The sequence below is a fragment of the Gilliamella sp. M0364 genome (genome assembly GCF_016100565.1).
GTDB lineage: Bacteria > Pseudomonadota > Gammaproteobacteria > Enterobacterales > Orbaceae > Gilliamella > Gilliamella apis.
Genome location: NZ_JACFSF010000010.1, coordinates 1 through 57,671, shown reverse-complemented (window position 1 = coordinate 57,671; position 57,671 = coordinate 1). Strand labels below are relative to the sequence as shown.

The 57,671-nt window shown below is 35.4% G+C and carries 53 protein-coding genes, 1 tRNA gene and 1 other RNA gene (1 of these 55 running past the window's edge); 30 read left to right on the top strand and 25 right to left on the bottom strand.

Annotated elements, in window-relative coordinates:
• The 5 genes in view from H3U96_RS10100 to H3U96_RS10080 are tightly spaced (at most 20 nt apart) and all read left to right on the top strand, a layout consistent with a single transcriptional unit that may run on beyond the window.
• Positions 1-236, top strand: the 3' portion of a protein-coding gene (locus H3U96_RS10100; protein ID WP_034882681.1) for a PTS sugar transporter subunit IIB. 67 nt of this gene lie to the left of the window's left edge; 236 of the gene's 303 nt are visible here — the last part of the coding sequence; its start codon lies off the left edge, out of view; the stop codon is at positions 234-236.
• Positions 237-256: 20 nt separating this feature from the next.
• The gene (locus H3U96_RS10095) at positions 257-1,546 is read left to right on the top strand and encodes a PTS sugar transporter subunit IIC (protein ID WP_086320981.1); all 1,290 of its coding nucleotides are present in this window, start codon (positions 257-259) and stop codon (positions 1,544-1,546) included.
• A gap of 13 nt (positions 1,547-1,559) precedes the next feature.
• Positions 1,560-1,961: a hypothetical protein gene (locus H3U96_RS10090; protein WP_198196485.1), complete on the top strand. Its 402-nt coding sequence runs from the start codon at positions 1,560-1,562 to the stop codon at positions 1,959-1,961.
• An 11-nt stretch (positions 1,962-1,972) separates the two neighbouring features.
• Positions 1,973-2,830 (top strand): class II fructose-bisphosphate aldolase, encoded by an 858-nt coding sequence (locus tag H3U96_RS10085; protein ID WP_198196483.1) that lies wholly within the window; start codon positions 1,973-1,975, stop codon positions 2,828-2,830.
• A gap of 11 nt (positions 2,831-2,841) precedes the next feature.
• The gene (locus H3U96_RS10080) at positions 2,842-3,450 is read left to right on the top strand and encodes a zeta toxin family protein (protein ID WP_198196480.1); all 609 of its coding nucleotides are present in this window, start codon (positions 2,842-2,844) and stop codon (positions 3,448-3,450) included.
• A 31-nt stretch (positions 3,451-3,481) separates the two neighbouring features.
• Here H3U96_RS10080 and H3U96_RS10075 read toward each other — a convergent pair whose 3' ends face one another.
• The 13 genes from H3U96_RS10075 to H3U96_RS10015 all read right to left on the bottom strand — a co-directional run bounded on the left by H3U96_RS10075 (position 3,482) and on the right by H3U96_RS10015 (position 17,280).
• Positions 3,482-4,027 (bottom strand): 5-formyltetrahydrofolate cyclo-ligase, encoded by a 546-nt coding sequence (locus H3U96_RS10075; protein WP_198196478.1) that lies wholly within the window; start codon positions 4,025-4,027, stop codon positions 3,482-3,484.
• 28 nt (positions 4,028-4,055) lie between these two features.
• Positions 4,056-4,238, bottom strand: a non-coding RNA gene (gene ssrS / locus H3U96_RS10070) — 6S RNA.
• 65 nt (positions 4,239-4,303) lie between these two features.
• Entirely contained in the window at positions 4,304-4,588 is a 285-nt protein-coding gene (zapA, locus tag H3U96_RS10065) for a cell division protein ZapA (RefSeq protein ID WP_034903801.1), read from the bottom strand.
• 7 nt (positions 4,589-4,595) lie between these two features.
• Entirely contained in the window at positions 4,596-6,461 is a 1,866-nt protein-coding gene (gene dxs / locus H3U96_RS10060) for a 1-deoxy-D-xylulose-5-phosphate synthase (protein WP_370545649.1), read from the bottom strand.
• Between the two features lie 12 nt (positions 6,462-6,473).
• Positions 6,474-7,346: a (2E,6E)-farnesyl diphosphate synthase gene (gene ispA, locus H3U96_RS10055; protein ID WP_370531059.1), complete on the bottom strand. Its 873-nt coding sequence runs from the start codon at positions 7,344-7,346 to the stop codon at positions 6,474-6,476.
• Positions 7,336-7,581 carry an exodeoxyribonuclease VII small subunit gene (gene xseB / locus H3U96_RS10050; protein WP_065578470.1) on the bottom strand — a complete coding sequence of 82 codons (246 nt, stop codon included), beginning with the start codon at positions 7,579-7,581 and terminating at the stop codon, positions 7,336-7,338. The genes ispA and xseB overlap by 11 nt, the downstream gene beginning before the upstream one ends.
• Positions 7,582-7,699: 118 nt before the next feature.
• On the bottom strand, positions 7,700-9,073 hold the full coding sequence (gene rmuC, locus H3U96_RS10045; RefSeq protein WP_198196476.1) for a DNA recombination protein RmuC: 1,374 nt from the start codon (positions 9,071-9,073) through the stop codon (positions 7,700-7,702).
• A gap of 2 nt (positions 9,074-9,075) precedes the next feature.
• Positions 9,076-10,050, bottom strand: coding sequence for an elongation factor P--(R)-beta-lysine ligase (gene epmA, locus H3U96_RS10040; protein ID WP_065650967.1), 975 nt, complete (start codon positions 10,048-10,050; stop codon positions 9,076-9,078).
• A gap of 64 nt (positions 10,051-10,114) precedes the next feature.
• Positions 10,115-12,475, bottom strand: a complete 2,361-nt coding sequence (gene mdoH, locus H3U96_RS10035; RefSeq protein ID WP_086360529.1) for a glucans biosynthesis glucosyltransferase MdoH — start codon at positions 12,473-12,475, stop codon at positions 10,115-10,117.
• Positions 12,476-12,496: 21 nt separating this feature from the next.
• Positions 12,497-14,005: a glucan biosynthesis protein G gene (locus H3U96_RS10030; RefSeq protein WP_108720842.1), complete on the bottom strand. Its 1,509-nt coding sequence runs from the start codon at positions 14,003-14,005 to the stop codon at positions 12,497-12,499.
• Between the two features lie 71 nt (positions 14,006-14,076).
• Positions 14,077-14,742 (bottom strand): hypothetical protein, encoded by a 666-nt coding sequence (locus tag H3U96_RS10025; RefSeq protein ID WP_065578466.1) that lies wholly within the window; start codon positions 14,740-14,742, stop codon positions 14,077-14,079.
• Positions 14,743-14,910: 168 nt separating this feature from the next.
• Positions 14,911-15,153 carry a YecH family metal-binding protein gene (locus H3U96_RS10020; RefSeq protein ID WP_065650965.1) on the bottom strand — a complete coding sequence of 81 codons (243 nt, stop codon included), beginning with the start codon at positions 15,151-15,153 and terminating at the stop codon, positions 14,911-14,913.
• 186 nt (positions 15,154-15,339) lie between these two features.
• On the bottom strand, positions 15,340-17,280 hold the full coding sequence (locus tag H3U96_RS10015; protein ID WP_086356786.1) for an exoribonuclease II: 1,941 nt from the start codon (positions 17,278-17,280) through the stop codon (positions 15,340-15,342).
• Positions 17,281-17,401: 121 nt separating this feature from the next.
• On the opposite strand from H3U96_RS10015, the gene H3U96_RS10010 reads away from it, so the two are divergent.
• Both H3U96_RS10010 and H3U96_RS11350 read left to right on the top strand, forming a co-directional pair.
• The gene (locus tag H3U96_RS10010) at positions 17,402-18,151 is read left to right on the top strand and encodes an alpha/beta fold hydrolase (protein WP_086360528.1); all 750 of its coding nucleotides are present in this window, start codon (positions 17,402-17,404) and stop codon (positions 18,149-18,151) included.
• Positions 18,152-18,334: 183 nt separating this feature from the next.
• The gene (locus tag H3U96_RS11350; RefSeq protein ID WP_255545844.1) at positions 18,335-18,469 is read left to right on the top strand and encodes a hypothetical protein; all 135 of its coding nucleotides are present in this window, start codon (positions 18,335-18,337) and stop codon (positions 18,467-18,469) included.
• On the opposite strand, the gene H3U96_RS10005 is transcribed toward H3U96_RS11350, so the two are convergent.
• From H3U96_RS10005 to H3U96_RS09990, 4 genes are read right to left on the bottom strand one after another with little or no spacing between them, the layout of a single operon-like run.
• Positions 18,441-18,764, bottom strand: a complete 324-nt coding sequence (locus H3U96_RS10005) for a prepilin-type N-terminal cleavage/methylation domain-containing protein (RefSeq protein ID WP_034903814.1) — start codon at positions 18,762-18,764, stop codon at positions 18,441-18,443. The genes H3U96_RS11350 and H3U96_RS10005 overlap by 29 nt on opposite strands.
• Entirely contained in the window at positions 18,757-19,137 is a 381-nt protein-coding gene (locus H3U96_RS10000; protein WP_165601591.1) for a DUF2509 family protein, read from the bottom strand. Before H3U96_RS10000 ends, H3U96_RS10005 begins: the two co-directional genes overlap by 8 nt.
• Positions 19,138-19,177: 40 nt before the next feature.
• Positions 19,178-19,741, bottom strand: coding sequence for a prepilin peptidase-dependent protein (locus H3U96_RS09995; RefSeq protein ID WP_065578461.1), 564 nt, complete (start codon positions 19,739-19,741; stop codon positions 19,178-19,180).
• Positions 19,735-20,211: a prepilin-type N-terminal cleavage/methylation domain-containing protein gene (locus tag H3U96_RS09990; RefSeq protein ID WP_065578460.1), complete on the bottom strand. Its 477-nt coding sequence runs from the start codon at positions 20,209-20,211 to the stop codon at positions 19,735-19,737. The genes H3U96_RS09995 and H3U96_RS09990 overlap by 7 nt, the downstream gene beginning before the upstream one ends.
• 218 nt (positions 20,212-20,429) lie before the next feature.
• Here H3U96_RS09990 and dapD point away from each other — a divergent pair, with 218 nt between their 5' ends.
• The 7 genes from dapD (at position 20,430) to H3U96_RS09955 (ending at position 31,213) form a co-directional block, all read left to right on the top strand.
• Positions 20,430-21,254: a 2,3,4,5-tetrahydropyridine-2,6-dicarboxylate N-succinyltransferase gene (gene dapD / locus H3U96_RS09985; protein ID WP_065578459.1), complete on the top strand. Its 825-nt coding sequence runs from the start codon at positions 20,430-20,432 to the stop codon at positions 21,252-21,254.
• A 103-nt stretch (positions 21,255-21,357) separates the two neighbouring features.
• Positions 21,358-21,849: a YajQ family cyclic di-GMP-binding protein gene (locus H3U96_RS09980; protein ID WP_034903574.1), complete on the top strand. Its 492-nt coding sequence runs from the start codon at positions 21,358-21,360 to the stop codon at positions 21,847-21,849.
• Between the two features lie 260 nt (positions 21,850-22,109).
• Positions 22,110-24,386, top strand: coding sequence for a beta-glucosidase BglX (gene bglX, locus H3U96_RS09975; protein ID WP_065578458.1), 2,277 nt, complete (start codon positions 22,110-22,112; stop codon positions 24,384-24,386).
• 53 nt (positions 24,387-24,439) lie between these two features.
• Positions 24,440-26,134: a sensor histidine kinase gene (locus tag H3U96_RS09970; protein ID WP_065578457.1), complete on the top strand. Its 1,695-nt coding sequence runs from the start codon at positions 24,440-24,442 to the stop codon at positions 26,132-26,134.
• Positions 26,134-26,853 carry a two-component system response regulator BtsR gene (btsR, locus tag H3U96_RS09965; protein ID WP_086360527.1) on the top strand — a complete coding sequence of 240 codons (720 nt, stop codon included), beginning with the start codon at positions 26,134-26,136 and terminating at the stop codon, positions 26,851-26,853. Before H3U96_RS09970 ends, btsR begins: the two co-directional genes overlap by 1 nt.
• 286 nt (positions 26,854-27,139) lie before the next feature.
• On the top strand, positions 27,140-29,287 hold the full coding sequence (locus H3U96_RS09960) for a carbon starvation CstA family protein (RefSeq protein WP_232347780.1): 2,148 nt from the start codon (positions 27,140-27,142) through the stop codon (positions 29,285-29,287).
• 246 nt (positions 29,288-29,533) lie between these two features.
• Complete coding sequence (locus H3U96_RS09955; protein WP_198196474.1) at positions 29,534-31,213, top strand: bifunctional UDP-sugar hydrolase/5'-nucleotidase; 1,680 nt, start codon at positions 29,534-29,536, stop codon at positions 31,211-31,213.
• A 235-nt stretch (positions 31,214-31,448) separates the two neighbouring features.
• Here H3U96_RS09955 and H3U96_RS09950 read toward each other — a convergent pair whose 3' ends face one another.
• The gene (locus tag H3U96_RS09950) at positions 31,449-31,913 is read right to left on the bottom strand and encodes an NfeD family protein (RefSeq protein WP_086360525.1); all 465 of its coding nucleotides are present in this window, start codon (positions 31,911-31,913) and stop codon (positions 31,449-31,451) included.
• A gap of 103 nt (positions 31,914-32,016) precedes the next feature.
• Positions 32,017-32,925, bottom strand: coding sequence for an SPFH domain-containing protein (locus H3U96_RS09945; RefSeq protein WP_086360524.1), 909 nt, complete (start codon positions 32,923-32,925; stop codon positions 32,017-32,019).
• A gap of 405 nt (positions 32,926-33,330) precedes the next feature.
• Here H3U96_RS09945 and H3U96_RS09940 point away from each other — a divergent pair, with 405 nt between their 5' ends.
• From H3U96_RS09940 to truB, 11 genes are all read left to right on the top strand, one after another.
• Positions 33,331-34,893, top strand: coding sequence for an anthranilate synthase component 1 (locus H3U96_RS09940; RefSeq protein WP_198196472.1), 1,563 nt, complete (start codon positions 33,331-33,333; stop codon positions 34,891-34,893).
• Entirely contained in the window at positions 34,893-36,524 is a 1,632-nt protein-coding gene (trpD, locus tag H3U96_RS09935; RefSeq protein WP_198196470.1) for a bifunctional anthranilate synthase glutamate amidotransferase component TrpG/anthranilate phosphoribosyltransferase TrpD, read from the top strand. The genes H3U96_RS09940 and trpD overlap by 1 nt, the downstream gene beginning before the upstream one ends.
• 15 nt (positions 36,525-36,539) lie before the next feature.
• Positions 36,540-37,922 (top strand): bifunctional indole-3-glycerol-phosphate synthase TrpC/phosphoribosylanthranilate isomerase TrpF, encoded by a 1,383-nt coding sequence (gene trpCF, locus H3U96_RS09930; RefSeq protein ID WP_232347779.1) that lies wholly within the window; start codon positions 36,540-36,542, stop codon positions 37,920-37,922.
• Between the two features lie 23 nt (positions 37,923-37,945).
• The gene (gene trpB, locus H3U96_RS09925; RefSeq protein ID WP_232347778.1) at positions 37,946-39,139 is read left to right on the top strand and encodes a tryptophan synthase subunit beta; all 1,194 of its coding nucleotides are present in this window, start codon (positions 37,946-37,948) and stop codon (positions 39,137-39,139) included.
• Entirely contained in the window at positions 39,136-39,963 is an 828-nt protein-coding gene (trpA, locus tag H3U96_RS09920; protein ID WP_198196466.1) for a tryptophan synthase subunit alpha, read from the top strand. Before trpB ends, trpA begins: the two co-directional genes overlap by 4 nt.
• Positions 39,964-40,158: 195 nt before the next feature.
• Positions 40,159-40,235, top strand: a tRNA-Met gene (locus H3U96_RS09915).
• 190 nt (positions 40,236-40,425) lie between these two features.
• Positions 40,426-40,887 carry a ribosome maturation factor RimP gene (gene rimP, locus H3U96_RS09910; RefSeq protein ID WP_065578449.1) on the top strand — a complete coding sequence of 154 codons (462 nt, stop codon included), beginning with the start codon at positions 40,426-40,428 and terminating at the stop codon, positions 40,885-40,887.
• Between the two features lie 16 nt (positions 40,888-40,903).
• On the top strand, positions 40,904-42,379 hold the full coding sequence (nusA, locus tag H3U96_RS09905) for a transcription termination factor NusA (RefSeq protein ID WP_086360519.1): 1,476 nt from the start codon (positions 40,904-40,906) through the stop codon (positions 42,377-42,379).
• A 17-nt stretch (positions 42,380-42,396) separates the two neighbouring features.
• A complete protein-coding gene (infB, locus tag H3U96_RS09900) occupies positions 42,397-45,048 on the top strand; it encodes a translation initiation factor IF-2 (RefSeq protein WP_065578447.1) in 2,652 nt (883 codons plus the stop codon).
• A gap of 66 nt (positions 45,049-45,114) precedes the next feature.
• Positions 45,115-45,492: a 30S ribosome-binding factor RbfA gene (gene rbfA, locus H3U96_RS09895; protein WP_034882735.1), complete on the top strand. Its 378-nt coding sequence runs from the start codon at positions 45,115-45,117 to the stop codon at positions 45,490-45,492.
• Between the two features lie 66 nt (positions 45,493-45,558).
• Positions 45,559-46,461: a tRNA pseudouridine(55) synthase TruB gene (gene truB / locus H3U96_RS09890; protein WP_065614091.1), complete on the top strand. Its 903-nt coding sequence runs from the start codon at positions 45,559-45,561 to the stop codon at positions 46,459-46,461.
• A gap of 29 nt (positions 46,462-46,490) precedes the next feature.
• Here the strand turns inward: truB and H3U96_RS09885 are convergent, their stop codons facing one another.
• Complete coding sequence (locus H3U96_RS09885; RefSeq protein WP_065578445.1) at positions 46,491-47,540, bottom strand: LacI family DNA-binding transcriptional regulator; 1,050 nt, start codon at positions 47,538-47,540, stop codon at positions 46,491-46,493.
• Between the two features lie 177 nt (positions 47,541-47,717).
• Between H3U96_RS09885 and H3U96_RS09880 the strand changes: the two genes are divergently transcribed.
• The 3 genes from H3U96_RS09880 to dnaB are packed head-to-tail and all read left to right on the top strand — an operon-like array spanning position 47,718 to position 50,977.
• Positions 47,718-48,725 carry an aspartate-semialdehyde dehydrogenase gene (locus tag H3U96_RS09880; protein WP_086356795.1) on the top strand — a complete coding sequence of 336 codons (1,008 nt, stop codon included), beginning with the start codon at positions 47,718-47,720 and terminating at the stop codon, positions 48,723-48,725.
• On the top strand, positions 48,712-49,503 hold the full coding sequence (gene truA, locus H3U96_RS09875; protein WP_086360516.1) for a tRNA pseudouridine(38-40) synthase TruA: 792 nt from the start codon (positions 48,712-48,714) through the stop codon (positions 49,501-49,503). Before H3U96_RS09880 ends, truA begins: the two co-directional genes overlap by 14 nt.
• A 49-nt stretch (positions 49,504-49,552) precedes the next feature.
• A complete protein-coding gene (dnaB, locus tag H3U96_RS09870; RefSeq protein ID WP_232347777.1) occupies positions 49,553-50,977 on the top strand; it encodes a replicative DNA helicase in 1,425 nt (474 codons plus the stop codon).
• Positions 50,978-51,036: 59 nt separating this feature from the next.
• On the opposite strand, the gene H3U96_RS09865 is transcribed toward dnaB, so the two are convergent.
• From H3U96_RS09865 to H3U96_RS09850, 4 genes are read right to left on the bottom strand one after another with little or no spacing between them, the layout of a single operon-like run.
• A complete protein-coding gene (locus H3U96_RS09865) occupies positions 51,037-51,873 on the bottom strand; it encodes a metal ABC transporter permease (protein ID WP_086360514.1) in 837 nt (278 codons plus the stop codon).
• Positions 51,870-52,736, bottom strand: coding sequence for a metal ABC transporter permease (locus H3U96_RS09860; protein ID WP_065578440.1), 867 nt, complete (start codon positions 52,734-52,736; stop codon positions 51,870-51,872). Before H3U96_RS09860 ends, H3U96_RS09865 begins: the two co-directional genes overlap by 4 nt.
• The gene (locus H3U96_RS09855) at positions 52,737-53,633 is read right to left on the bottom strand and encodes a manganese/iron ABC transporter ATP-binding protein (protein ID WP_086360513.1); all 897 of its coding nucleotides are present in this window, start codon (positions 53,631-53,633) and stop codon (positions 52,737-52,739) included. It abuts the gene before it with no gap.
• A complete protein-coding gene (locus H3U96_RS09850) occupies positions 53,633-54,511 on the bottom strand; it encodes a metal ABC transporter substrate-binding protein (RefSeq protein WP_086321044.1) in 879 nt (292 codons plus the stop codon). Before H3U96_RS09850 ends, H3U96_RS09855 begins: the two co-directional genes overlap by 1 nt.
• A 378-nt stretch (positions 54,512-54,889) precedes the next feature.
• On the opposite strand from H3U96_RS09850, the gene H3U96_RS09845 reads away from it, so the two are divergent.
• Complete coding sequence (locus H3U96_RS09845) at positions 54,890-55,813, top strand: L-lactate dehydrogenase (RefSeq protein WP_065578437.1); 924 nt, start codon at positions 54,890-54,892, stop codon at positions 55,811-55,813.
• Positions 55,814-56,327: 514 nt separating this feature from the next.
• Positions 56,328-56,978 carry a hypothetical protein gene (locus tag H3U96_RS09840; RefSeq protein WP_086361308.1) on the top strand — a complete coding sequence of 217 codons (651 nt, stop codon included), beginning with the start codon at positions 56,328-56,330 and terminating at the stop codon, positions 56,976-56,978.
• 106 nt (positions 56,979-57,084) lie between these two features.
• On the opposite strand, the gene H3U96_RS11460 is transcribed toward H3U96_RS09840, so the two are convergent.
• Positions 57,085-57,225, bottom strand: coding sequence for a CbrC family protein (locus H3U96_RS11460; RefSeq protein ID WP_199283300.1), 141 nt, complete (start codon positions 57,223-57,225; stop codon positions 57,085-57,087).
• Positions 57,226-57,671: the final 446 nt, after the last annotated feature.

Genomic DNA, 57,671 nt, shown 5'->3' with positions numbered 1-57,671 from the left:
CAACTGAAGATGTACTAAAAGCTAAAGGTATTGATGCCAAGTTAGATCATACGGATATTTCTTCTGCCGCGTCGATGAATGTCGACATTATTATTACCGCAGAAAATTTTCGTTCGCAATTTGCTAAATTTAATATTAGTGACCACACCTCGATTGTATACCTAAAAAATATCGTTTCGAAGTCGGAAATTGATGAAAAATTAAGTCCGGTCTTACAAGAGAAAGGATTGCTTTAATAAGCAAAAAGGAGAGCATTATGAACGTAATTAACTTCATTATTGATAATATTCTAACTCAAGCATCTATCACAATTAGTTTAATTGCTATGCTTGGTCTTATTCTGCAAAAAAAATCGGTAGGGCAAACCATATCAGGAACACTAAAAACCCTACTTGGTTTTCAAGTGCTCAATGCCGGATCAAGTATTATTGTTGGTAGTTTGAGTTATTTTGGTCAAATTTTTACAGCTGGCTTTGATATGCAAGGCATTATTCCTTCCATTGAGGCAATCAATGGTCAAGCCATGAATCAATTAGGTTTGGGTAGAGATATTGCCTTAACCTTTTTAATGATATTTATTTTTAATATTTTAATTGCCCGTTTTACTCGTTTTAAATATATCTTTTTAACTGGCCAGGCTATTCTTTGGATGGCAACCATGACAACCGTGTTCGGTAGTTTCGCTGGTCTTTCAGGTGTGAGCTTGATTTTAGTCGGTGGTGTTATTGGTGCACTTTTTGCCGTCTTTATGCCAGCGATTGCTCAACCTATTATTCGTAAAGTTACTGGTTCGAATGATATCGCACTTGGGCATTTTTGTACTATTGGTTATCTGTTCGAAGCGGGTGTTGCTTATGTTGTTGGTGAGAAAGGGGAAAATAAACGCTCAATTGAAGATATAAAATTACCAAAATCGTTTGAGTTTTTACAAGATACCTATTTATCAGTTATGGTGGTAATGCTGCCTTTATATATTATCACCGTGCTTTTTGCGGGTGAAGAATATGCTTCGACACTATCTGGCGGTCAAAACTATATCATTTATGCATTTACTCAAGCAATCATATTTGTAGTTGGTATTTATGTGTTGTTAGCCGGAGTTAGGTTATTACTGGGTGAAATCGTGCCAGCTTTTAGAGGGATCGCCATGAAGATTGTTCCTAATGCAATACCTGCGCTTGATTGTCCAGTGTTTTTCCCCTATAGCCCTAATGCCGTTATTCTTGGTTTTATTACTACCACTATTGGTACGGTAATTGCGATGTTAACTTTACCTTTCTTTGGCCTTGCGATGATTCTTCCTGGCATGCTAACTAACTTTTTTGCTGGTGGTACCGCGGGGATCTTTGGTAATGCCGTAGGTGGACGTCGTGGCGCTTTAATTGGTGGAATAGCCCATGGGATATTTATCACTTTATTACCCGCGCTGTTAGTCACTATCTTTAATCAAATGGGATTTGTTAATGCCACGGCGACTGATGTGGATACCGTTACGGTGGCCTTGCTTTATGCTTGGATTTTGAGCCCATTATTGAAGAATTTTTAATTAAGAGGTGACCATGTTTAACTTTTTTAAAAAGAATAAACCATCTGTTCAAATAGAAGCATCAACTCTAAGAGAGCTTACAGCTGATGAGATTGCTCAAATTGAACATCAGATTAATGAACTCAAACAACAACTTACCCATACCGATAATGTTCAATTATTGGCCAGTTGTAATGAACAAATAGGAATACTGTATAACCAGTTAAGGCGTGTTGATTTGGCTATGGAGTATTTAGAAACCAGCATGCAACAAAAGAGATCAATTGGTGAAGGATATAAAATCCTAATGAGTTTGTATAACCATAAACGTGCAGAGGCAGCAAAATCAGGATCAATTACCGATATCGACTTTTGGATGAATAAAATGGATGAAATGCGCAATATTGCCAAATTAGCTACAATTCAACGAAATTAAAGGAAAAAGTTATGTACACTACACTTAAAGCGGTAACCGAATTAGCGACTAAACTTAATTTTACTGTTGGCGCATTTAACACGCATAATTTAGAAATGCTACCCGATATGCTTCGAGCGGCGAAAGAGGTTGGCGCACCGATTATTATCCAAACAAGTGTTGATACCGCTCGTTATATTGGTTTTAAAGTCTTGGTCAATACCATAAAAGCCATCGCTGATGAAGAAATTGTCGATGCGGTTTTGCACCTTGATCATGCTAAAAATTTTGATGATATCAAACAGGCGATTGATAGTGGATTTACCTCGGTTATGTTTGACGGCTCATCCTTACCGTTTAAAGAGAATATACTAAAAACTCGAGCTGTGGTTGAATATGCCCATGCTCGAGGTGTGTCGGTAGAAGGCGAGCTTGGTACTATAGGTGGCACCGAGGAGGGCATTCACGTTGAAGTTAACGATAAAGTTTACACTAGACCTAGTGATGCTTTGGTCTTTGTACAGGCCACAGGAATTGATGCTTTAGCGGTAGCAATCGGGACTAATCACGGTCAGTTTAAATCGAAAACTGAAGTCAACATTCCGTTACTTAAAGAGATTCATGCAATGGTTGATATTCCATTGGTTATTCATGGTGGTACCGGTGTGAAGGAGGAAGATTACCCTGAGCTGATTAACAACGGCATTCGTAAATTCAATGTCGGTACAGAGTTATTAGTTAATTGGACACAAGTTGCTAAAGATCAGTTTGCTCAAACTGAAGTTAATAAGTCGCTAAGGCATAATGTGATTCCTGCTAATCAAGCAGTTAAAGATATTGTCAAACATAAAATGAGTTTGTTTCTCAATGTTAATCATCGTATTAACTAAGGTAATCTTATATGTCCAAATATCTGATCTTACTTGCTGGTTGTCCTTGTACCGGAAAAACATATTTGATCCATCTATTGCAGCAACAATTCACCAACAGTTTGCTGTTGACGCCCGATGAAGCAAAGGAGTTGTATGCCGACTCCGTTGGGTTTAATTCACTTGCTGAGAAAAATGTCTTAGAACAAAAAGTTTGGCATTTTTATTACGGGGTGTTGCAGTGGTATATGGATGCTGGCAAGAAGATCATTATTTCGGAATATCCATTTAGCGATAAGCAAAAAAATCAGTTAAACGATTTTGCTAATCGCTACCATTATCAGGTAATAACCATTCGCTTGGTGGCTAATTTTGATATTCTTTGGCAACGCCGATATAAGCGTGATCGCTCTTTAGAACGTCATTTATCGCATATTATGACCCACTATCATTATGGCGACGAATTAGCTGATCGTAATCTTGCCGATGATTTGATAACCAAAGAAAAGTTTTATCAAATTTGCCATGATAGACAATATGATAAATTTGCATTAGGGACATTGTTTGAAATGAATGTAGATGATTTTAGTAAAGTAAATTATGCTGATTTATTGAATAAATTGAAAAAGATTATCACCTAATGAAATATAGAGGACGAATTACCTTTAGCCTTTAAGCATAAATTATTTCTGGCAATTTGATATCCCAAGGTTGATTATCAATCTTGGCCAATTTTTGGCAGGCAAATGCGAGCCCAATGGGTAATATTTGTTGTTGTTGATAATTAGCCAGCATTCGGTCGTAATAACCACCTCCCATTCCCATACGATAACCTCGCTCATCAAAAGCAACCAATGGTGTAAAGACGATATCGAGTTGCGCAAATGGTATGACATTATTGACATTAAGTTCTGGTTCAAAGATGCCAAAATGATTTTTTATGAGTGGTGTATTTGCGGTGTAATTTAAAAAGAGTAGGTGATTTTTACAAATTGGATGGGTAATTGGTAAGTAGACGGATTTGTTTTGTTGCCATAAATATTCAATAATCGGTTTTGTATCGACTTCCCCATCAAATGACAAAAAAATAGCGATGTTTTTAGCTTGATTTAAAGCTGGATGAGTTTCAATTTTTTGATAAATAATTCGCTGCGCATTATTGCGTTGTTGTGGAGATAATTCACGTCTTTTTTGACGTATCGCTTGCCGAATATTCATTAGTTATCTATTGAAAAAGAGAAGAAAGAATCACTCCAAGATGTCGTTAGGGTCGTAACCCTTGAACCCAAGGTTCAAGGTGAATAGCATGTTTTAATTTTTAGGTTTCCTAATTAAATTAGGCATACTCACCAATTAAAAATCACACCACTCTAAATTAAAGAATATTGGCTCAGGGGACTAACCCTTATCCCGAACATCTCAGAGATAATTAATATAATACAAAATTTAGAAAATCATACAATAGTCTTTGTTGAATATTTACGTTAAAGCTAACTAATTGTTGGTATTTAAAGCGGAATCAAGTAACTGCTGTAGCATTTTTAATCTATTAGCGAACTCGTCGCTTTTTTCTTTCTCTTTCGTTAGTTCATAAGATATATTTAGCGCAGCAGTCATGATTAGTTGATCACTACCAACTTGTGGTGATTTTTCTCGTAAGTTTGTTAAGCGTGCATCTAAATCTTTAGCCGCATTTGTGAGTGCGTCAACTTCTTCGACAGGGCAATTAAACTTTAACGTTCGCCCAAAAATCTGAACCGTGACAGCTTGAGTTTCCATATTTAACCTATAGTTTTATAAATGTATTAATTTTGTCGATTATATGTTTGGCGTTTAATCCAACTTCATCACGCATTTCTTGTTGCGATCCTTGTGGAATAAACACATCAGGCAATCCGATGTTTAAAATATCACATTTTATTTTTTTCGATAACAAAAATTCATTGACGGCGCTTCCAGCCCCACCTTTGATACTGTTCTCCTCAATGGTGACAAGTATATTATGGCTTTGACTAATGTGCAAAAGGACTTTTTCATCTAGTGGTTTTACAAAACGCATATCTATCACTGTAGCATTTATTTGATCAGCTGCTTGTAAAGCTTCAGGTAATAATGTGCCAAAATTGAGTAAAGCAATATTTTCACCTTCTCGACAGTATTTCGATTGTCCCAATGGTATTGGAGAGAGTGGTTGTAAACTAGCACCACATCCTTCACCACGAGGATAACGTACCGCTGATGGGCCATTATGTAAATAACCTGTATAAAGCATTTGTCGACATTCGTTTTCATCACTCGGAGTCATAATAACAAGATTAGGAATACAGCGTAGAAAACTTAAATCGAAAGCACCTTGATGGGTTTCACCATCAGCTCCAACAATGCCTGCTCTATCTATAGCAAACAGGACAGGTAAATTTTGGAGAGCAATATCATGGATCACTTGATCATATGCACGTTGCAAAAAAGTAGAATAGATAGCTACTACCGGTTTTAATTCACTAATAGCAAAGCCTGCGGCTAATGTTACCGCATGCTGCTCAGCAATGGCTACATCGAAAAATTGTTTGGGATAGCGTTTTGCAAATTCAGTCATACCAGAGCCTTCGCTCATGGCAGGAGTAATTGCCATTAAACGTTTATCATGTTCGGCTATCTCACACAGCCAATCACCGAATATTTTGGAATAGGTTGGTGCAACTTTCTTTGAAATCGGTAAAGTCCCTTCATTGGGATTAAATTTGGGAACACCATGCCATAAAGTCGGGTTTTGTTCGGCAGGGCCATAGCCTTTACCTTTTTGAGTAATAATGTGCAGTAGTTGTGGTCCTTTTAACTGCCTCACATTTTGCAAGGTAGCTACGAGTGTTTCGACATCATGACCATCTACTGGACCAATGTAATTGAAGCCTAATTCTTCAAATAAAATGGCTGGAGTAACTAATCCTTTTAAATGTTCTTCGGTTTTTTTGAATAATTCTTTTAATGGCGGAATATTCGAAAGGACTTTTTTACCACTTTCACGAAAAGAGGTATAAGCTTTACTTGATAAAATTTGCGCTAAATGCTGATTAAGTGCGCCGGTGTTTTCAGAAATTGACATATCGTTATCATTAACAATGACTAACATATCAGGTTTTATATGACCTGCGTGATTCATTGCTTCAAATGCCATACCAGCGGTTAATGCACCATCACCAATAATTGCTGCTACTTTTTGTCCTGATTGTTTTTGTTGTTCAGCAATAGCAATACCTAGTGCGGCACTAATAGATGTTGATGAATGGCCAGTAGTTAACACATCGTATGCACTTTCATGACGATGAGGAAAAGGGTGCAATCCACCTTTTTGGCGAATGGTTAGCATCTGATCACGTCGACCAGTAAGGATTTTATGCGGATAAGCTTGATGCCCTACATCCCATATAATTTTATCAAATGGTGTGTTATAGACGTAATGTAAAGCGACGGTTAATTCGACTACACCTAAACCTGAAGCTAAATGGCCACTAGATTGACTAACACTATCTAATAAAAATTGTCGTAATTCCTGACAAATCTCTGGCAATTGTGATAGCGGATAACGTTTAAGATCCGTGGGAAAATTGATTTGCTTTAATAAAGGAAATTTATCTAAATTCATTTTTATCATCTAGTTATTAGGTTAACTATTTCGATTAATAATAAAACCAGCAAGATCTTGTAATGGTTGGCTATTATAAGGTATTTGCCGCAGACTATCGATAGCTTGCCGATATAATGTGTTTGTCATTTCAATTGCATTTTGTAAGCCAACTAATGCCGGATAAGTACTTTTTTCAAGTGCAATATCTGAGCCCTGTGGTTTGCCCATTAGTTCTTGTTCACCAATAACATCTAAAATGTCATCTTGAATTTGAAATGCTAATCCAATAGCTTGAGCATAGTCATCTAAGATTTGATAATAGGGTTTGGCTACCTCACCACTAGCATAAGCTCCAAGCCTAACTGCTGCTTGAATTAAAGCACCGGTTTTATAATTATGGATATTTTGTAAATGTTCAAGGGTTACCTTTTGATGTTCTGCTTGCAAATCAAGTGATTGACCTAAGCACATACCTGTAAGTCCACTGGCGTTAGCGAGTTCGCTAATCATATTAATTTTACTTTGATTATCAATATGTTGATTTTCGCATAATAAACTGAAAGCTAGTGATTGTAAGGCATCGCCAGCAAGAATGGCTTCTGCTTGACCGAATTGAATATGACAAGTAGGTTTTCCTCGCCTGAGGTTGTCATTATCCATGGCAGGTAGATCATCATGAATTAAAGAATAAGTATGCATTGATTCGATAGCAGCTGCAATAGGATCAAGTTTATCTAAAGGACAATTAAACATCTGCCCAGTTAGATAAACTAGAATAGGGCGGATTCGTTTGCCTCCGGCAAGCAGACTATAGCTCATCGCCTGTTGCAAGTTTGAAGGGGCAAATTGCGAAATATATGTTGTTAAATAATTATCAATACGTTCTTGTAATGGTTTTGTGCTATTCATTATTATCAATTGAAAATTCAGATAATTGAGCATCACTATTTTCAGATAACAAAATTTGGATGCGTTGTTCAGCCTCATTAAGTTGTTTTTGACCAGAACGGGCTAATTTGATGCCTTTTTCGAACTCATTTAAAGCTTCATCTAATGGTAAATCACCATTTTCAAGTTGAGTGACAATTGCTTCAAGTTGTTGGATAGTTTCTTCAAAACTTGCTTCTTTATCTTGTTTTTTTGCCATATCGTCCCCCTTTGTGTTAAATGAGTATACACGTATTTTTTCTGATGGTGAATTAAGATATTTAAGTTAAATTATTACATTAATTAAAACATCATTAACCAATGAGTTGCGATTAGTTTTATTGAGTATCGTGGCAAGATGGATAATCTTCTTGTTCACGTTCAAGTTCATCAACTGATAGTTGGGCTATATCAGGATTGATCGGTTTTTTAACTTCAATTCCTAATTCTCTGAATCGTTCTATTTGACCAATAACATTACCTCGTCCTCTAGATAGTTTGTTCATTGAATTTTGATAGGTCTGTTGTGCTTTATCTAAACAGTTACCTAGGTTTTCCATATCCTCAATAAAACCGCGAACTTTATCATATAGTTTACTTGCTCTATCAGCAATAAGTTCGGCATTACGATTTTGGTATTCAAATCGCCACAAATTATGAATAGTTCTTAACGCTACCAATAAGGTTGTTGGACTAACAATCATAATATTATTTTTTAAAGCATCATTAATTAATGACGGATCTTGATCAATTGCTGACAAAAATGCTGGTTCAACTGGAATAAACATTAATACATAATCTAATGAGTTGATACCAATTAGTTTGTGATAATCTTTTTGGCTAAGCTGTTTTAGATGATTACGTACTGAAGCTAAATGATCGGCAATAGCCTTAGTTCTAATATCATCATCATCGCTGTTAAAATAACGTTCATAGGCAACTAAAGTAACTTTTGAATCAATGACAACATCACCACCTTGAGGTAAATGAACAATTACATCTGGTTGCAAACGTTGATTATTTTCATTGGTTAAATTAACCTGAGTGTGATACTCATGTCCTAAGCGGAGTCCTGAGTTATCCAAAATTTGACTAAGAATGAACTCTCCCCAATTACCTTGAGTTTTATTATTGCCTTTTAGTGCATTAGTTAAATTAGTGGCCTCTTTAGTCATTAATTCATTAAGCTGTTGCAAATTGCGGATTTCATGGGTGAGAGTATGACGCTCTTTGGCTTCTTGTCCAAAGCTGTCTTGAACCTGCTTTTGAAAGCCTTCTAGTTGTTGTTTTAGTGGTGAAAGTAGAAAATCTAAACTTTGTTTATTTTGTTGCTCAATCTTTTTACCACTTTGCTCAAAAATTCGATTAGCCAAATTTTCGAACTGAGTTGTTAAACGTTGCTCACTTTGTTCTAGAATGGTTTGCCGTTGGTGAGCGGCATTCATCGTCTCTTCTAAACGTGTTTGCAATTCGCTAATTTTAATATTTTGGGCGATATTTTGTTGTTGGTATTGATTTAACTCTTGTTCCAACTGTGTTATTTGATTATTTAAAACCTGATTTTCTTGTTTTTTCTGATTCAGTTGTAAATCAAATAAGGCATGTAGATTATTAGCTCTAAATTGAGTTTTTAATAAAGCGATTAATAAAGCAATGGCGATAATAGCAATTATTATCGCTATCCATTCACTTAAGTCTAAACTTCCAAACATGATCAAGCCCTTGCAAAAGTGAATGAAATGACATCATCTAAATTCATGGCATCAAGTGCTAACATAATTAAGCGGTCAAGTCCTACGGCAACACCGGCACAATCAGGCAAACCTGCTTCCATAGCCGCAATTAACTCAATATCAATATTTTGTGGTGGTAAGTTTTGATTTGCCCGATCAATATTATTTTGTTCAAAACGCATCTTTTGTTCTTGTGGATTGGTTAACTCTTTAAATCCATTAGCTAGTTCTATCCCTTTATAATAAAACTCAAAACGGCTGGCGACTCGATGGTCTTCCGGACTGATCGCTGCTAATGCTGCTTGAGATGCTGGAAAATTATATACTGCAACGGGCTTTTCTTGACCAATATGAGGTTCGACGCCAAAACTAAATAAGCATTGTAATAAAGTGTCTCGATCATAATCATCAGTATTAAGCTCGATATTAAGCTTTTTAATCGCATCAATTAGGCTTGCTTGATCAGCTTCCAATGGGTCAATATTTAGATGACGTTGAAATGCTTTTTGATAGGAGATACGCTCGGCTGGTTCGCAATCTAGAACGTTTTGTAATAGATCGTCTACCTCATTAATCATTTGCATCATATCAAATTGGATTCGATACCACTCTAGCATGGTAAATTCAGGGTTATGATAGCGACTCACTTCTTCATGATTACGAAAACATTTACAGATTTGATAAATAGGGCCACTGCCAGCCGCTAATAAACGCTTCATATGATATTCAGGGCTGGTGATTAATGACATTTTCTGCCCTTGTTGTTCATTGGTTTCACCAGGTTTTAAAAATAAGGTATGAAATGAGCTAAGATGCACATCTGTTACTGCATATTGGCTTAAGGTTGGCGTCTCGACTTCTAATATACAGCGATCAGCGAAAAACTGTCTTACTTGAGATACAATTTTAGCGCGCTTAAGTAAATTATTAATTGATGCAGTAGGTTGCCAAGTCATAAAAAAATATCCATGGATTTTGATTAATTACTAAAAGAAGAAATAGGGCATTAAGCCCTATCTCTTATTGCTGGCGTTCATTTTGCCATAATGAGAACAAATTGTCGTATTTTTCTTGCTGATGCCAGATATGACAATGAAGTGCAGAAAGAATAATTGGGTCTTCTAAAATTGCTAATTGTTGTTCTTTACTGATTTTTTCTAAATCCACTTGCTGATAGTGCTCAATCAGTTGTTGGCGCAATTGCTGATTTTTTGTATTAGGTAAATGACGAGAAGTCGATAATGCACAGGCTAACGCATTATAAATAGGATCGACAAGTGCCATAACAAAGCCATGTTCCATAAAAGCAGCTTCAGTTTGCGTTAAATAGTCACCAGTAAGTTTTACTGCACGTGAAGGGTGGGTTTCTTCAGGAGTTAAAAATAACCCTGCTTGTTTAGCTTTCATACCAATACTAGATAATCCAGAAACGCGAATTACCAGTGGTGAAATAGTTAATGGGATTAAAATTGCAATATACCAATAGGTAAATTGTGGATTTAACCAAATAATCACGCATAACCACACAATCCCTAATAATGATAAAGGCCAACAAAAATAGAATGATTCCCCCCAAGTTAAGGCATCATCACTTCGTGATGGTGACTTCCATTGGATTTTGCTACCAAGCCATGCTTTAACAACGAATTTGCTATGGAAGATCATACGGATTGGTGCAAGGATCATTGACCACACCATTTCAATAAGAATTGATAAGGTTAGTTTAAATATCCCGCCTACATCTTTTGCCCCTGTTCTGGCTATAATAATTCCGTAGCTAAATAATTTAGGTGCAAACAACAATACCATCGTAGTTGAAAGTAGTTGAATAGCTAATTGTTCATCCCACCTTGGCCAGGTTGGGTAAAATTGGTTGGGTTGGAAAAAATATTGTGGTTCAGAAATATTGAACACTAATAATAATAGTGTGGAGAAAATTAAAAATATCAACCACAATAATGATGAAATATAAGCCATACCACTGGTTAAAAACATAACTCGGTGGGTTAAAGTAATGCCACTTTTGAATATTAAGCGAAGATTGATCAGATTACCCATACACCAACGATTATCTCGTTTGAGATCTTCTATCATGTTTCCTGGTAACTCTTCATAGCTACCATTCATATCATACGCAATCCATACCCCATAACCAGCTCGTCGCATTAAACTTGCTTCAACCAGATCATGCGATAAGATATGAATCGAGCCTTTACGTTTTTGCAATGGTGATAAAATACAGTGTTCAATAAAGGGTTTGAGGCGAATCATGGCATTGTGACCCCAATATTGGGCTTCACTTAGTTGCCAGAAGTGAGTACCTGAGCAAAAAATATCGCTATAAATCTGATTGGCAAATTGTTGAATACGGCCGTATAAGGTTGTCATTCTGACCGATTTTGGTGGTGATTGTAATATACCTGCTGTCGGATTCATTTCCATCATGGCAACCATTTTTAAGATACAATCGCCAGTCATAATACTATCAGCATCAAGAATCATCATGTACTCATATTGATGTCCCCAGCGACGACAAAAGTCATCAATATTACCGCTTTTACGTTTCACACGACGTTTACGATGACGATAGAAAATATTACAACCATTATCTGCTTTTTTAGCATTAAAATCAGCCCAAGCCTTTAATTCATTAACATACAAATCAGGATCGTTTGTGTCGCTAAGAATATAAAAATCACAACATTGAGGATGTCCCATTTCAACCAGTGATTCATAGGTAGCTTCAAGTCCTGCGAATACTCGTGAAACATCTTCATTACAAATAGGCATGACTAATGCCGTACGATGTTTTGCGTCAATATGGGATGCAGGATCGTTAGGAATAGCAATGGTATAACGGTCTTTTTTTATCACCGCTAAAATAAGGCCCATGATACTGGTCCAAAAACCGATTGAAATCCAACAAAATAATATAGCGAAGAGACCAATAACAAAACCTTGTATGATATAAGGGATGATACTATAGATAGCCAGTTCCGGATTGATTTCCCAATTTGCCATAAAACTAATCTTTTGCCAGCTTTGATACGGCAAAAGTGATGATAAATAAGTCGTACCATAGTAAGTTTGCACGGCAATAAGCGCAAACATAATTAAGCGACGAATAAGTGCGATAATATTTACACGTGGTTTTGATTTAGCTGTATAGTGTTCATCCCAAATTTGTGGTTGTACTGATACACGTTCAACTTTGGGATAACTAGGTTGTTGTTGTCTTGTTTCATTAAAATATTCAGTATTGCCGACTTGATTCAATCGATATTTTAAGAATTCGACATCATTGACAAGTGAGTTATTGTTTTCCGATTTCTGACGCCAAATTTCGGCGTCAGGTAGATTTTCGAAGTAATCTTTTTTCATATTATTGGCTGATTTTTATAATTATTGAGCAGGATATTGCCCGCTCCAAGTTTCGGACAATACTTCACCCGTTTGAGAAGCGAGCTGAACTCGCAAATCGGTTGCTTTTTTGTTATCCTCAACGTTAAACCGTATAATAACACGCCAACCTTTAGTCACTGAATTGTATTGAGTGTCGCAACTAACAATTGATCCGTTATTAATACTTGAAATAACTTTAACAGGCTTTTTGTCTGATAACTGAGGGCCAGTAAAATCAATAACATAAGCATTAGAACCATCAAGTTTACGTATTAAATTGGCTTGTTTTATATCACCCAACGATAAACGAGTACTTTCTGCTCTAGCGACGTTAGCTGGATAGCGATTTTTTTCGTTTAGTGTGTAGTGTAATCGATATTTAAAAGTAAGTTGATCACCACTTTTGTACTGTTTTTCCGGAACCCAGAAGGAAACAATATTATCATTGGTTTCATCGGCTGTTGGAATTTCGACAAGTTCAACTCGTCCTTTTTGCCAATCATTTAAGATTTCAACCCAAACACTTGGTCTTAGTTCGTAATGGTCATCTAAATCTTGATAATCATCAAAACCTTTATCTCGTTGGATTAGGCCAAAGCCTTTCGGATTTTCTAAACTATATGATGAAAACGATAAACGTTTTGGATTGTTTAAAGGGCGCCAAATCCACTCATTGTTATTGGCCAAAATAGATAACCCGTTTGAGTCATGCATTGCTGGACGATAATTAAGTAGTGGTGAAGGTTGATTTGGACCATATAAGAACATACTAGTTAATGGCGCAATACCTAATTTTTTAACTGAATCACGGAAAAATACTTTAGCTTCTACAGTGACTGTTGTATCAATACTTGGTACTAAAGTAATTTTATAAGCACCTGTCACACTTTGAGAGTCGAGTAATGCATAAATGACTAAATGCTTTTGGTTTGGGTCTGGACGTTCAATCCAATATTCTTTAAATCGAGGAAATTCCTCTCCTGACATTTCACCAGTATCGATGGCAAGCCCCCTTGCAGAAAGGCCATAACGTTGATCTTTACCAACGGCACGGAAGTAACTACCACCAAGCGCAGTAAATATTTCATCATCGGTTTTTGTTGGTTTATTAATTGGATAATGAACTTTAAAACCGGCAAAACCAAGATTTTTGGTATTTAAATTATCTAAATTGAGTTTGCTCAAGTCAAAATAATCTGGATTGTATTTTATTTCATTAACTTGATTATTTACAATTTCGTTAATTTTAACCGGCGTGTCGAAATACATACCTTCATGATAAAACTCAAGTTTAAAACGACTCTTACGATCATTCCAATAAGCTTTATCATGTTTAAAGGAAATTTTTTGATAATCAGCAAATTGTAGTGAAGATAGCTCACTAGGAATATTTTTAGATGGTTGGACATAAGACTTTTTTGATAATTTTTCTGCTTTTGCCACTACATCATTAAAAGTAAAAGCCCATGAAGAAAAACTCAAACAAGATATCGATGCTATGCATAACATCTTACAAGTTAATGTTTTACTAAATCGACTAATAGGTAATAAATTGTACATAAAAAAGACTCACTTAAGTATTATCTAAAAATATTAATGTAATTGATAATATTGTCTTTAGGACTACTTAAACAATTTTCAAGATAATCGGTTTTCATTTCGTCAAGAATACTTGGATTTTCATCAATTAAAAAATGTGAGTAATTATCTTTGAGAATTTTAGTTTGTAATGCAGCCAAATCTTGTTCTGACATTCTAAATAATGGTTGATAGCGATTAGTTATATTTTCTGTATCTTTGCTGTAAACTGCTGCAACAAAATCTGCTGACCATTGACAGTAATTGTTTAGATTATTGTCGGTTGGATTAATTTTCTTTAACTCAATTTTATGTTCGGCTTGATTTTCTTCAATCACTTTTTTGAGTTGAATATCATATTTTAACTTATAAAATTCGTTAAGATAAAAATTTAACACACAGGAAGATTCGTTACTGTCATCTTTACAGTCTAAAATACCGTGTTTTTTTATATAACTGTCAAACTGTTTATCGCCAACTAATTGAAGTAATTGATTTTTTGCATTAGATACAAACGGATTATTTTGTTCTGTTTGTTCTTTTAATATTGCTAACGAATCGACTTCAATATTTTTGCCATTATTTTTTGTTTTAGACATATTGTTTTTTACACAGCCTGTGGCAAGAATAAAGACAATGGCACATGTAAGGATATTACTTATTTTCATATATCAAATTCCATGAACATATTCTTGAGTTGAAAATTCAGGTTGAGCAACTTAACACTTTCTAGTGAAGTCGTAACGCGAAATTATATACTCTTATTCTTTTAAAAACACTAGATGATTACATTAATTTAGTAAAAAACGCACTAAATATTCTTTTGCTGATTTTGTTTAATGTCGGCACATTTTTTTTATATCAACAGTAAATTGTGAATCATCGGTTAAAGCTGGCTTAAATTTTCCTTTTGCTTTTAAAAAAGCAATAAGCTGCTCGGCATTCATATTGGAGTTAGAACAGGTATGAAATCTAGCTTCGGTACCAAACTTTTCATTGATAGCATTAAGTAAAGATGATTCGGTATAATCGTTTCCATCCATCATCTGTAGTACTTCATGACCGTGAATTGATATCATTTCCCTCTCCTAAATTGTTTTTATCTCGCGCTAATTATTATTTTTAAGCGGTGAAAGATAGCAGATATTTTTAATAAAAAAAAGAGGTTAAATATTAAAAATATCATTAATTGTATTTAGATTAACCCTGATTATTATCAGGGTTAAATAATTAGTGTGAAAAAGGTTAAATTGATAAGATAATCTTTATTTATTTTCATCGATTTTTACAATAATCGAGTTGTTTTCAGTTTTAACCTGTTGGAGCACAACTGATATTGTATCTGCTAGTTTAAGGACAAACTCATCTTTAATTTTAATTGAACCCTCATCAAGATTTAAGGTTATTTCATCACGAACGTTATGAATCATGGAGAGAGGTAAAAATGCGAATGCCCCTATCTCGGTCAATCGGACTCGAGCACCACCTCGGTTAATATCAATTATTTCAGCATTAAAGCGTTTTCCTTGTTTATTGGTTAGGTATTGGCTATAAAGATTTTCGGCGATATCACGTTCAGCTAAACGTAATTTTTTTCGACGATCAGACATACTTTGTAATTGTTCGGAAGTTGGCGCAATGAATGGTTGCTCTTTAAGCGAAGCTTTAAGTAAACGATGGTTTATCATATCACCATATTTGCGAATTGGTGATGTCCAGGTTGCATAAGCTGTAAATCCTAAGCCAAAGTGTGGTTCTGGTGTTAATGAAAAATCAGCTGGAGTTTGGAATTTTCTTAACCTTGCCGATAGGAAGTCATTATCATCAATTAATCGACGTAATTTGACATATCCTGCAAATGTCATTAGTGATTCTTTATCGAAATCAGTGATGCCATTACCGGCTAATATTTTTAAGATCTGTTCAATGTATTTGCTATCAAAACCTGAATGGGTATTAAACACCCCAGTGCCTACTTTTTCTTGCAAATACATAGTTAGAGCTAAATTGGCAATAATCATCACTTCTTCAACAATGTTATTACCAATACCACGTAATTCTTTAATGATGTTTTTTACTTGGCGATTATCATCTAGTACGAATCGATAATCATTATTGGCTTTAAATACTAACGCATTTTGTTGTCGCCAATCTATACGTGCTTTTGCTAGTTCTGATAGTAATTTAAGTTGTTTTTTTATCGTGGCATCATCGATATTTAAATCACTTCGACCTTCTAAGAAATCAGAAACATTGTTGTAAGCAAGTTTAGCTTTCGATTCAATCCATGCAGGAGTGAAACTAATATCATCATTAGCAAATTGACCATTTTTATCAATGTTAATTTTACAAACCATGGCTGGTCGTTTTTCATTGGCTTTTAATGAACATAGATTGTCCGCCAACTGTGTTGATAACATAGGAATATTAAAGTCTGGTAGATAAGTGGTGAAGTTTCGAATTTTAGCGATATTATCGACTTCACTATCTTGAGGAATATACGCGGTAGGGTCGGCGATGGCGATCATTAGCTGATAGTTACCAATTTCATCTTGAGAAATGGCAATGGCATCATCCATATCTTCGGTATTTTCATTATCAACCGTGAAAAATGGTACATCAGTTAACTCTTGACGATTTTCCTGTTCAGACTCTGATATTGTGAAAGCTTCCTCTTGAGGTGCTTTATCTTCTAAATCGTAACGCGCCAAAGTTTTGAGCCATAATTGATAAATTGAATCAGAACTAGCGATAAATTTGGTTACTTCAGCAGAAAAATGATTTTTATCTTTTTCTAATGGATGTGATTGCAATGTAGCAACAACCCAATCACCTTCTTTTAATTTTTTCGTAACTTGAGGATTAACTTTACAGCGTATGGCAAAATTTGTTGGCATATTTTCTGGATAAATCACCATAGCCCGATCTAAAAAGCCGATTTTACCAATAAATTTTTGTAAGCTACTTTCAATTAATGTTTCAGGTTCAAATGACTCTTTATCATTATTGCTGATGATAGTTCCCGATACTTTATCTCCATGGCAAAGCTGCTTCATTTTGGCAACAGGAATAAAATAATTGGTTTTATTATCAACATCTAAAAAACCAAATCCTTTTTCGTGCGCTCGGACGATACCTTCAACACGCGGTTTTTGTTCGTATAATTCTTGTTTAAGTTGGGCGAGTAATGGGTTATTTTGAAACATATGGCTTAATATTAATTGAAAAATTTAGACTAAATTCTATCATAGTTATGCTTTTAGGAGTTATTGAATTGTTCATCAATGACTGGCTATTGAAGTCAGTTACAATAAATAGAGTTAAAACATGAAATTAAATTATAAATTACATGGCAATAAACAACCGATTTTATTAATGCATGGGCTATTTGGTAGTTTAGATAACTTAAACATGTTAGCTAAAGACCTCGTTGCAAATTATCAAACTATACAAGTTGATTTACGTAATCATGGCCAATCGCCATGGTCAAATATCATGAACTATCAAGCTATGGCGGAAGATATCGTGGAACTCTGCCATGATTTGCAATTACAAAACTTAATCTTGATTGGTCATTCGATGGGGGGGAAAGTTGCTTTGCAACTAAGCCAATTGATTCCACAACAAATTGCTAAAATCTGTGTAATTGATATTGCGCCAGTTAAATATACTCAAACAATTAATACTCCGGTCATAAAAGCATTGGCACAATGCATTGTTCAACAATTAGTTGATAGAAAGCAAATCGCTGAAGTCATGAGACAACATGGCTTAAGTGAACCAACGATTTTATTTTTGCTCAAATCCTTTAAACATGAGCGTTGGCTATTTAATGCTGATGTAATTATTAATCAGTATGACAATATTTGTGATTGGCAAATTATTTCAGCTTGTGATATTCCTACTTTATTTATTCGTGGAGGAAATTCTAACTATATTACTGATAAGGATTATCCTGCCATTTTTAGCCAATTTCCTAATGCGCAAATTGAAACAGTAGCCGGTGCTGGCCATAATGTTCATGCGGAAAAAACAGAGCAAGTATTGCAACTTTTATATCCTTGGTTAGCTGACTGATCATAATTATTTCATTAATAAAAATTAATCAGAAGCACCATTGTTTAATTGATGGTTGCTGATTTTTATTTTTTTCATTTAAACTAAAGATTGCTAGATTAAATAAGCAATAATACTAAAAAATAAGATTGTTGTTTGGTAAATTCAATCAATAAACATGCATAGCTATTTTTATCTAAAGGAATGAAACTCATCACGCTAGAATTAGCGCAAACGGGATGGGATATTGCCGTAGCATGGAATGAAAAAATAGAAAATAAACAGCGTGATCTATTTTTAGCAATGAACATTAATCACATAGTAAACGTTGCTGTTTAATTGTTTTATGATTAGGAGGAATAACATTAATAAAAACTATCCGACAAGATGTACTATAAGGTTGGCTATAAACTTGATATTGCCAATTATTCGGTATTATTTGCGGTACAGTATGAGGATAACTATCAAGTAAAGCAAAGGCGATTTGCTCCGCTTTAAACTGTTTTTGGAAATAGTGGTGTTGACTAATAATTGCAGTTAAATAACCACTAAAACCTAGCATAATGATTGCAAACATTAAGCATGATATCATGACTTCAATTAAGCTAAATCCAGCTATGTTTTTTCTATTCACAATCAACTAACCTTTTTTCTGGACAATAATCTAGCCAATGTCCTTTTTCAATAATCAAGTGATTATCTGCAAAATGCGTTAACATATAAAGATAATAGTCATCAGCTTGGGCGCGTACTAAGGTATAGTTATCCACTTTTAATCGTGATTTTTTTATACATGCTGTTAAATGATATTGCGCATCAGATAAGCATTGCCACTCTTCGGTCGGAAGTTGCCAGGTCTGCTGAGTTGCCCAACTTAAACTAGAGCTCGCTAGGTTAAACTGGCGATAATATTGAATCTCAATTAAATAGTTTTTTTTTAATGAATTAACTATAGCTTGAAAACCAGTTAATAAAATGAGTCCGACTATGGTTAAAATAATTACCATTATTAGCGTGCTAAAGCCATCTATCTGTGTTGTTTTTTTATTAAAATGGATTTTCATTCTTGATAATGGTTACCGTTTGATAGATTATTTTTTTGTTTTTCTTTAATTGAGCAGCAATATTTATTACAAAATAGTTATTTTGCTGTTTTATTGAAAATTGCGTTATTTTAATGTCATGTGGATCGAATATTTTCTCCCAATTTACACCCTCACAATTTATTGAACCAACTTTATATTCCAAATTATTTTTGTAGAAACGATAAGCAAAAATGTCTGATTTACTTGGCGCATTATGATCATAAATCCAATCATTGCGAATCTCACTATCATAACGGAAAATATAACAATTGTTTGAAGTATTGATTTCAATTGGATGTTGTTTCATTTTTTCGGGGCTATTGGCAATAAAACCAGCACGTTTTAGATCTTTGGTTATACTAACTAACCCTTGATGGATATTCTTTTCTAAATGAATATGTAGATTTTTCTCCAGTAATATAGTTTGTAATTTACTATAGAATGAGGTGATACCAATAAAAATTAGACTAGAAAAAGCTATACTCAACAATATTTCAAATAATGAAAATCCATTTTGTTTTAACATCTAGGTAGTCCTGGCAAATAACTATTCTTTTTACAAAATCGAATTCGTCCACGATATGAAATGATAATTTGCGTGGTACCAATGGCGTTGTGTAATTCGATTGTACCTGTTTGCGCCATATTTTTCCGGCCCCAAAAGGAGATGGCTTTTTTATCAGTTAAATCACTTAATTCAACGGAATTGTTAGGCTTCATAAAATAGGTGGTGCCTTCTTGACAAGTGGCTGGTTTTTCCCCTTTGCTGATACTTAAACACCAAGGCTGAAAAAAATAATATACGTGATAGTTTTCGTTAGTATTGTAAGCTCTGGCTTGAGCCTCTTCTAAAAAATAGGCTAGCTGTTTTGTGGTGGTTGCTAGTTCATTACGCAGTTGTAACTCTTTCCAATGTTGTACACCAATTGCGGCTAAAATAGCACTAATACTGATAACAAATAAAAGCTCTAATAAAGAAAATCCGCTGTTTTGCATTATTTTTTATTGAGAAATTTAACGAGAATTAAACTTTATATCTAAATAAAATCACGCTATTAACTTTTACTAAGATTTTGTGAAAGGCATTCCAAATAATTAACTTTTTTTGAGAGATCTTAATGATACGATAAACCACTTAAAAATAGTGGCATATTATATTATACTGTTAGGCCAATTAAATTTGCTAACGGACTTAAAGTTAAAGGAAACAAGAAATGCAACAATTACAAACTATTATTGAGGCAGCATTTGAACGTCGTGCTGAAATTACTCCTTCAAATGTTGATACAGTGACGCGTGATGCGATCAACCAATGTATCGCTTTATTAGACAGCGGTAAAATGCGTGTTGCAGAAAAGATTAATGGCGATTGGGTAACTCATCAATGGTTAAAAAAAGCAGTGTTGCTTTCATTCCGTATTAATGAAAATCAACTTATTGATGGTGGCGCAACTAATTACTATGACAAAGTACCGTTGAAATTTGCTGAGTATGATGAAGCGCGTTTCCAACAAGAAGGTTTCCGCGTAGTTCCATCAGCAATTGCACGTAAAGGTGCTTATGTAGCTCGTAATACAGTATTAATGCCTTCATATGTCAACATCGGTGCTTATGTTGATGAGGGGACTATGGTTGATACATGGGTAACCGTTGGTTCATGTGCGCAAATTGGTAAAAATGTTCACTTATCAGGTGGTGTTGGAATCGGTGGCGTATTAGAGCCGTTACAAGCAAACCCAACTATTATTGAAGATAACTGTTTTATCGGCGCTCGTAGTGAAATTGTTGAAGGTGTGATTGTCGAAGAGGGCAGCGTTATCTCAATGGGTGTATTTATTGGTCAAAGTACTAAAATTTATGATCGTGCAACTGGTGAAGTTCACTATGGTCGCGTACCGGCTGGTTCTGTGGTGGTATCAGGTAACTTACCAACTAAAGATGGTAAATACAGCCTTTATTGTGCAGTAATCGTTAAAAAAGTAGATGCTAAAACGTTAGGTAAAGTCGGTATTAACGAATTACTTCGTACTATTGATTAATTTTATTAATCTATCTATTAAAGCTGCCGTAAATGTTACGGTAGCAATAAAATGAGTTGTTTAAAGTAAGTTATATTTTATAACGATTAGAAGAGGAAAATTTATGCCTTCTTTTGATATTGTGTCAGAAATTCAAATGCCAGAAGTCAAAAATGGGGTCGACAATGCGACTCGCGAATTGGCAACGCGTTGGGATTTCAAAAATGTCGAAGCATCATTTGAGCTTAATGAGAAAAATGAAACTATCAAAGCGACGAGCCAATCAGATTTCCAAGTACAACAGTTACTGGATATTTTACGTGATAAGTTAGCTAAGCGTGGTATTGATGGTGGTGCGCTAGAAATTCCAGAAGAGATGGAACATAGTGGTAAGTTTTATAGTATTACAGTTAAGCTTAAACAAGGTATCGATAAAGAATTAGCTAAAAAAATAGTTAAATTAATCAAAGATAGTAAAATTAAAGTCCAAGCGCAAGTACAAGGTGACCAAGTTCGCGTTACTGGAAAATCACGTGATGATTTACAAGCAACTATGGCACTAGTTAAAAATGGTGAGTTAGGTCAACCATTTCAATTTACGAATTTCCGCGACTAATCAATCATTTCAATCTTTATTATTGCCGACATTATTTTTGACAACATTTGGATAAAATTTTTCGGCAATATGTTTTTGCTTATCCACAGAATCAACTTTTAAAAATATTGAGGAAAGCACTTTTTTGCATCTAAATTTTTAATAATATGTGCTTTTATTTTTATTTTTGGTGAGGCATTATTTCAAATAACGAGATTTTTTTAACTAAATACGTTATTCTATCACCTTGTCTATCCTCTTATATTATAACAATACTTATTATGCTGAAAAAATTAGTTTTCTTTTTTGTTTTTTTTATTTTTTCATGTCCTTTATTTGCACAAAATCCCAATGATGAAGATAAGAAAGTATTTATTGATAACTTATTATCAAAAATGACTATTAAAGAAAAAGTGGGACAATTGCGATTAATCAGTGTCGGCGGTGATCTAACCTTAGACAAAGTACTTGATCAAATCGAAGCGGGTGAAATCGGTGGCATTTTTAATACTGTTGTGGAACCCGATCTATCCAGAATGCAGGAAAGAGCTTTAAAATCGCCAAACAAAATTCCAGTCTATTTTGGTTTTGATATTGTCCATGGCCATCGTACAGTATTTCCAATTAATTTAGGTTTAGCAGCAACTTGGGATCGTAATGCCTTCGCTAAAGTGGCTGAGGTATCAGCTGATGAAGCAACGTCTGATGGACTTAACGTTACTTGGGCTCCAATGGTGGATATTACCCGTGATCCTAGATGGGGACGAGTTTCGGAAGGATTTGGAGAAGATCCTTATTTAGCTTCAGAAGCTGGGCGAATTTTTGTTGAAAAAATGCAAAAACAATCCTTAGCTGATAAAAAATCATTAGTCACAACAGTTAAACATTTTGCACTTTATGGGGCGGTTGAAGCTGGGCGTGAATATAACAGCACCGATATGAGTGAACGCAAAATGTTCCAAGAATATCTTGTGCCTTATAAAGCGGCTATTGATGCCGGCAGCCGAGCGGTTATGGTTGCTCTTGTTAGTGTAAATGGTATTCCTGCTACAGCTAATCATTGGTTATTAACTGATGTATTACGTAACCAGTGGCATTTTGATGGAGTGGTTGTTAGTGACCATGGCGCTATCCGTGAATTAATTAATCACGGCGTTGCAACTGATGCAAAAGATGCGGTACGTATTGCCATCAAAGCGGGTATTGATGTGAGTATGAATGATGAATACTTTTTACAGTTTTTACCTGAATTGGTTGATGAAGGTGCTATCTCAGAAGATCTGATTAATCAAGCTTGTCGCCATGTGTTAGAGCTTAAATATGATATGGGGTTGTTTAAAAATCCGCATCGAAATTTAGATCCTAATTTTGCTATTGAGACTATGTTTGCTAACGATCGCCTACATCGTACTGAAGCCAGAGATGTAGCTCGTCGTAGTATTGTATTGTTAAAAAATGAAAATAATTTATTACCGTTAGACAAAAATAAAAAAATAGCTGTCATTGGACCATTGGCTGATTCAAAACGAGATATTTTAGGTAGCTGGTCAGGTGCTGGGCGTGCTAATTTAGCGGTAACACCGTTAGAAGGCATTAAAAATGCCATCGCAAATCCCAAATTAGTGAGTTACGCATGGGGTGCGAATCTTTCGGATGATCCTAACCTTGATAAATTTTTAAATTTATATGGTGAGAGCAGCAAATTTGATAAACGACCAGCTAATAAGATGATAGCCGAAGCTGTTGCTCAAGCTAAAAAATCAGATGTTGTTGTAGTTTTTGTTGGCGAAGCACAAGGCATGGCACATGAATCATCAAGCCGAACCGATCTTAATCTTCAAGCTAGTCAAAAACGATTAATTAAAGCATTAAAAGCTACTGGTAAACCACTGATCATTGCTTTAATGAATGGCCGTCCACTTACTGTGAAAGAAGAATATCAGCAAGCTGATGCTATGCTTGAAACGTGGTTTTTAGGTACTGAAGGGGGGAATGCTGTGGCTGATGTGCTGTTTGGAGACTATAATCCATCAGCTAAATTACCGATGTCTTTCCCTGATAATGTTGGCCAAATTCCTGTTTATTATAGCCATTTAAAAACAGGTCGACCACATGGTACGGTTAATATGGGTAAATACACAACATCTTATTTTGATAGCCCTAATGAGCCTTTATTTCCATTTGGTTTTGGCTTAAGTTATACTGATTTTACTATTGATTTTTCATTATCAAAAACTGAAATGTCACCAAATGGAGAAATTGAAGTTATTGCTAATGTGGAAAATACTGGTGAAAGAGAAGGTTCACAAGTGGTGCAGTTCTATTTGCAAGATGTGACAGCATCAGTAAGCCGACCGGTAAAAGAATTAATTGGTTTTGAATCTATTACTCTTAAACCGCATGAAAAAGGTCAAGTGAAATTTGTTATCAAATATGACATGTTAAAATTCTGGAATGATAAAATGCAATATGTTGCAGAACCCGGTAAATTTAATGTGTTTGTAGGCGCTGATTCTACAACTAAAGATAAGCAAACATTTACTTTACTTGATAATTAAAGTTAGCATTCTCCGTCGACTTCGGTCGGCGGTTTTGTGCCGTGGTTATTGTTATGTTTGAGTTTGATCTTGTACTACAGCTTTTACAACAGATGTGCGTATATTTGGTTATAGCTTATTTGTTGAGTAAAACCCCGATTGTCATTCCTTTAATGCAAGTCACTATCCATTTACCTCATAAATTAGTCTGTTATTTTATTTTTTCATTATTTTGCATTATGGGTAGCTATTTTGGTTTACATATTGAAGATACTATTGCCAATACTCGTGCTATTGGAGCTATTTTAGGCGGGTTGCTTGGTGGTCCGGTAGTAGGGCTTTTAGTTGGTTTAACTGGCGGTATTCATCGTTATACATTAGGTGGTATTACGGCTGAAAGTTGTATGTTATCGACTATCTTGACTGGTTTAATTAGTGGATTACTTCATTATACTTTAATGAAAAAAGGCCGAATTGATTTAGTTTATAATCCCTTTTTAGTTGGGGTATTAGGTGTTCTGGTTGAATCATTAGAAATGATTCAAGTACTATTAATATCGAGACCTTTTGATGTTGTTTTACATGCAGTGCGAAGCATTGCTGCACCAATGATTGTGGCCAATAGTATTGGAGCTGCAATGTTTATGCGAATTTTACTAGATAGACGGGCGATTTTTGAACGCTATACATCGGCTTTTTCGGCTAAAGCTCTTAAAATCGCAGTGAGTACTGAAGGTCTATTGCGTGAAGGTTTCAATCAAGAAAATAGTACCAAAGTCGCAGAAATTATTTATCAAGAATTAGATATCGGTGCTGTATCAATAACCGATCGGGAAAAAATTCTTGCTTTTATTGGGGTTGGTGACGATCATCACTTACCAGGTACGAAAATTACTTCAAATGTTACTTTAGAAGCGATTGAGCAAAATGATGTTAAATATCTTGACGGTACACATCAACCTTATCAATGTTCAATCAATAAAAATTGTCGTTTAGGTGCAACTTTGGTTATTCCTCTTCGTGGTGAAAATAATAATGTAGTTGGTACTATTAAACTTTATGAAGCTAAAAATACATTATTTAGCTCAATAAATAGAACTTTAGGTGAAGGTATTGCCAGCTTATTATCTGCGCAAATATTGGCCGGGCAAAATGAGTACTACAAACAGTTATTGTCTAAAACTGAGATTAAACTATTACATGCCCAAGTAAATCCTCACTTCTTATTTAATGCCTTAAATACTTTACTGGCTATTATTAGGCGTGATAAAGAACAAGCATCGCAATTAGTGCAAAACTTATCAACTTTTTTCCGTAAAAACTTAAAACGTACTGATGAAATAGTAACGTTAAAAGATGAAATAGAGCATGTAAATGCTTACCTACAGATCGAAAAAATGCGTTTTATGGAGCAGTTAAGTATAAATTTTGATATTCCTGAACAACTCGAAGATGCGCAATTACCAGCATTTTCATTACAACCAATTGTTGAAAATGCTATTAAACATGGTACTTCACAATTAATTAGTCAAGGAGAAGTAACGATTAGAGCCTATGCAAATGAGCAGACTTTAATTTTAGAGGTTATTGATAATGCAGGTAATTATCGAGAAAATAAAAAAGATAATAAAGGACTTGGTCTTAATTTAGTGGATAAACGAATTAAGATCCGCTATGGTGAAAACTATGGTATAAAGATAATCTGTAAACCAGACGAATACACAAATGTAATGTTATCTTTGCCTTTGATAGAGGATGTCGTAGTTTAATGTTAAATGTGATTATTGTTGATGATGAATTACTTGCTCGCGAAAATTTACGTTGTTTGCTAGAAAACGATAGCCAAATTAATATTGTCGCAGAATGTAATAATGCCATGGATGCTATACGTGAAATTCATCGATTAGCACCTGATGTCGTTTTTCTTGATATTCAAATGCCAAAAATAAATGGTCTTGAAATGTTATCAATGCTTGATCCGCAAACTATGCCTCATATTGTTTTTTTAACTGCTTATAGCGAGTTTGCTGTAAAAGCTTTTGAAGAACAAGCTTTTGATTATCTATTAAAACCTATTGAACAAGATAGGCTAAATAAAACTTTAAGCCGTTTACATAAAAAATGTCCTGTAGCTGATATAAATCAATTATCAGGTATTGATCAACAGTTAAAATATATACCTTGTATTGGTCATAATAGAATTTATTTACTATCTAATGATGATGTTTTTTATATTTCATCTAAAGTTTGTGGTATTTATGTGTTTAATCAAAACAATAATGAATATTTTACTGAACTGACACTAAAAACCTTAGAAGATAAAACCTCACTAATTCGTTGTCATCGACAATATTTAGTCAATTTAAAAAAGTTAAAAGAGATTCGCTTTAATGAAGCAGGTAGTGTTGATATTATTTTAAATAATGATGTTGCTGTGCCGGTGAGTCGTCGATATTTAAAATCGCTTAAAGAGATATTAGGACTATAATCATTTATTCTGGTTTATTTCATCGATAGAGATACCGTTTACCAACCATTTTTAACCACTCATATAGTCGTTTTAACCTGTAACTAAATTTCCTATACCATTCAATTAACTAAAAAATTACTATACCCTTGAGCATAAAGTAAGCTTTATCTCATGATTCAATACAACCAAATTCAAAAACAATTTGCAGTTAATATCCATCAATTTCATCAATCTTTGTAACTAAATAACAAGATTAAAAAGATTGAAAGGTGATATTAATTTTAAAGCGATAAAGAGAATTATTATGAATAATAGAATACTTAAGCATATACCTTGGATCATTTTGGCCATCGTTGGTGCTTGCTGTTTAGCAGTCATAGCACTACGCCGAGGTGAACACATTAGTGCATTGTGGATTATTGCCGCTGCGGTGTCTGTCTATCTAGTTGCTTATCGATATTATAGTTTGTATATCGCCAATAAAGTAATGCAGTTAGATCCAACACGGGCGACGCCAGCTGTGATTAACAATGATGGTTTAAATTTTGTGCCAACCAATAAATATGTCTTATTTGGACACCATTTTGCGGCAATAGCCGGTGCTGGACCGCTTGTAGGCCCTGTACTTGCAGCACAAGTAGGTTATTTACCGGGTACTCTATGGTTATTGGCTGGTGTGGTATTTGCTGGCGCAGTACAAGACTTTATGGTGCTATTTTTATCATCACGCCGTAATGGTTCATCTTTAGGTGAAATGATAAAAGAAGAGATGGGACCAATTCCTGGAACAATAGCCTTATTTGGTTGTTTCTTAATCATGCTAATTATTTTAGCCGTATTAGCATTGATTGTTGTTAAAGCATTAGCTGAAAGCCCGTGGGGCGTATTTACTGTTTGTTCTACAGTGCCAATCGCATTATTTATGGGTATTTATATGCGATACCTCAGACCAGGCCGTGTTTTAGAAGTTTCAATAATTGGTATTGTATTACTAATTTTGTCTATCTGGTTTGGTGGTGTTATTGCTCATGACCCATATTGGGGGCCAGCATTAACTTTCAAAGCAACCACGATTACTTTTACTTTAGTTGGTTATGCATTAGTTTCTGCGATGTTGCCTGTATGGTTAATTTTAGCTCCGCGTGATTATCTCGCCACTTTCTTAAAAATTGGTGTAATCGTTGGTTTAGCTATTGGTATTGTTATTTTAAATCCTGATTTAAAAATGCCAGATGTAACTAAATATGTTGATGGCACAGGTCCTGTTTGGAAAGGTTCTTTATTCCCTTTCTTATTTATTACTATTGCTTGTGGTGCTGTTTCTGGTTTCCATGCCTTAATTTCATCCGGTACAACACCAAAATTACTTGCTAATGAAACGGATGCACGTTTTATCGGTTACGGTGCTATGTTAATGGAATCTTTCGTGGCTATTATGGCTTTAGTGGCTGCATCAATTATTGAGCCAGGTTTATATTTTGCTATGAATACTCCACCAGCTGCGCTAGGAATAACTATGCCTGATTTACATAAATTAGGTACTGGCGATGCGGCGATGATAATGTCTCAACTACAAGATGTGACAGCACATGCGGCGGCTACAGTTAGTTCGTGGGGATTTGTGATTTCACCTGAGCAAATTTTACAAACAGCCAAAGATATTGGCGAACCATCAGTATTAAATCGTGCCGGTGGTGCACCAACTTTAGCCGTAGGTATTGCGCATGTGTTCCATCAAATTCTTCCTGGCGCAAATATGGGCTTCTGGTATCACTTTGGTATCTTATTTGAAGCACTATTTATTCTAACAGCGCTTGATGCAGGAACTCGTTCTGGACGTTTCATGTTGCAAGACTTATTAGGTAACTTTGTACCATTCTTGAAAAAAACCGATTCACTGATTGCTGGCTTTATTGGTACTTTAGGATGTGTTGGTTTATGGGGATATCTACTTTACCAAGGTGTGGTTGATCCATTAGGCGGTGTTAAGAGCTTATGGCCATTATTTGGTATTTCAAACCAAATGTTAGCAGCGGTAGCATTAGTATTAGCTACAGTTGTATTAATTAAAATGAAACGAGCTCAATTTGTTTGGGTGACTATTATTCCTGCCGTTTGGTTATTGATTTGTACTACTTGGGCATTGGCACTTAAACTATTTAGTAATGATCCTAATTTAGAAGGATTCTTCTATTTAGCTAATGAGTATAATCGTCGTATTGCCGAAGGCAGCGAATTAACTGCACAACAAATTGATAATATGCATCATATTGTCATTAATAACTACACTAACGCCGGTTTAAGTATCTTGTTCTTAGTAGTTGTGTATAGCATTATCTTCTTTGGTATTAAAACTGCACTTAAAGTGCGTAATAATAAACAAAGAACTGATAAAGAAACCGCTTATGTGCCTATTCCTGAAGGTGGTGTTAAAACTACGATGTCACATTAATTAATAGTAAACAGAATGTTAAATTAAACTAACATTCTGTCTGTTTATGGAAATAACTTTCGTACTCCTTATTTTGCCTAACAATAGTCACTATCGTTAGGCATTTTTTATCACTGATTAAGCATCTTGTTTTTTATAAAAACGCTTTAATTGAAAAAATAATAATTTAGAATAATAGCTGTTTTTATAAAAACGATTTAAATTAATTAGGATGTTAATTTTACATAATAGTGATAGGAGATAAGGATGTTGGTAAGCAAAAAACGTGCTTTGTTAAGCGGTTTATTTATATTAGGTTGTGTATTTCAGGTTAATGCAAAAGAAGTTGGTGTTTCTATTTTAGCAACGTCAGATGTGCATGGGCGAATGTTACCGTGGGATTATGGTACTGACAAAGCAGACTCTTCAGGCTCTTATGCGCAGATATCTTCATTTTTAAAAGAGTACCGTTCTCAGCATGCTAATGTCATTTTGGTTGATGCTGGTGATATTATTCAAGATAATCAAATTGAACGATTTAATAATGTGAAAGATCATCCAGCTATTGCTGCCTTAAATGCTATGCATTATGACATTATGGTACTTGGTAATCATGAATTTAATTTCGGTATGCCGATAGTCGATAAAGTAATTTCTGAATTTAAAGGCCAAACTTTAGCGGCTAATATTTATTATAAAGATTCCGGTAAACCTTATTTACCCGCCACAACCATTATTGAGAAAGAAGGTATTAAGATTGGCTTTATTGGTGCAACTACGCCTTTTGTTCCAGAATATGAGAATAAAACTGGTTATGTAAATCAAATGGAATTTACTATGCCAATACCGGAAATAAAAAAACAAATTGCTAATCTCAAACAACAATCAGTTGATGCTATTGTTTTAGTTACCCATATGGGATTAGATAATGAAAACAATAAACCGGGTACAGGTGTTGCCGATGTTGCTAATCAGTTACCCGAGCTTGACGTAATTATTGCCGGACATAATCATCAAAATATTAGTGAAAAAGTCATTAATAATGTTGTTATTACTGAACCCCATCGCTATGGTACAGTAGTATCGGTGGTTGATCTTAAATTTGATATTGATGGCAATAAAAAAACGTTAAAAGCGAAAAAATCGCAAACATTACCGGTAAAAACTTATCCAGCTGATCCTGAAATCGAGAAAATTTATTCGCCTTATCATCAACAATTAAGAGAAATTTCTAATCAAGTTATTGGTGAAACAGATCAAGATCTTGTACCACAAGAGATAATACATGGTATACCAGCGGTTTACTTGCAAGAAAGTGGTTTAACTAATTTACTTAATTCTGTACAAATTTATTATAGCGGTGCGGATGTGACTGCTGTTTTAGTCGATAATAAAAAAGCGATATTAAATAAAGGGCCAATCGCTCGCAAAGATATTGCTAACAATTATCAATACACTGCTGGTGAAACCTCTATTTTTGAAGTTACCGGAAAGGATCTTAAAGATTATATGGAATGGTCAGCGGCATATTTTGCTCAAGTACAACCAACGGATAAAAATTATCAATATGATTCGGTGCGAGGCGCATCTAAATATATGACTTATGATATGTTTGGTGGCGTTAAATATATTATTGATTTAAGTGAACCAGTAGGGCATCGAATTAAAAATCTAACACTTTTAAATGGTAAAGTTATTACTGATGATATGAAACTCAAACTAGGTATGAATGCTTATCGTTATGAAATGTTGGTGAAAAAAGGTGGTCCATTAGAAGGGCGCCGAGTCGAGCCAATTTGGAATTCTCGTACGGCATTAGGTGATGAAGAAGGTACCATTCGTAATATGACCATTAAATATATTACCGATGTGAAGAAAGGTAAGATTAGCGATGAATCAAATAATAATTGGCAAGTTATTGGTATTGATCCTAAACAATCGAATTAGTATTAGTATCCTTATTGGCTCGTTTTTACACTAGTTTTTAGTAAAATGATAATTACTGTTATAAGCACTTTAAATTTTATATTGGAGTTGAATTAACGGTAATTACCTTATTGTGATAAAAACCAAGAATTTTTACTATAGAAGATATTTAGTAAATGGTTTATCTGATTGATTATTTTTTAATGAACAAAAAAATACGAGCCAATGACTCGTATTTAATTATTAATTTATAGATTTATTTATTGAGTGCTTTTACTTTCAGTATTATGCCCTCAACTGCAACAACTTCAACAGGATGACCCACTTCTAGATCTTGATTACATTTTGCTGACCATGTGCCGTCTTTTATCTTTACTCGTCCTGAACCATTGGTAATGGCATCAGTAACTATTGTTCTAATACCAATTAGTTCTTGTTGTGGTTGATTGATTTCAACTTTACTTGATTTGTTGTTATCGCGTTTTTTTAACCATACCCACCAAAGATAAGCAGATATTAACGTAAAAATAGCAAACAAAATCCATAAAACTGGCCAAGACAATGGTAAAATTAAGGCAATTAAACCAACAATAATGGCCGCAATTCCACTCCAAAGTGCATATCCGCCGGTTCCTAATAGCTCAGCAATCAGCAAAATACCACCTAAAGCAATAAATATCCAGTGAGGAGAATTATAAATAACCATTAAAAAATCTGTCATTGGTTGTTACCTATTATTAATTGAATTATATTTCCTATCATCTCCCTAACCAATTTATAACCAGTTAGGGAATATGATTTGCTTAAATTTAATTTAGTACAGCCTATTTAGTATTTTTGATTAATTCAGCAATACCACCAATGCTACCCATTAGGCTTGATGCATCAAGTGGCATCATCACAACTTTACTGTTATCTGAAGCACCGATTTGTTGTAACGCTTCAGTATATTTTTGTGCAACAAAGTAGTTGATGGCATTAATATTACCAGCTGCAATAGCATCCGAAACCATTTGTGTTGCTTTAGCTTCCGCTTCGGCTGCACGTTCGCGTGCTTCAGCTTGTAAAAATGCTGCTTGTTTTTCACCTTCAGCTTTTAAAATTTCTGACTGTTTTTCACCTTCAGATCGTAAAATAGCCGCTTGACGAACACCTTCTGCTTCAAGAATTTCTGCACGTTTATTACGTTCAGCTTTCATCTGCGCATTCATAGCTGCAATTAGTTCTGCCGGTGGACGAACATCACGAATTTCAATACGGGTAATTTTTATTCCCCATGGGCTAGTTGCATCATCGACAATACTAAGTAGTTTTGAGTTAATATGGTCACGTTGTGATAACATCTCATCAAGCTCCATACTACCAAGTACAGTACGGATATTCGTCATCATTAAATTAATCACTGCACGTTCAAGTTGATTAACTTGATAAGCGGCTCTTGCTGCTTCTTGTACTTGAATAAAGCAAACAGCGTCAATTTGCACATTAGCATTATCTTTAGAAATAACTTCTTGTGATGGAATATCAAGCACTTGTTCCATCATATTAATTTTACGGCCTACACCATCCATAAAAGGAATAATAATATTTAAACCTGGTTCTAGGGTATGCGTATATTTACCAAAACGCTCAATAGTATATTGGTATCCTTGTGGAACAATAGTGATAGCTTTAAAAACTGTTACAATTGCAAGTAAAACGATTACTGCAATAAGAATAAAAAAGATAGGCATAGATCAAAATCTCTAATTTTTATTAATAATTTATCGGAGTTGCTTATTTTAAAGACTAAAATCTGGTTTGGCTAGTTTTAATTCGTTTGATAAAAAATAGTAAACTTTTTTACTGTGAAAAGCCCTTCTGATTGCTAACAGGTAGACTTAATTTAAATGTACACAAAATATTCACTTGACAACACATCAATGAACTAGTTTAATAGTACAAGATCTTTTTTAGCAGATACAATAATGATAAATCAGCAATCCACATTAACTCATTGTAAACAAACTACAGTTTTGGGTTGGTGGCGCATCACTTTTTGCGGGTGATGTGATGATGTCCTTTTTTCATAATACCCGCTCAGTGCGGGTATTTTAGTTTTATAAAGATAAAAATAATTTTATAAAAGAGAGTCAACAATGAATAAGCCTACATTAACACAGATAATTAAAACCATTGGTTATTATCAGGATCCGACTCAGGTATTTTATCAACTTTGTGATAACAAACCGGCAACATTGTTACTGGAATCAGCTGAAATTGATAATAAGCAAGGTATCAAAAGTGTAATGATAGTTGATAGCGCTTTGACTATTTCTGCACTCAATAACCAAGTCACTTTTCAAGCTTTAACGAGTAACGGACAAAAATTATTACCTTTATTACTACAAGCTTTTCCTGATAACGTCGCTAAAACACAATTAGATGAACATAATCTTCAGCTAGTTTTTCCGGCTATTGATAATTTGCAAGATGAAGATTCTCGCTTAAAGTCATTATCAATTTTTGATGCACTAAGAACATTATTAAACATCGTTAATATCCCACAACAAGCGAGTTCTGATGCAGTGTTTGTCGGTGGTTTATTTGCTTATGATCTTGTTGCTGGCTTTGAAGATTTACCTCTGCTACCAACCGAACAACGTTGCCAAGACTTTCGCTTTTATTTAGCTGAAACATTACTTGAAATTAATCATAAAGACCGTGTTTCATTGTTAAAAGCAACGGCATTTACTTCTTGTCCTGATGAGACAAAACGCTTGAATCAACGCTTAACTGAGTTGCAAAGTAAACTTAATCAACCGATGAAAGCGATTAAGACTCAATCTTTAGCAGAAATAAATGTTTCATGTAATAAGAGTGATGATGATTTCAATACCATAGTTAAAAAAATGCAGGATGCTATCCAACAAGGTGAAATTTTCCAAGCCGTTCCTTCAAGACGTTTTTCATTACCATGCCCTGAACCATTATCTGCTTACCAAGTGTTAAAAAATACCAATCCAAGTCCATATATGTTTTATATGCAAGATAGCGATTTTGTTCTGTTTGGTGCATCACCAGAAAGTGCCCTTAAATATAACAAGACCAATAATCAAGTTGAAATTTATCCTATTGCCGGTACTCGACCTCGTGGTTTATCCGCAAGTGGTGAGATTGATTATGATTTGGATAGCCGACTAGAACTTGAAATGCGCACTGATAAAAAAGAGTTGGCTGAACACTTAATGTTGGTTGATTTAGCCCGTAATGATTTAGCTCGTATTTGCCAGCCGGGCACTCGTTATACTAAAGAGTTATTAAAAGTTGACCGTTATTCGTGTGTTATGCACCTTGTTTCAAGAATAGTTGGCCAGTTGCGGATTGATCTTGATGCACTACATGCTTATCAAGCAACAATGAATATGGGAACATTAACCGGCGCACCCAAAGTAAGAGCAATGCAGCTAATTGCTGAATCGGAAAAAATAAAACGTGGCAGTTATGGTGGCGCAGTGGGGTATTTAACCGCTAGTGGTGATTTGGATACCTGTATTGTTATCCGTAGTGCTTATGTTGAAGATGGCATTGCCACGGTGCAAGCAGGTGGTGGGGTGGTTTTAGACTCAGAACCACAATCAGAATCGGACGAATCACGTAACAAAGCTCGTGCTGTTGTTCGCGCGATTATGGCAGCGCATAATGTAGAAGGTGTATTCTAATGGCTAATATCTTATTTATTGATAATGTTGATTCGTTTACTTATAACTTGGTTGATCAGTTACGTCATAATCAACATAACGTGACAATTTATCGCAACACTATTCCGGCGGATGTGATTATCGAAAAATTATCACAAATGCAAAATCCTATCTTAATGTTATCGCCAGGTCCAGGTACGCCAAGTGAAGCAGGTTCAATGCCTGAATTACTAAAACGTTTAAAAGGGAAATTACCGATTATTGGTATCTGCTTAGGCCATCAAGCGATTGTCGAATCTTATGGTGGTATGATTGTACCAGCTGGTGATATTTTGCATGGTAAAGCCTCATTAATTGAACATGATGGTCAAGCTATGTTTAAAGGCTTACCAAATCCATTACCGGTAGCGCGCTATCACTCATTAAAAGGTGAAAATATTCCAAAAACACTAACCGTTAATGCCATGTGTAATAATATCGTTATGGCGGTACGTAATGATGAAGATCGGGTTTGTGGTTTTCAATTTCATCCTGAATCGATTTTAACCATTCAAGGGGTAAAATTATTAGAGCAAACCATTGAATGGGCACTTAATCCAGTTCAAAAACAACCGCAAGCAAAACAAGAGGCAATTGTTGATAAGCAAGAATATAATATCCAACCGATTTTAAATAAATTGTACTTAGGACAAGTATTATCTCAAGAAGAGAGTAAAATACTGTTTAATCTCATAATTCAAGGTAAAATCGAACCAACAGTTCTGGCAACCGCGATTATAAGTATGAAAGTGCGAGGTGAACAACCAGATGAAATCGCCGGTGCGGCGCAAGCCTTACTTGAAAATGCCGATGCTTTTGAAGTTCCTGATTATGATTTTACCGATATTGTTGGTACAGGTGGTGATGGCACGAATAGTATTAATATATCAACAGCTAGTGCTTTTGTTACTGCGGCCTTAGGGTATAAAGTCGCTAAACATGGTAACCGAGGGGTATCAAGTAAATCAGGATCCTCCGATGTACTATCTGCTTTAGGTATCAAATTAAATATGTCAGCGGAAGCCTCACGTAAAGCGCTTGATGAATTAGGGGTATGTTTCTTATTTGCTCAACAATATCATTCCGGTTTCCGTCATGCTGCGCCAGTTCGTCAACAATTAAAAACACGCACAATTTTTAATGTGCTAGGACCGTTGATAAATCCATCACGACCAAAACGTATTTTACTCGGTGTTTATCACCCTGATTTGATAAAACCGATTGCAGAAACATTAAAAATGTTGAACTATACCCATGCTTATGTGGTACACGGTGCCGGTATGGATGAAGTCGCGATTCATGGCGAAACCCAAGTTGCAGAAGTAAAAAACGGCGAAATTCGCTATTTCACCCTGACACCACAAGATTTTGGTTTACAACAATACACCTTAAAAGATATTGAAGGTGGTACGCCGGAAATGAATCGCGATTTATTGCTAGCGATTTTACAAGGACAGGGTAAACCCGCCCATGAAGCAGCGATTGCCGCAAATGTGGCGATGTTGATCAGTCTATTTGGTGAGTCAGATTTAAAACTAAATGCCCAACGCGCAATTGAATTGATGCATAGTGGCAAAGCCTATGAGCTATTACAGAAGTTAGCAGCAAGATAATAAGTGGAGAATAAAATGGCAATTGCAGCATTAACCGAAAATGTTGAAATGGCAACAGTGTTAAAAAAGATTATTGCAGATAAACAACTATGGCTGGCTGAACAGCAAGCTAAAAATCCACTGGCTAACTTTAAAAGCAAAGTTGTACCGAGTGATCGTGATTTTTACCAAGCGTTAACACAACCGAAGACGGTATTTATCTTAGAGTGTAAAAAAGCATCGCCATCAAAAGGTTTAATTCGTGAAGATTTTGATCCGGCAACGATTGCTAAAGTTTATAAAGATTATGCCTCGGCAATTTCAGTTTTAACCGATGAAAAATATTTTCAAGGTCGGTTTGAATTTTTACCAATGGTGCGTAATGAAGTTACTCAACCGGTACTTTGCAAAGATTTTATTATCGATGAATATCAAATTTACTTAGCGCGATATTATCAGGCGGATGCTATCTTGTTAATGTTATCGGTGGTAAATGATGATGAGTATCGCCATCTTAGCCAAATTGCTCATCAACTTAATATGGGGGTTTTGACTGAAGCCAGTACGGAACAAGAAGTTGAGCGAGCCATTCATCTTGGCGCCAAAGTTATTGGTATTAATAATCGTAATCTTCGTGACCTGTCAGTAGATTTAAATCGAGTAAAAACATTATCTAAATCTATCCCTGCTGATCGAATTATTATCAGTGAATCGGGTATTTACACTCATAATCAAGTTAAAGATCTTAGCCATTATGCTAACGGTTTTTTAATTGGTAGCGCGTTAATGTCTGAGTCAAATCTAAATCTAGCTATTCGTAAGGTGATGCTAGGAGAAAATAAAGTCTGCGGTTTAACCAGAGCGCAGGATGCTATCACCGTTTATCAAGCGGGAGCGGTTTATGGTGGATTAATTTTTGTGGCAAATTCACCAAGATATATCACAGTAACTAAGGCACGTAGTGTTATCGCAGCAGCTCCGCTCAATTGGGTCGGTGTATTTAAAAATAGTGATATTGAAGATGTTTGTGATATAGCTAAACAACTGTCACTTTATGCGGTGCAATTGCATGGCCATGAGGATGATAATTATATTCAGACACTTCGCCAAAAATTGCCAGTAGCCTGTCAAATCTGGAAAGCATTAAGTATCGGCGATAGTATTCCATATCATGATAATTCATTGGTATCAAGGTATATATTTGATAATGGCGCCGGTGGAACAGGTAAAAGTTTTAATTGGTCGCTATTACGTGGCAAAGATTTAAGTAACGTCATTTTAGCTGGTGGTATCAATCCGCAAAATGTTAGTGAAGCACTCGCTACCGATGTCATAGGTGTTGACCTTAACTCGGGCGTTGAAGTTTCACCCGGAATTAAAGATAAACAAAAAATTACAGCAGTATTTGAACAAATTTAACTAATTATATTGAAGGAATGGTTATGTCTAAATTAAATCCTTATTTTGGCAAATTTGGCGGTCAATATGTACCGCAAATTTTAATGCCAGTGCTTGAACAACTTGAGGATGCTTTTATATCGGCGATACACGATCCGAGTTTCCAAAAAGAATTTAGCGATCTTTTGGTTAACTATGCAGGTCGTCCAACAGCCTTAACATTATGTAAAAATCTCACTGCTGGTACCAAAACCAAACTTTATTTAAAACGAGAAGATTTAGTTCACGGTGGTGCCCATAAAACAAACCAAGTATTAGGCCAAGCGCTGTTGGCTAAGAGAATGGGTAAAACCGAAATTATTGCCGAAACGGGTGCTGGTCAGCATGGTGTCGCTTCAGCATTAGCTTGCGCATTATTAGGTTTAAAATGCCGAATTTACATGGGCGCCAAAGATGTTCAACGCCAAGCTCCAAATGTATTTAGAATGCGACTGATGGGCGCCACCGTCATTCCGGTGGAAACGGGTTCAGCAACGTTAAAAGATGCTTGTAACGAAGCGCTACGCGATTGGTCTGGTAGTTACCAAACCGCACACTATATGTTAGGTACGGCTGCTGGTCCGCACCCATTCCCGACTATTGTGCGTGAATTCCAACAAATGATTAGCCGTGAAGCAAAACAACAAATTTTGGAAAAAGAAGGGCGATTACCAGATGCCGTTATTGCTTGTGTCGGTGGTGGTTCAAACGCTATTGGTATGTTTGCTAATTTTATTGATGATAAATCAGTCAGATTAATTGGTGTTGAACCTGGTGGACATGGTATTGAAAGTGGTGAACATGGTGCATCACTTAAACATGGCAAACTTGGCATCTACTTCGGTATGAAAACTCCAATGATGCAAACCGATGAAGGGCAAATAGAAGAGTCTTATTCGATTTCCGCAGGCCTAGATTTTCCAGCGGTAGGTCCACAACATGCTTATTTAGATAGTATTGGGCGAGCAGAATATGTCTCTGCCACTGATGACGAAGCCCTTGAAGCATTTCAAGCTTTATCACGTCATGAAGGGATCATCCCAGCTTTAGAATCATCACATGCATTAGCATATGCACTGAAAATGATTAAAGAAAATCCAAACAAAGAACAACTATTAATTGTTAATTTATCTGGTCGTGGTGATAAAGATATCTTTACGGTTTATGATGTATTAAAAGCAAAAGGAGAAATAGAATGAGTCGTTATCAAAAACTGTTTGATCGTTTAACAGTCGAAAAACGTGGTGCATTTGTTCCTTTTGTTCCGGTTGGTGACCCAAACCCACAACTTTCAAGTCAAATTATTCAAACTATGATTGATGCTGGGGCTGATGCGTTAGAATTAGGCATTCCTTTTTCTGATCCAATGGCGGATGGACCAACAATTCAAAATGCTAATATTCGTGCTTTTAATGGTGGTATAACCGTTGAAAAATGCTTCGAAATCTTAACTAACATTCGAACTAGTAATCCAGATATTCCTATTGGATTATTAATCTATGCCAATTTAGTATTTAAAAATGGTATTGATAACTTTTATGATAAATGCGCCAAAGCTGGTGTTGATTCTGTATTAGTTGCTGATTTACCTGTTGAGTATGCGGAAGAATTTACTGGTGCCGCCGAACAACATGGCATAGCTCCGATATTTATCTGTCCACCTAATGCTGATGATGAGGTGATAACAAATATTGCTAAGCATGGTAAAGGTTATACTTATTTAGTCTCACGAGCTGGGGTAACTGGTACGGAAAATCGAGCTAATAAACCACTTACACATTTACTCGAAAAATTGACAGAGTTTAAAGCACCGCCTGCGATTCAAGGATTTGGTATTTCAGAACCGGCTCAGGTCAGTGAAGCGATTAAATCGGGTGCCGCAGGCGCAATTGCTGGTTCAGCAACGGTCAAAATTATTGAAAATAACCTTAATAATCCAACCAAAATGTTGAGCGAACTAGCGAGTTTCGTTAAAACGATGAAAGCTGCAACGCAAAACAATAACAGTAAAACTATCCGCTGATTATTCAGCGGAATTTATTACTTGAAAAAACAATAATTGTACTTATATTAACCTTAACTTGAGATTAATTGTAATTAGTTGCGACACAAAATCATAGCAATTTAGTTTTCAATAACTTTAAGGTCTTTTTGTTAATTATGCTATGATTTTCGGTTGCAATTTTTACAAAAGACAGTATAATCTTCAGCCATCTATCGCGGGGTGGAGCAGCTTGGTAGCTCGTCGGGCTCATAACCCGAAGGTCGTTGGTTCAAATCCAGCCCCCGCAACCACTTAAATTTTCATTCATATTAATCTATCCCATTTTTATTGTCTGAAAGTTCGAATCAAGTGGCTTCATTATATTAAATTTTAAATGTAGCCTCGCTTGTCGGGGTTTTTTTATATGTTATGATTTAAACGCAAGTTTAAAAGGAATGTTGGGCTTTATGCCCTTTTTTATTTTCTGCAGTGGAGGTTTGTTTGGCTAATTTAGAACAGCAATTGACCGATATCATTCAAGAACCAGTTAATGCACTTGGTTTTGAGCTAGTTGGTATTGAATATATTCGTGGTCGTTATCCCGTTTTACGCGTATATATTGATAGTGAAAATGGTATTACCGTTGATGATTGTGCTGATGTTAGTCGACAAATTAGTGCGGTACTTGATGTTGAAGACCCTATTACAGATGCCTACAATCTTGAAGTTTCATCTCCAGGTATGGATAGGCCTTTGTTTACGCTTGAACACTATCAACGTTTTGTTGGTGAAGAAGTCATCGTCAGTTTGCGTATTCCGGTTGCCAATCGCCGCAAGTGGAAAGGACAGATTAAATCCATTGAGAATGAAATGATTACGTTTAATGTAGATGGAAATGATGAAGTGTTTGCTTTTAGTAATATTCAAAAAGCAAACATTGTACCAAATTTTAACCTTAAATAGAGTACAGGTGTAAAGGATGAATAAAGAAATTTTAGCTGTTGTTGAAGCAGTATCTAATGAAAAAGCTCTTACCCGAGATAAGATTTTCGAAGCGTTAGAAACCGCATTAGCGACAGCCACTAAAAAGAAACATACTGTTGATATCGATGTTATTGTAAAAATCGATCATAAAACTGGCGATTATGATACGTTTCGTCGTTGGTTAGTAGTGAATGAAGTCACTCAACCCACTAAAGAAATAACCCTTGAAGCAGCACAGTTTGAAGATCCTGATGTAAAATTAGGTGATTATGTAGAAGAACAAATTGAGTCAGTCGCGTTTGACCGTATTACAACCCAAACCGCTAAACAAGTTATTGTGCAAAAAGTACGTGAAGCTGAGCGTGCAATGGTAATTGACATGTTTAGAAACCGTATCGGTGATATCGTGACTGGTATTGTTAAAAAGACCAATCGTGATAGTGTTATCCTTGATTTAGGTAATAACGCTGATGCAATGATGTCTCGCCATGATATGTTACCTCGTGAAAATTTCCGAATTGGTGATCGTGTACGTGGTATTTTATATCTTGTTGAACAAGATAATAAACCAGCACAACTTTGTGTTAGTCGTTCAAATCCACAAATGATGGAAGAGTTATTCCGCATTGAAGTGCCGGAAATCGGTGAAGAGATGATAGACATTAAAGGTGTATCTCGTGATCCTGGTTCCCGTGCTAAAATTGCGGTTAGCAGTAATGACCGTCGTATTGATCCTGTTGGTGCTTGTGTTGGTATGCGAGGCGCACGTGTTCAAGCGGTTTCAAATGAATTTGGTGGTGAGCGTATCGATATCGTTCTTTGGGATGATAATCCTGCACAATATGTTATCAATGCTATGGCGCCAGCCGATGTTGTGTCAATCGTGGTTGATGAAGATAAACACACTATGGATGTCGCAGTTAATGCTGAAACATTACCACAAGCTATTGGTCGTAACGGACAAAATATTCGTTTAGCATCACAACTTACTGGTTGGACGTTAAATGTCATGAGCACAGAAGATTTGCAAGAAAAACATCAAGCTGAATCTTTTGCAGCAATTAATAATCTAATGAAACATTTAGATATTGAAGAAGATCTTGCCCAGCTTTTAGTTGAAGAAGGTTTTACTTCATTAGAAGAACTAGCTTATGTACCAGTTGAAGAGTTATTAGAAATTGATGAACTTGGTGAAGAGCTGGTTGAAGCATTAAGAAATCGAGCAAAAGATGCATTAACAACTATTGCTCTTGCGCATAGTGGTGATAAACGACCTGCTCAAGATTTATTAGAACTACCAGGTATGACACAAGAATTAGCCTATCAATTAGCACAACGAGATGTAGTAACTTTAGAAGATTTAGCTGAACAAGGTACAGATGATCTTGCGGATATTGAAGGCTTAACAAGCACACAAGCTGGCGATTTTATTATGGCTGCCCGTAATATTTGTTGGTTTGCAAATGAATAATTGAGGGAAAGTAATACATGACCAAAGTATCAATCGAAACACTGGCTCAAGAGATAAAAACTCCAGTGGAAACGCTTTTGCAACAGTTTGCTGATGCTGGTATTAAAAAAACTGCATCGGATTCTGTTACCCAAAAGGAAAAAGAAGCTTTGCTTGCGCATTTAAATCCTCAGCAAGGCCCAACAAAATTAACGCTACAACGTAAAACACATTCAACATTGAATGTGTCTAGCGGTGGAGGTAAGAGTAAAGAAATCAAAGTTGAAGTTCGTAAAAAACGAACTATTGTTAAACAAGATCCCGCTGAGTTAGAAAAAGCACGTCTTGAAGCGGAACAAAAAGCCAAACAAGAAGCTGAGTTAAAAGCGCGTAAAAAAGTCGAAGAAAAGGCAAAATTAGCTGCTGAAGAACAAAAGAAACGTGAAGAAGCAGAAGCTAAAAAGCGTAGTCAAGAACAAAAAGCTAAAGCTGCTCAAGAACAAGCAGCTGATCCAAAAGTGAAAAAAGCACAGGAAGAAAAAGCACGTTTAGAAGCTGAAGCTAACGAAATTAAACGTAAAGCTGAAGAAGAAAACCGCCGTAAACTTGAAGAAGAAGCTAAACGTATGGCGGAAGAAGCGCGCAAACTTGCTGAACAATATAACGAAACAGAAGAAACCAATAATAACAGTGATGATGAAGATTATCACGTAACTACCTCTAAATATGCTCGTGCGGCTGAAGATGATACCGATCGTGAAGTCGAAGGTGGTCGAGGTCGTGGTCGTGGTACTAAACAGACTAAACAGAAAAAAACCAGCAAATTATCTGAAGGTAAAGCTGAACGTGAAGAAGCTCGAGCTGTAACTCGTGGTAACCACAAGAAAAAAGGCAAAAGTACTTTACAACAAGGCTTTAACAAACCAGTTCAGGCTGTTAACCGAGATGTAATTATTGGTGAAACCATCACTGTTGCCGAGCTAGCCAACAAAATGGCTGTAAAAGGCTCAGAAGTTATCAAAACCATGATGAAAATGGGGGCAATGGCAACTATTAATCAGGTTATTGACCAAGAAACTGCACAATTGGTTGCTGAAGAAATGGGACACAAAGTGGTACTTCGTCGTGAAAACGAACTTGAAGAATCACTAATGAGCGACCGTGATACAGGTGCTGAAAAAGTATCACGCGCTCCAGTTGTGACTATCATGGGACACGTCGACCATGGTAAAACATCACTTCTTGACTATATTCGTAAAGCGAAAGTTGCTTCAGGTGAAGCCGGTGGTATTACTCAGCATATTGGTGCTTACCATGTTAAAACCTCAAGTGGTGAAATCACTTTCTTAGATACTCCTGGCCATGCTGCATTTACTTCAATGCGTGCTCGTGGTGCTAAAGCAACGGATATAGTGGTACTTGTTGTTGCTGCTGATGATGGTGTAATGCCACAAACAATTGAAGCTATTCAGCATGCTAAAGCTGCGAATGTGCCAATCGTTGTTGCTGTAAATAAGATTGATAAACCAGAAGCCGATCCAGATCGTGTTAAAGGCGAACTAGCTCAATATGGCGTTATGTCAGAAGATTGGGGTGGGGATACTCAATTCGTCCATGTTTCAGCAAAAGCGGGAACTGGTATTGACCAATTATTAGAAGCGATTCTGTTACAAGCAGAAGTTCTTGAGCTTACTGCTTATGAAACGGGTATGGCTAGTGGTGTGGTTATAGAATCATTCCTTGATAAAGGTCGTGGTTCTGTTGCTACCGTACTAGTTCAATCAGGTACACTACGTAAAGGCGATATTGTACTGTGTGGTTTCGAATATGGACGTATTCGTGCGATGCGTAACGAATTAGGTAAAGAAGTTACTGAAGCTGGTCCTTCAATTCCGGTAGAGATTTTAGGTCTTTCTGGTGTACCGTCAGCTGGTGATGAAGCGACGGTTGTGCGTGATGAAAAGAAAGCTCGTGAAGTAGCCTTATATCGTCAAGGTAAATTCCGTGATGTTAAACTAGCTCGTCAACAGAAAGCTAAACTTGAAAACATGTTTACTAACATGACTGAAGGTGATGTATCTGAACTTAATATCGTCCTTAAAGCTGACGTACAAGGTTCCGTTGAAGCAATTTCTGATTCATTACTTAAACTATCTACTGATGAAGTTAAAGTTAAAATCATTGGTTCAGGTGTAGGTGGTATTACTGAAACTGACGCATCACTTGCTGCAGCATCTAATGCAATCATTTTAGGTTTTAACGTTCGTGCTGATGCATCTGCGCGTAAAGTTGTCGAAGCAGAAAACTTAGATCTCCGTTACTATTCGGTTATTTATGACCTAATTGATGAAGTTAAACAAGCAATGAGCGGTATGCTTGCCCCAGAATATAAGCAAGAAATTATTGGCCTTGCTGAAGTACGTGATGTCTTTAAATCACCTAAATTTGGTGCAATCGCTGGTTGTATGGTAACTGAAGGTGTAGTTAAACGTCATAATCCAATTCGTGTATTGCGTGATAACGTGGTTATCTATGAAGGCGAACTTGAATCACTACGTCGCTTCAAAGATGACGTTAACGAAGTTCGTAACGGTATGGAATGTGGTATTGGTGTTCGTAACTATAACGATGTTCGTGTAGGTGATACTATCGAAGTCTTTGAAACTGTCGAAATCAAACGTACTATTTAATTAATACGTTAACATGTTATAAGCAAGGTTTTAACCTTGCTTATTCACATTTTAAGGAAAATAGATATGGCAAAAGCATTTAATCGATCATCTCGAGTTGGACATGAATTACAAAAAGAGATTGCGATTATTTTACAGCGTGAAATCAAAGATCCACGCTTAGGCATGGTGACTGTTTCTGGTGTAGATATTTCACGTGATCTCTCTTATGCCAAAGTATTTGTCACTTTTTTAAATGATGATGATCCACAAGTTATTGAACAAGGATTGAATGTCTTAAATGATGCAAAAGGATATATTCGAACGTTGATCGGTAAAGCCATGCGTTTACGAATTATTCCTGAAATTAAATTCTTTTATGATGAATCGCTTGTCAAAGGTATGCAGATGTCTAGTTTAGTCTCTGATGTGATTAAGCAAGACAACGAACGTCATAAAGATTAATAATTAAAAGCACTCAATTTTTGTAAAAAATATTGAGGAGTGTTATCCGTTTCAATTTAAATATCTATGATGAATATAAAGAAAATTCGCCGTGATGTTCACGGCGTTTTGTTATTAGACAAACCACAAGGCATGACATCAAATGATGCCTTACAAAAAGTGAAAAGACTATTTAATGCTAAAAAGGCAGGTCATACTGGTGCTCTCGATCCTTTAGCAACCGGAATGTTACCGATTTGTTTTGGCGAAGCAACTAAATTTTCACAATACTTATTAGATTCTGACAAGCGTTATCGAGTAATTGCTAAATTGGGTGAGCGTACAGACACGTCTGATGCTGATGGACAAATAATCTGTACTAAACCTGTTGATGTTACTCAACTTCAAATAGAGCAAGCATTAACTCATTTTCGTGGTGATATTTTACAAGTTCCAACCATGTTTTCGGCTTTAAAATATCAAGGTAAGCCGCTTTATGAATATGCTCGTCAAGGTATTGTCATTGAGCGAGAAGCCAGACCGATCACGGTTTACGAAAACCAGTTTATTCAATACGATTCGGCTAAACAGGAATTAACGTTAGAGATCCATTGTTCAAAAGGGACTTATATCCGTACTATCATTGATGATTTAGGTGAATTACTTGGTTGTGGAGCCCATGTGATTTATTTAAGACGTTTACAAGTGTCAAATTATCCAATTGATAAAATGATTAGCTTGGATGAATTACAAAATATTACTGATAAAGCACAATTACTCATGCCGGTAGATAGTCCATTACAAGATAGCCCGAAAGTGCAATTGAATGATAGCCAAGGTAGCGATATCTTATTAGGTAGAACAATTAAATTAGCTGACAGTGTAGCAGTAGAAACTTTAGTTAGAATATATCAAGATCAACAATTTATTGGTGCTGGTATTCAACTATTGGATAAATTGTCACCTAAAAGATTGATTTCTACTTCTTAATTTTTTTATTACCTTTCATTAATAGAAGATTAGTTAATAAAAAAAGCTTCAGTTTCAATAATATGGCATCGTGCTAACGATGTCATATTTTGTTTAAGTAAATCACAAAGTAAGTGTACTGATTTATTGCCCATTTCATAGAGTGGTTTGTTAATTCTATTCAATTTATCCAAATCATTATATTGATATTCATTGCTATGGCTAATATAAGCAATTGACATTGATTTTAACTGATTTGATTGGCTTTTATTGACTTGATGTAAGGCTCCAAATAGAGAACGATAACAAGATAAATAATTTTGTGCATGATAGCTATCTGAATCGAAGAAGGACAAACTGCTTAAATCTTCAAAAATAATAGCTGTTGGTGGTTTATTACTATTTAATAAGGTTTTAATTGCATCTCGTCCATGTTCATAAGTTAAACAGCCTTGAATGATATAGTCGGAATCAATTGGTAAATTATATCGTTGAAAGGATTGTTGATAACCTTGGAGGAAAAAAGATGAGTTAATACTTTTATCGCTATTAACAAAAATAGCGATCCGTTGGTTACCTTTTTTAATTAACTGTTGCGTTGTTTTAAAACCAATTGTGAGATGATCAAAATAGACACAAGAAAAATTATGTTTGTAATGATTTACAAATACCATTGGCGGTAATGATTTTTTATAACTATATAGATTCTCTAAATAAGGTGCTTGATTAATTATTAAAATACCAATAAAGCGATTTTGAGTAATGTAATGAACCAAATGATAAATATCACTATCGTCTTGGTAAGAAAATTGTAGATAGCAAAATTGTAATTTGACTGCATATAAAGCTTGTTCAATACCGTAATTGATTAAACTTTTTGAAATGAGTTGATTATCAATAATTAATATTCTATTACTGGTATGATCTAGTTGGTAGTCTTTCAAGTTTTCTGACAGATCAACATTTAAGGCTTTCATTGCTTGATAAACAACAGATTGGGTTTGTGACGATGTCATATTAGGTGTTCTTAGTACTCTAGATACAGATGCCACTGAGACCTTAGCTTTTTTCGCAATCGCTGATAATGTAATTTTTGCCATAATTCTTACTGAAACCGAACAAGAGATATAATTACTTTAACGAAGAACAGCGAAATTGTAATTAGCTAATATCTATTTTTTCGAGCAAGATTCCAAAGTTAGAAAACATCTTTTTGCGAAATATTTGGCAATATAGTGGTATAATTGCCACTAAATTTTTTAATTCGGGTTTATCATATGTCTGCATGGAATATTGCCATTGTTGGTGCGACAGGACAAGTGGGTTCTGCGCTAATTGAGTTATTAAATAACTCAAAAACTATTGAAATTGAAAATCTCTATTTAGTCGGTAGCGACAACAGCGCCGGTGAAGTTGTGCGCTTTGCGGGTAAAAATTTAACGGTAATTGATAGTGAGCAGATGGATTGGAGCCAATGCCATTTTGCTTTTTTTGTTGCCGGCAGTAAAACCAGCGAAAAATATGCTCAAACAGCCGCACAAGCAGGTTGTATTGTTATCGATGCTAGTGGCTTTTTTGCTGATCAAGATCATATTCCATTAATTGTACCGAAAGTAAATAACAGTGTACTAACCGAATATCGCAATGAAAACATCATTGCTGTAGCTAGCCCAACGGTATCTCAATTATTGCGCTGCGTGGCGTCATTAGCTGATATCCAGTTGTTAACTAATCTACATGTAAGTAGCTTTATTCCATCATCACTATATGGCAAACCCGGTGTTGACGAACTTGCTGGGCAAAGTGCTCGGTTACTAAATGGTATGCCTGTTGATAATCAATTGTTTGACAATCAACTTGCTTTTAACTTATTACCTGTTTCCCATGAGTCTGACCACCTAAGTTTAGGTGAACACTCACAAATTAATCAAATCCGTAAAGTGATAAGCAATTATGATTTACCTATCTCTATTGAATCAGTTATTGTTCCGGTATTTTATGGATTGGCTCAAGCGGTTAATGTTTCAAGCAGTTTACCAATTGAATTAGATATGGCTCGTTTTGATGAATTTGGCGTTGAAGTAAAAAGTGAAGATTTACCAACACCGGTAACCGAAGTAAATACTGATGCTGAAAGTAATCTGACGATCAAACTCGCTAATTTACGACACAGCTATGGTAATTATGAGCAAATCCAATTTTGGTCAGTGGCGGATAATGTCCGTTATTTAGGTGGTTTAATGTTAATCGAGACGTTAGAGATCTTAATTAATGACTACCTGTAAGATTGCCTTAGGTATCGAATATGATGGTAGCGGTTATTTTGGTTGGCAACGTCAACAACATGTTGATTCAGTACAACAAAGATTAGAATCGGCTTTGTCAGTAATCGCTAATGAACCTATCGCGGTATTTTGCGCTGGGAGAACTGATGCCGGAGTTCATGCAACAGGGCAAGTCATTCATTTTGAAACCACTGCTCAGCGTGCTGAAGGAGCATGGACAATGGGTGTCAATTCCCATCTTCCTGACAATATCGCTGTACGCTGGGCAAAAAGTGTTGATGATAGTTTTCATGCTAGATTTAGCGCAACAGCTCGCCGTTATCGATATGTGATTTATAACCACCGTTATCGTCCGGCTATTTTAGCTAAAGGGGTATCACACTATTATCTGCCATTAAATGAACAACTCATGCATCAAGCAGCACAATATTTATTAGGTGAAAATGACTTTTCATCGTTTAGAGCGGCGCAGTGTCAATCACGGACACCTTGGCGTAATATTCATCATATTGCAGTTACAAGACAGGGCGAATATGTTATTGTCGATATTAAAGCCAATGCCTTTGTTCACCATATGGTGCGTAATATTGTCGGGAGTTTGCTAGAGGTTGGCGCAGGCAATCAACCACCGCAATGGATCGAAGCTTTATTAGCGGCAAAAGATCGTACCCAAGCAGCAGCAACGGCAAAACCTGAAGGATTATATTTAGTTCAGGTGGATTATCCATTAGAATATCAACTTCCTAATTGCGCTTTAGGCCCATTATTTATACAGTAAGCTAATTAGTTATAGGTTAAATGAATTTAAAAATACAAAGATGAATGCAATGAAAAATGATGAAACAAGTTCGAATAAAGAACTGAAAAATCAAGACGCAAAAAAATCAAATTTGCAAAATATAAAGTTGCCTCCTCATTCTATTGAGGCAGAACAAGCTGTGCTTGGTAGCCTAATGTTGGATAATCAACGTTGGGATGTTGTCGCAGAAATGATTACTGACCGTGATTTTTATTCTCGTCATCATCAATTAATATTTTCAGAAATGCATACCTTAGTCAGTCGTGGTACTCCGATTGATTTAATTACACTTTCTGAAAGTTTAGAAAGTAAGGATTTACTGATCGATGTTGGTGGATTTGCGTATTTAGCTGAACTTTCTAAAAATACTCCTAGTGCGATTAATGTGGTTGCGTATACCGATATTATTCGTCAACAAGCTATATTGCGTGAATTGATTAGTGCTTCAAATGAAATAGCCGACAACTGTTACTCAACTGAAGGTCGAGATAGTACGGAAATTTTAGACTTAGCTGAAAGCAAAATTTTCCAAATTGCCGAAAGTCGTACCAAGCAAGGTGAAGGGCCTAAAAATATTACCGATGTGCTTGAAGCTACGGTAGCAAAAATTGAAGAGCTATTCCAGCGCCCACATGATGGGGTGACTGGAGTATCGACAGGCTTCCTTGACCTAGACAAGAAAACAGCAGGTTTACAACGTTCAGATTTAATCATTATTGCGGCTCGTCCATCAATGGGTAAAACGACATTTGCCATGAATCTCTGTGAAAATGCCGCTATGATGCAAGAAAAACCAGTTCTTATTTTTAGTCTTGAGATGCCGTCAGAGCAAATTATGATGCGTATGTTAGCATCTCTATCACGTGTCGACCAAACTCGTATTCGTACAGGTCAACTACAAGATGATGACTGGGCTAGAATATCGAGCACTATGGGCTTACTGCTTGAGAAGAAAAATATCTATATCGATGACTCCTCAGGATTAACACCGATGGAGTTGCGTTCACGGGCACGACGAATCTATCGTGAACATAAAGGATTAAGTATGATCATGGTCGATTATTTACAGCTTATGCGTGTACCTAATATTTCTGAAAACCGAACACTTGAGATCGCCGAAATTTCACGCTCATTAAAAGCCTTAGCAAAAGAATTGCAAATCCCAGTTGTTGCACTTTCGCAGCTTAACCGTAGCTTAGAGCAACGCGCCGATAAACGACCTGTTAACTCTGACTTACGTGAATCAGGCTCTATTGAACAAGATGCTGACGTGATTATGTTTATCTATCGTGATGAAGTCTATAATGAAGCGTCGGAACATAAAGGTATTGCCGAAATCATCTTAGGTAAACAGCGTAATGGTCCAATAGGTAAAGTGAGATTAAAATTCCAAGGTCAATTTTCAAGATTTGATAATTATGCTGATGCCGGTAAATATTTAGATGATGAATAATAAACTCAACTAAATAACTAGTGTAAATGTGAAAAAACATAACATTTACACTAGCTCAATTAACATTTTATCTTATGGTTAGCATAGACTCGATAAAACTGAGCCATAACAAAGATAAACGCCTGTAAAATCACAATACAAGCACTGGTTGAGGCATCTAGATGAAAACTGATTAATGTACCGGTTACCGTCGAAAAAGCTGATACAATCACCGCAATCACTAACATCTTTTCAAAACGTTTGGTTAACAAAAATGCAGTAATACCTGGGGCAATTAGCATTGCAATAACTAAGATAACACCTGCCGCTTTAAGTGATCCAACAATGGTTAGCGCCAAAATACTTAATAAACCGTAATGCAATAATTTAACTGGTAAACCAACCACTTTGGCTTGTACGGCATCAAAGCAGTACAACATTAAATCGCGGCGCTTAACAATCACTATAACCGAAACAATGCCCGCAATAGTAATAATCTGTATTAATTCTTGATAACTAGTACCTAATACGCTACCAAATAGAATATGGTTTAAATGTTGGGATGTTTCTACTTTAGAAAATAACACCAAGCCAAAAGCAAACATTCCCGAAAAAACAATACCCATCACGGTATCTTCTTTAATTCGACTGTTTTCCTTAATATAACCGGTGGCGACAGAACAAAATAATCCTGAAGCAAACGCACCTATCATTAGGGGGATTCCAATTAAATAAGCGAGTACAATACCAGGTAATACTGCATGAGAAATAGCATCCCCCATTAATGACCAGCCTTTTAATACTAAAAAACATGACAGCAAAGCACAAACAATCCCCGTAGCTAAGGCGGCCAGAATAGCACGTTGAACAAAAGGAATTGTTAGGGGATGATAAATAAGCTCCCATAATATAGTCATACTGCTCCCCCTTTAATACGTCTTGCTTGCTTAATTCGACGACGGTTTGAAATCAATCCTTGTCTTGGCGCAAAGAAGAAAGCAGTCAAAAAGATTAAGGTTTGTAGTGTCACAATTACGCCACCGGTTTCACCATTTAAAAAATAACTTATCCAAGCGCCAATTGCACTAGTTGATGCACCAATAACCACTGAAATAATTAATAACCTTGTAAACCTATCCGTGAGTAAGTAAGCGGTTGCTCCTGGCGTTACCACCATCGCAATGACTAATATTGCTCCCACAGTTTGCAGAGCTGCAACCGTACAAGCACTTAAAATAGTGAAGAATAAAATCTTTAATGGTAATGGTTTTAAACCAATAGAGCGTGCATGTGTTTCATCAAAAAACACCACTAACAGATCTTTCCAGAATAAGAGTAATAAAATAAATGAAACCAGAATGATGATTTGCACTTGTCTCATATCACTATCATCAATTCCCAAAATATTCCCAAAAATAATGGTTTGGGCATTAATTGAGGTTGGATTTAATGAGATGATTAAAAGGCCAATAGCAAAAAAGGTTGAAAAGATAAAACCTATAATTGCATCTTCTTTTAAACGAGTAAAAGCACGGACAATGATTATTGATAAGGCAGCCAACAATCCTGTAAAAAACGCCCCAACCGAATAAGGATAGCCGATCGCATAGGCACCAGCCACACCTGGTACTACAGAGTGGGAAAGGGCATCACCCATTAAAGACCAGCCTTTTAACATCAAAAACGCCGATAAAAATGCACAAGCGGCGCCAACTATACTACTTACCCAAATAGCTTTTAACATAAAGCCATAGGTAAAAGGTTCTAGAAGTAGTTCCATTTAGTTTTGCCCTTTAGGTTCAATTATCGTTGGTTCGACTAATAAATCCTGATGAGATGAACTATCACTACCTTCACCGTAAAATACAGCAGCACGTTCGTCATCAGTTAAAATCGACATCTTGCGAGGATCTTCATCCTCATGCAATTGTTCACCTGATAAGCTTAAATAACGTAGAGCACCACCAAAAGTTGTCATCAAATTTTGTGGTGTAAAGGTGGTTTTTGTTTCGCCAAAAGCTAATACGGTTTGGTTAATTAACACCACTTGATCACAAAATTCAGGGACACTACCTAAATTGTGGGTAGAAACCAAAATTAAATGGCCTTCATCACGAAGATCTTTAAGCAGATCGATAATGGCATTTTCGGTTTTAACGTCAACGCCGGTAAATGGCTCATCTAACAATAAAACCTTACCTTGTTGAGCTAAAGCTCTTGCTAAAAAAACACGTTTTTTTTGACCACCAGAAAGCTGACCAATCTGGCGGTGTTTAAAATCCAACATATTGACCCGTTCTAGCGCCAAATCGACTTGTCTTTTGTCCTCTTTACTTGGTATTCGTAAAAAAGACATATGACCATAGCGTCCCATCATCACCACATCAGAAACTAAAACCGGAAAATCCCAATCGACTTCCTCAGTTTGTGGAACATAGGCAATAATATTTTGCTTCAATGCTTGTTTTACCGAAATATTATTAAAAGTCACTTGTCCTTTAGTTGGTTTTATCATGCCCATAATGCTTTTAAATAGTGTTGATTTACCACTACCATTAACGCCAACCAGCGCACAGATTGTGCCACCATTTAAGCGAAAGCTTGCATCATGAATTGCGGTGTGACCGTTATTATAAGTCACGGTAATATCATCAACATTTAAGCAAATTTGAGTCATTATTTTTCAAATCCTTTAGCGATTGTTTCAACAGTCACTTTTAACAAATCGATATAAGTTGGTACAGGGCCATCTTGAGTTGAAAGTGAATCAACATATAACACACCACCGTATTTAGCACCGGTTTCTTTACTGACTTGTTTAGCTGGTTTATCTGAAATGGTGCTTTCACTAAATAAGACCGGAATATTATTCGCTCGAACTAGATCAATAAGGCTTTTAACTTGTTTGGGCGTGCCTTGTTGCTCGGCATTAATTGGCCATAAGTAAGCTTCTTTAAGATTATAATCACGCGCTAAATAACTGAATGCCCCTTCACTAGTCACTAACCAACGTTGTGATTCTGGAATTTTAGCTAAACGCTCACGAAGTGGGGCATCTAGCGCTTTAATTTTAGCTACATAATCTGCGGCATTCTTATTATAGATTTCGGCATTTTTAGGATCATATTTAACAAAAGCGGCTCGAATATTTTCAATATAGGTTAAAGCTAAGGTTGGTGACATCCAAGCATGTGGATTTGGGTTACCTTTATAACTGCCTTCTTGAATTGGCATTGGATCGATTCCTTCTGTAACTACAACTGAAGGTACATCTTTAATATCCTCAAAAAAACGTTTAAACCAAAGTTCCAAGTTTAAACCATTCCAAAGCACTAAATCAGCAGAAAGAGCTTTAGTAATATCTTTTGGGGTAGGATCGTATTCATGAATTTCGGCTCCTACCTTAGTAATGGATTCAACAATTGCAGCATCACCGGCAACGTTTTGGGCAATATCTTGAATGACGGTAAATGTGGTAACCACTTTAAATTTCTTTTCATCAGCCGATGCTGAATTAGCTAAGCCAGTTAAAACTAACAATGATGTTAATATCATGTTTAATAATGTTCTGCGGCTTTTAAAAAAATTAAATTTCATTAGCGAATCCTTATCAAATACTACCTTTTCAAGCTAGATTGAAATATAAAAATAAGTTATAGATAAAATTAGTTAGAAATGAATGAAATCCTTTTCTAAATAAACTCCTAATAACAAAACTATAATATTTAAATGCTAATGAGAATTATTATCATTTAATTAATGAAAGTCAAATTATTTTTATAACTAATTCGATTAATGTTAAATAAAGATACAAAAAAAGCGTAGATAGATACATCTATTAGATTGATAGCTAATGTAGTGTTAAACTTAGTGATAATTGTAATATCTGACAATAAAGTTCAATTACAACTTAAAAAACTAACGAGGTTAAACATGAAACTACGTAAAGTGATGATTATTGGTGTAGGTAATGTTGGTTCAACTACAGCTTATACATTGGTCAATCGTGGATTTTGTGAAGAAATTGCACTGGTTGATCTTAATAAGGATTTAGCTTACGGTCATGGTCAGGATTTGTTAGATGCTGCCGCCTATCGACAAAATATGATTAAAGTCAGTTTGCGTGAATCGACGGACTGTGCAGATATTGATATTGCCGTTATTACTGTTACCTCCGGATTAGCGCAAAAAAGTAGAGCTGAAGAACTTACTGGTACTTCTAAAATTATGTCTAATCTTATTCCTAGTATGATGAAAAGTGGCTTTAAAGGAATATTTTTAATTGCTACTAATCCGTGTGATGCGATTACTTATCAAGTTTGGAAGTTATCTGGTTTACCTCGTCATAGAGTTATTGGTACTGGTGTTTGGCTTGATACCGTGCGTTTACGACGCCTATTGGGAGAACAAATGGATATTGGTCCACAAAGTATTGATGCATTTATTGTTGGCGAACATGGTGATTCGCAGTTTCCAGTTTGGTCACACTCATCGGTTTATGGTATCAATCTCAATGATTTAGAAAGTAAAAAAATCGATTTTAATGATATTGGACTAAAAGCTAAAAACAAAGGCTTTGAAATTGTCAAATATAAGCATTGTACTGAATATGGTATAGCTAGCACTATTGCAGAGATCTGCCAACATATTTTTACCAATAGTCACCGAGCATTAGCACTTAGTTGTGTATTAGATGGTGAGTATGGTTATAAAGATTTAGCAATAGGCGTACCGGCAATCTTAGATCAACATGGTATTAAGAAAGTTATTGAACTTGATTTTAATGACAACGAAAAAAAATTATTCACCAATAGTGTCGATATTGTGAAAGGATACATTGATCATATTAATTTGTAATTGTTAAAAATTTTGATTATAAGGGCGTTTTCAGACTTATTATCAGTTATTGATTACGCCCAACGTTACTATAATACAAATTATTTAATTAAATTTTTAAATGAAATATTAAATATACGATTTATATTCTTTATTAAGGTAAACGTCCGTTGATATTTAGTATTTAAAATTTTGTAAACTTGATTCAATTGAACAATCACCTTCGCAATATCCTCAGTAGATAATCCTTATTATTACATTCTAATTTTTATTATTTCAACAGAATTAATTGAAGTTGGTGAATAGTTTTGATTTGCATATTTTTCAATTAATAATATTATTTTTATAACTATCATATAATTAAATACTGATTACACAATTATTACCAAAAAAGTGGTTATTTGCCTATTTGATTGGAATCATTATTATGTAATATATCGTTATATATTTTAGTTATAATTTTAACTTTAATTATTAGCAATTAAATCTAATTCAATTACCTTAATGAGATTGTTTTAATAAAAGGAATTAATACATGAAAAAAGTACTTATCTCTATAATGTCGGTGGTGTTATTAACTGGCTGTAAAGTCGAATTGACTCCAACCGTAAATTTAAGTGATATAAATAGTGAAACAGTGAAAACTATTTCATCAAAATTAATTGTAGAAGTGACCGCGTGTGCTGATTATAAAGATTCTCGTAATGAATCATCCAGCTTAATCGAAGCTAAAAAGGGGATAACCGAAGTATTTGGTGATGCCAAATATATTGAATGTTATAGAGAAAAAATGGATTCAAAAGCGTTATTTGAAATTCCTATCACTGTTGGTGGTAAAGAATTAACTGGTGATATCCAATTAGCTAATGCCGATTTTGGTGGAGGTATGGTGTTAAAAATGTCACCAACCTTAAAAACTAAAATTGACAAAGTCAGTAAGTCTGGAATGTCTAAAATACAGCCATCAGTAACAATAAAACTCAAAAATGATACTAGCGAAAATGTTGATATTGTTGCTCATGCATCATATCTAAACGATAAGCCAATGACTGTATCGACTTATACACTGTTAGCAGGAAAAGAAACTATCTTCAAATTATCTGATGTTTCAGTGTCATCTGCATTTGATAACGGTGTTTCAATTATTTATGAAGATTTAAATAATAGAATGAAATTAGAAAAATAAGAACCTAACCAAATAAAAAAAATGAAGTGACCCCCAATAGTTGGACAACCAATTACTGGGGGTCACTTCAATATGAGGTTTTTTTATTCTATAAATATTAATCAAATCAGTTTAGCAAACTCATCACTTGTTGTTGCCAAGATATATAATTTGGTGTTCTATATAACACTTCATCAAGTTTATCCTTAGGTATAACTTCGACACTTATATAATCATTGAATGAACCAGCAAATTTTTGCGTTTCTATACCATTAACTCTTTAATAATACATTGAGAAAATATAGTGTTAACTAAAAAATTGATTCGCCCCCTGTAGGGTAATTAACATGATCTTACTTTCAATCATACACGGTAGTGTATATAATATCGTCTATCATCATTCATCGATTGATTAATTAACTAATTTTGTTAGTTTATGTGATGATCTCATAATGATTGCCATAACTTCAGCGCAAGTTGCTCGTTACTAGTGCCGAATTAGTGATGGACTCTTATCAATATGAGGGGGTATGTACAATTAAATTAATGCTGACTTTAACAGTGTTTACCATTATTGGGCTTCTGTTTGTTCCAAAAACGAAAAGCTTTTTATAAACCTGTTTTATGGTGCTATCAATTGACATACTCAATAGACGTTTGGATTTATGTACCACTTCCTAGTGTCTAATTTTCATTTTCGGAATCGAAAAATAA

Coding starts and splice junctions, on each gene's coding strand:
- rbfA (WP_034882735.1), top strand. CDS start 45,115: ATGGCAAAAGCATTTAATCGATCATCTCGAGTTGGACATGAATTACAA.
- H3U96_RS10020 (WP_065650965.1), bottom strand. CDS start 15,153: ATGATATCAATTCACGGTCATGAAGTACTACAGATGATGGATGGAAAC.
- xseB (WP_065578470.1), bottom strand. CDS start 7,581: ATGGCAAAAAAACAAGATAAAGAAGCAAGTTTTGAAGAAACTATCCAA.
- H3U96_RS10025 (WP_065578466.1), bottom strand. CDS start 14,742: ATGAAAATAAGTAATATCCTTACATGTGCCATTGTCTTTATTCTTGCC.
- H3U96_RS10075 (WP_198196478.1), bottom strand. CDS start 4,027: ATGAATATTCGGCAAGCGATACGTCAAAAAAGACGTGAATTATCTCCA.
- H3U96_RS10000 (WP_165601591.1), bottom strand. CDS start 19,137: ATGGTAATTATTTTAACCATAGTCGGACTCATTTTATTAACTGGTTTT.
- H3U96_RS09995 (WP_065578461.1), bottom strand. CDS start 19,741: ATGTTAAAACAAAATGGATTTTCATTATTTGAAATATTGTTGAGTATA.
- H3U96_RS09840 (WP_086361308.1), top strand. CDS start 56,328: ATGAAAAAAGTACTTATCTCTATAATGTCGGTGGTGTTATTAACTGGC.
- dxs (WP_370545649.1), bottom strand. CDS start 6,461: ATGATAAAAATGAATTTAGATAAATTTCCTTTATTAAAGCAAATCAAT.
- trpB (WP_232347778.1), top strand. CDS start 37,946: ATGTCTAAATTAAATCCTTATTTTGGCAAATTTGGCGGTCAATATGTA.
- H3U96_RS09970 (WP_065578457.1), top strand. CDS start 24,440: ATGTTTGAGTTTGATCTTGTACTACAGCTTTTACAACAGATGTGCGTA.
- H3U96_RS09880 (WP_086356795.1), top strand. CDS start 47,718: ATGTCTGCATGGAATATTGCCATTGTTGGTGCGACAGGACAAGTGGGT.
- H3U96_RS10015 (WP_086356786.1), bottom strand. CDS start 17,280: ATGTTTCAAAATAACCCATTACTCGCCCAACTTAAACAAGAATTATAC.
- trpCF (WP_232347779.1), top strand. CDS start 36,540: ATGGCAATTGCAGCATTAACCGAAAATGTTGAAATGGCAACAGTGTTA.
- H3U96_RS10090 (WP_198196485.1), top strand. CDS start 1,560: ATGTTTAACTTTTTTAAAAAGAATAAACCATCTGTTCAAATAGAAGCA.
- epmA (WP_065650967.1), bottom strand. CDS start 10,050: ATGACTTGGCAACCTACTGCATCAATTAATAATTTACTTAAGCGCGCT.
- truB (WP_065614091.1), top strand. CDS start 45,559: ATGATGAATATAAAGAAAATTCGCCGTGATGTTCACGGCGTTTTGTTA.
- rmuC (WP_198196476.1), bottom strand. CDS start 9,073: ATGTTTGGAAGTTTAGACTTAAGTGAATGGATAGCGATAATAATTGCT.
- H3U96_RS10010 (WP_086360528.1), top strand. CDS start 17,402: ATGAAATTAAATTATAAATTACATGGCAATAAACAACCGATTTTATTA.
- H3U96_RS11350 (WP_255545844.1), top strand. CDS start 18,335: ATGAAACTCATCACGCTAGAATTAGCGCAAACGGGATGGGATATTGCC.
- bglX (WP_065578458.1), top strand. CDS start 22,110: ATGCTGAAAAAATTAGTTTTCTTTTTTGTTTTTTTTATTTTTTCATGT.
- H3U96_RS09845 (WP_065578437.1), top strand. CDS start 54,890: ATGAAACTACGTAAAGTGATGATTATTGGTGTAGGTAATGTTGGTTCA.
- dapD (WP_065578459.1), top strand. CDS start 20,430: ATGCAACAATTACAAACTATTATTGAGGCAGCATTTGAACGTCGTGCT.
- H3U96_RS10080 (WP_198196480.1), top strand. CDS start 2,842: ATGTCCAAATATCTGATCTTACTTGCTGGTTGTCCTTGTACCGGAAAA.
- H3U96_RS09850 (WP_086321044.1), bottom strand. CDS start 54,511: ATGATATTAACATCATTGTTAGTTTTAACTGGCTTAGCTAATTCAGCA.
- nusA (WP_086360519.1), top strand. CDS start 40,904: ATGAATAAAGAAATTTTAGCTGTTGTTGAAGCAGTATCTAATGAAAAA.
- H3U96_RS09865 (WP_086360514.1), bottom strand. CDS start 51,873: ATGACTATATTATGGGAGCTTATTTATCATCCCCTAACAATTCCTTTT.
- dnaB (WP_232347777.1), top strand. CDS start 49,553: ATGAAAAATGATGAAACAAGTTCGAATAAAGAACTGAAAAATCAAGAC.
- H3U96_RS09960 (WP_232347780.1), top strand. CDS start 27,140: ATGAATAATAGAATACTTAAGCATATACCTTGGATCATTTTGGCCATC.
- H3U96_RS09950 (WP_086360525.1), bottom strand. CDS start 31,913: ATGACAGATTTTTTAATGGTTATTTATAATTCTCCTCACTGGATATTT.
- H3U96_RS09860 (WP_065578440.1), bottom strand. CDS start 52,736: ATGGAACTACTTCTAGAACCTTTTACCTATGGCTTTATGTTAAAAGCT.
- H3U96_RS10030 (WP_108720842.1), bottom strand. CDS start 14,005: ATGTTATGCATAGCATCGATATCTTGTTTGAGTTTTTCTTCATGGGCT.
- H3U96_RS09885 (WP_065578445.1), bottom strand. CDS start 47,540: ATGGCAAAAATTACATTATCAGCGATTGCGAAAAAAGCTAAGGTCTCA.
- trpD (WP_198196470.1), top strand. CDS start 34,893: ATGGCTAATATCTTATTTATTGATAATGTTGATTCGTTTACTTATAAC.
- H3U96_RS09980 (WP_034903574.1), top strand. CDS start 21,358: ATGCCTTCTTTTGATATTGTGTCAGAAATTCAAATGCCAGAAGTCAAA.
- H3U96_RS09955 (WP_198196474.1), top strand. CDS start 29,534: ATGTTGGTAAGCAAAAAACGTGCTTTGTTAAGCGGTTTATTTATATTA.
- H3U96_RS09990 (WP_065578460.1), bottom strand. CDS start 20,211: ATGCAAAACAGCGGATTTTCTTTATTAGAGCTTTTATTTGTTATCAGT.
- trpA (WP_198196466.1), top strand. CDS start 39,136: ATGAGTCGTTATCAAAAACTGTTTGATCGTTTAACAGTCGAAAAACGT.
- H3U96_RS10095 (WP_086320981.1), top strand. CDS start 257: ATGAACGTAATTAACTTCATTATTGATAATATTCTAACTCAAGCATCT.
- truA (WP_086360516.1), top strand. CDS start 48,712: ATGACTACCTGTAAGATTGCCTTAGGTATCGAATATGATGGTAGCGGT.
- mdoH (WP_086360529.1), bottom strand. CDS start 12,475: ATGAAAAAAGATTACTTCGAAAATCTACCTGACGCCGAAATTTGGCGT.
- H3U96_RS10085 (WP_198196483.1), top strand. CDS start 1,973: ATGTACACTACACTTAAAGCGGTAACCGAATTAGCGACTAAACTTAAT.
- H3U96_RS09940 (WP_198196472.1), top strand. CDS start 33,331: ATGAATAAGCCTACATTAACACAGATAATTAAAACCATTGGTTATTAT.
- btsR (WP_086360527.1), top strand. CDS start 26,134: ATGTTAAATGTGATTATTGTTGATGATGAATTACTTGCTCGCGAAAAT.
- infB (WP_065578447.1), top strand. CDS start 42,397: ATGACCAAAGTATCAATCGAAACACTGGCTCAAGAGATAAAAACTCCA.
- H3U96_RS09945 (WP_086360524.1), bottom strand. CDS start 32,925: ATGCCTATCTTTTTTATTCTTATTGCAGTAATCGTTTTACTTGCAATT.
- zapA (WP_034903801.1), bottom strand. CDS start 4,588: ATGGAAACTCAAGCTGTCACGGTTCAGATTTTTGGGCGAACGTTAAAG.
- H3U96_RS09855 (WP_086360513.1), bottom strand. CDS start 53,633: ATGACTCAAATTTGCTTAAATGTTGATGATATTACCGTGACTTATAAT.